The organism is Paenibacillus sp. FSL M7-0802, assembly GCF_038004945.1.
In the GTDB taxonomy this organism is placed as follows: Bacteria; Bacillota; Bacilli; order Paenibacillales; family Paenibacillaceae; genus Paenibacillus; species Paenibacillus polymyxa_B.
This window is the reverse complement of the sequence record NZ_JBBOSD010000001.1, coordinates 5,561,275-5,618,945: the sequence shown is the minus strand read 5'-3', so window position 1 is coordinate 5,618,945 and position 57,671 is coordinate 5,561,275. Positions and strand designations below refer to the sequence as shown.

Here is a 57,671-nt window from a genome sequence, read left to right as displayed (position 1 = left end):
ATCCAGTTTCATTAATAACTCTGGATACGGTCGCTACGGAAACACCTGCAAAGCTGGCGACTTCTTTAATTGTTGTCATAGTGTAGGTTCAACTCCAATGTGTAACCGGTTACACATATAAAATATCACAGCATTAATTTTTTGACAAGCATTAATTATTTGCACGTTGAATGCTTTAGCTTTATAATTCTTATTGTAACTAATGAAGTTCCACCTTAATACACATTCTAAAGGGGGGAGCACCACTCCCAGTTACTCAATAAAATACGTATACATGGAGGCTTTTTCCTTATGAATATCGAAGTTTGGTCTGATTATATGTGTCCATTCTGTTATATCGGCAAACGCCGTTTGGAGCAAGTATTACAGCAATTCCCACATCGCAATGAGGTGCAATTGACATTCAAGAGTTTCGAATTGAACCCGAATGCTGTGAGAGATAGTGGTAAAACGATCAATGAAGAACTATCAGCTAAATATGGGGTCAGTCTGCAAGAGGCTCAGGCTATGAATGATCGAATGAACGAAAACGCACGCTCTGCGGGTCTTGATTATAATATTCATGCCATGGTGCCGACGAACTCTCTTGATGCTCACCGCTTAACACTTTGGGCTCAAACACAAGGCAAAATGCTGGAGCTGAGCGAGCGTTTATTCCAAGCTGTTTTCATCGAAGGCAAGCATACAGGGGATCATGAAGTGCTGGTAGCGCTGGCTACTGAAGTTGGTTTGGATCAAAAGGAAGCGGCTGCTATATTAGCCAGTGACCGTTTTACCGACGAAGTTAGAGCTGATGAAGCCGAAGGCGCTGAATTGGGTGTTCAGGGTGTGCCATTCTTTGTATTTGATCGAAAATTTGCTATTTCTGGTGCCCAGCCGGAGGAAGTATTTCATGATGCGCTTCAAAAAGCATGGGATGAACGCTCACCTTTCACCATGATAAGCGGCAGCTCGTCCAAACAAGATGCAGGTGGTTTATGTACCGATGAGGGTTGTGAGCTTCCAGGCCGTGAGGGCTGAACAGTCCGTGAATGAAGATTTTCTACTTCCTAAATAAATTTTAAAAAAGCGTGCCAGCACTCAATTAAACCTGAGGCTGGCACGCATCTTTATTTTATAACGATTTAATCATTCCGCCATCCACAAGGATGGTACTCCCTGTCAAATAGGATGAAGCTGAAGACGCCAGAAAAGCAACGACTTTACCGAACTCTTCAGGCTGTCCATACCGTCCCAATGGAATGCCCTCTTCTGCTTGTTTGCCCTGATCCGTCGTTTGCTGGGTTTTCTCAGCTCGATGCTCGTCCAAGCTACGCACGCGATCAGTTGCAATTCTCCCCGGTGCTACAGTATGTACCAGAATATTATGAGGAGCTAATTCCAGAGACAATGTTTTTGCCAATCCAGCAACTCCAGTACGCAGCGTATTTGAAATGATTAACCCCGGAATTGGCTGCTTAACTGAGGAAGAAGCAATATTTAAAATCCTACCGCTTTGTTGTTTTTTCATATATGGTAACACTTCACGGATCAACCGGATATGACTAAGTAAATTTTGTTCAAAGGCCTGCATCCACACTTCATCTGTAAAATCATCAAAGGTACCGGCAGGAGGCCCACCCGCATTGTTAACCAAAATATCCACGGTGCCAAACAAATCAGCTGTACGGCGGATGGCCTGGGAGATATGTTCTGGTTTTGTTACATCGCAAACTACATATTCAACGCGGCCACTCGCTGTTTCCAGTAATTCCGCCTGCGTCCGCTGAAGCTCTGCTTCGTTCCGTCCTGAAATGACGACATTCGCACCCTCGCGTGCCAGCTCTCGTGCGCTTGCCTTGCCGAGTCCTTTACTGGAACCTGCAACAAAGGCTGTTTTTCCCGTTAATCCTAAATCCATCTATGACACTCCCTTTTCTAAGCGTTCTCTATTTAATTGTACACATGACCAGCACATAATGCGAATAGCTTGGTAGTATTATGAAGGCTATCTATCTTCTCACCATTAAAAAGAATACGAAATCATTAATTGCAAGGTAAAACAAAAAGGCCTGACAGTTAGTCAGGGCCCTTTTTGTTTACAGCACGTTATGATGTTGATGCAGGTGTTGTTGTTGTCTGCTCGTATACAACAACGGACTGGCTCTCAGGCTCCCATTTAACATTTGTCCCCAAGGCCTCTCCGATTACCCTTACAGGTACCATTGTCGTCCCATCCACTATGGATGCTGGCTGCTCGATAGAATACGGCTGACCGTTAATATATGCTTTTGGACTGTTAACAAATAATTTGACGGACACGCCGTTACGGGTGACAGTAACAGCCTTTTCTTTCGGATCCCAGGAAACCTTTGCATCCAAAGCTTCGGAAGCTGTTCTAAACGGAACAAGTGTGGTCCCATTGCGGTTAATCGGTTTGGCATCGTATTTTTCACCATTCACGAACAGCTTCATACCCGACGGCCGTCCGGCCTTCTTCGAGAATTCACCCAGCTTTTTGTAGCTGTCCAGATCGGACACATTAGCCAGTACCGCCTCCTCCTGCATGTAAACGGCATCAGTCACATTTCCGTTTTCAGCCAGTAGCTCAGCTGCCTCAGTCAGTGCTTTACCAGAATTCCGGATCAATTCAAGTTCAGCAACCTGCTCCGGAGTCAAACGGTTTGGGTATTTCGTAAGCAGCAGATTCGCAATAACCGCTCCTGCCGGCTTATCCTTCGTATTTTCTACCGCGTGAAGCAGACCCTTATAACCGTTGCGTCCCTTGTGACCATTATGGTCTTTGGACTCCTCGTATGTATCATCTGTTACTGCAACAGGTTCGGTTTTTCTGATTTCTGCGTGTTTGTCTTTTTTACTGTTTTCATCCTTTTTCCCGGATGCTTTGTCTTTTTGTTTTTTGGACTGATCATTGTCTGAGTCATGGGGATTGATTGGCTCTTCCCCGCTCTTTTCATTCCCGTCTTTAACAGACGTCTTTGCTTCCTGTTTGTTCTCCTGATCATTTCCGCGTCCCTGCTTGGCTTCAGCGGTTCCCGCTGCCAAACCCAAGACCAGTATACACGCTAGTAAAGCTGTCCAAGTGTTTCTCATGATGCGATTCCTCCTTATAGTAAAGACCGGGCTCAAATGTCCCTAGATGTATTAACGGCTTCTCTAAGCTGATTTTTTATCTTTTCTTATCTAATGTGTGAGACACTACTATAGCTGCAGTCCATATTGTCAAAATCACTATAAAATTTTATTATACGCCTAACCTATTTACACAGTATAATGAGAATTACACATGCATTTTTAAGAATCAGCCTTTACATTCGCATAATAGAAAGAAGATGAAACAGACATGTTCGGCACCATTCTTTTGGACGTTGTTTTACCTATTTTTGTACTTATCGGTTTTGGTTGTATCATGCAATATTATTTTCGACTGGATTTGTATACCTTAGCTAAAATCAATTTTTACTATATCACCCCCGCAGTTGTGTTTACAGGTCTTTATAACTCGGAAATTTCTTTAATGCTCATGGGTGAGGTTTCACTTTTTTATGCCTTGTACATAGCTATTCTGTACGTAATCAGCACTATCGTCGCCAGATCTCTGAAATACAGCCCCGGAATGCGTGGAGCTTTTACAAATAGTGTAATGCTAGATAATTCAGGAAATTATGGTCTGCCAATCAATCAGTTGGTGTTTAAAGGTGACCCGTTGGCCATTTCCGTTCAAGCTCTGATTATGACCTTTCAAAGCTTTGTCACTTTTACATACGGCACTTTTGTTGTGCAAAACGGCAAGGCCAATACTCGAAAAATATTAATTAACTTTTTTAAAATGCCTGTTCCCTATGCGCTTGCGCTAGGTTTGCTCCTTAATCTGCTGCATAGTCCGTTGCCTAATTTACTGGCTGAACCTTTGAATTATATTAGTCAGTCGATGGTTGCTGTGGCTCTGCTTACTTTGGGAGCACAAATTGTGCAATATCCCTTTCGTTTGCGCCGGACAGCCGTGTACATTAGTATGGTACTACGTCTGATTGCTGGTCCAATGGTCGGTTTTATGCTCGTCTTGCTGCTGGGTCTTAAGGGGATTCCGGCTCAAGCCTTGCTCATTGCATCGGGTATGCCTACCGGCGTTAATACAAGTATTTTAGCGGAAGAATATAAAAATGAACCCGATTTTGCCGCACAAACAGTATTACTTTCTACGATTGTGAATGTCATTACGATGACACTGTTAATTTCAGTATCCCGGCATCTTGTTTGAGGTGTATGATAAATATAAAAAATGGATTAAAGACGCTTTTTGTCTAAGGACAGGAGCGTTTCTTTTTCAAGATAAAGGGAACAAATGTTCGTGTTAGTGTTTCTTTTTTCTACTTAAAGTGGTGTGTTTGTTTTGTGGAGATCGTATGCGAGAAAGAGTTTTTTTTCTATTATGAATTTTTCATATAGTGAAATAATTATATTATTTAATTTGAATCTCTATTAGTAGCTGTTTTCAACTTGTCGTTGCTTTTTCCAAAAAAAAGAATGCGGGACAATAAGGTCGTCAAAAATAAAGCCAGCTCACTCATTAGAGTGGCTGACTTAGGATTATTCTTATTAAGGTTTAGGGCTCAATTCCCCATTGCTTGCTTCCAGACAGATAAGCGGTTATTTTAGCAGAATCTTGTAAACTGTTTGCTGTGGGATTAAATGAATAATCATCGGTTTGTGTGTAACTGCTCCAGTCCTCTTTGGATATCCGGGTTTGCAACTCCACACTTTGACCGGGCTCTAAAGAACCCGCAGCCGATTTAAACCCGATTTCTGCATAAGAATCTGCCCCTGGCTTCGCATTGGATAATGTTTTGAAGCTAGCAATCACATTCCCTGTACCGACGCTCGACCAATCCGTGAAGAAATTTTGTGCTTTCTCCCCGTTAATGGTGTAATAATAACGCAATGTCACGTCTGCTAGGGAAATTGATGAGGTTCCCGTATTGGTTATTTTAAATTTGGAACTGATTGTATTGCTTGTGGCGGATACATTCCCATTGAAGGTTTGCACCTTCAGAACGCCCTCGCCTGTTCCCGGCTCACTTGGCGTATCCCCTTTCACCGTAATCGTAAACAACACATCATTACCTGTACTAAAATGGAAGTTTAGTGCTGTCTCTCCTTTAGGAAGTTTAGATAAATACTTGTTGGTAAGAACGACTGTTTCTTCACTAAGCGTATAATCTTCACCTTTGTTCAACACCACACTCCCCTGCTTGATAGCTTCTAACGTATTGCCGTTAAGTGTTAGCTTGACAGTAAGATCCGTATTGCTGTTATTCACTCCATAGGTTGCAGTCGTTGGTGTAATACTTGCTTGCCCGGTAGATGGCTGATCACCACCCACACGATCTGCCACCAGAATGCCACGGCCATTCGTTCCCAGATAAGCACGTCCATAAACCCGAGGGTCCCCAATAATTTTGGTCACTCGAGCATATTGATGCTTGTCATCATTAATGCGCGCCCAGTTTGCGCCAGCATCGTCCGAACGGTAAAATCCACGTGTACCATCAATTTTACCAACGATAAATACCGCTGCATTCGTACGGTTCGGCGCTGCCTTACCAAAGCCTACAAAATCCGCTTCCTGCACATTAGAGAGCTTGGTGAACGTAGCGCCGGAATCATTGGAATGCCATAAGCCATACGGCCCTCCATCCTCGGAGCCTCCGGCGAACCATACATCTCCTTCTGCTCCTCGTACAGCATCAATATCAGCATTGCCTGCTGTCGGCAAGCCAGTTACCGCTGATGGCGTAAAGGATACGCCTCCATTGGTGCTCACATATATTTTCCCGGAGGCAAATGCGTAATATTTATTAGGGTTCACTCGGTCAGAGACGACCTTTGCATTCGCTGGAATCCCTGTGCTTGCTGTCCATGAGTTGCCGCCAGTTTTGGAGTAGAACACACCTTTGTCTGATGTACTCCACAGCAAGCCATTACCATCTGCTGCTACGGCGATGCTGCCTCCTCCTGCTGTACCGGAAGGCTCGCTATTTGCTTTATACCAGTTGGCTCCGCCATCATTGGAAAAACCGATGGATTTGGCATTTGGATCTTTTTTATAATCCGCTTTACCTACTCGGGCCATAAAAGAAGGATTCAGCTCGGCATAATCAATGCTTTCGCTGCTTGTAAAGGTCGGATTATCCAGCATTTTAGCTGGAGCCTTGAATAAATCGTCATGTCTGAATCCAGAGACATCACCTACTGCGCTCACCAAAGGCGCGCCGGTTGGAGGGCTCACCAGATCCAAAATTGCCGTTTCCTCTACCCCTTTAGCGGCTACTGAAATATCCAGCTTTCCGCCTTTATCCCAATTGGTCAGATTTTTAGAGCCATAAATCGTAGCTCCGGTGCCGTACAACATATGGTCTGAATTAAATGGATCTATCTCCAGATCTCCAATCATCCACCCCAGCTTGGGCGATACTTCCGGTGGTGCAGGGTTGGCATTGAAAGTCAGCCAAGGCGCACCGCTTATATCCAGATTGTATTTCAGCTTACGAGACGGATAACCATCAAATTCCCAAATAGGACTCCAAGTTGCCCCACTATCAGTGCTGCGATAAATCGTTTCATCCGGCCACCAGGCATTCAACGTAGCAACCATGAGTGTACCTGGCTTCTGGGCATCCACCGTCAGTCCACCATATCCAAAATGATTGTCCGCACTACTGCTACCTATGGGGCTAATGTTAGTCCACTGCCCGCTTGCTGTATTCAATTTCCACAGTTCACCCTTTGATCCATCATATGGACCTGCGCCATCGCTATAAGAAATATATAGATTGCCGTCCGGTGATAACACACCGTGATGTGGCAAATAGCCCGTAGGCTGTCCCGTTATAGCAGACCAGGTTGTCCCGCCATCTGTACTGCGATAGACACTTTGCTTTTTATCTGCAACACCTACATAGATCGTCTGCGTTGCTTTACTGGAAGAGCCTGTTTTTTTGTCAAAGGTGATCCACGCTAAACCGACAATGTCGCTGGTATATTCATTGGAAGGGTCCTGTACATACGTCCCTGGATTCGGGAAACTGCTTACCTTGCTCCAAGTTGCTCCAAAATCAGAGCTTTTCCATAGTCCATTACCACTTCGAGCTCCAAAGAACAAAATATTATTTTTATTTGGATCAATCGTCAGACGTTCACCCATTGAACGCCCCGGCATATTGCCCCCCACCTTAAAAGGAAGCTTGGTTGTCTGCCACGTATTGCCCCTGTCGATGGAACGCATAATTTGCCCGTTTTGTTTATCCCATGAATTAGTATACGTACCTGTAGCTATATATACACGATTCGGATCAACAGAATCAGTCGCTAGTGCATCGACACCATTTTTGTTCCAATCCTCCCAGCCCACAGAATCCGTCAGCGGAATCCAACTCTCATTGGCAGCATTCCAGCGGTAAGCTCCTCCAATATCTGTACGGGCATAGATCAGGTCTTTTTCCGTTTCATTAAAAATAATGCCAGGTACAAAACCACCTCCTCCACCCGTAACCACACTTTTCCAACTGTAATCGTCACTTGGAGCAGCATGAGTCGGCGCTATCATTCCTGTCCAGGAAGCACCCGCTACCACAAGCGCCAAACAAGCAATTCTCAACCTGTTTTTTGCCTTAGTCAATGAATTCAACCTCCTTCTTCATTATCAATTGAATATGCGAGTCATTTTGAGATAAAAGTAATCAGCCGATTCTGAATTCGTTCCTATCGTTATCGTTGCTTCTCACAATTCTGACAAATGTCCTCTCAGACTCACCCCCATTCATTCCCAATAAATACGGTGCAACACTGGTTTTGTTAGCGCTTACATCGGTGTCTTGCTCAATAGATTCGTCATCTTTTTCCCATTTCCTTGTGCGAAAAATCAAGATAATACAATTTTATCTCCTGCTCCGCAGCTTATAATAGGAGGTTTGAACTTCCTTCAGAGTTAATACCTTTTATTTAATTCTATTATGAATTTTTCATATAGTGAATTAATTACTTAATTTTCATTCTTTATGGGTGTCAAAATACTTTGATTTACAACAAAAAACCGCGCTATGCGCGGTTCCAGCTTCGTTAATATGTCGTCAGTCATAAACATATGCCTATTATTGCAAGTATTCAAGCGCCAGTGCTAAAAAAATATGCCCTGAGACGAGCAATGCCCGCTCATCAAAATCAAAGTGAGGATGGTGATGAGCAAAATGCGTTCGTTCATCCTCATTGCGTGCACCCACATGAATGAAGGCTCCCGGTCGATGCTCCAAATAATAAGCAAAATCCTCTGCTCCCATGACCGGCTTCAAATCCAAAAAAGCGTCTGCTCCATACAGTCTGCCGATGAGCTCGCGTACACGTTCCGTTTCGGCTTCGGCATTCACCAAAGAAGGATAGCCATTCAGATAGTCAATTTCGTATCCGGCATGATAAGCCTCAGTCAACCCCTTGACGATACTGCGAATTTCATTCTCCACTTCCTTACGCACTTCCTTATTAAACGTACGTACGGTGCCTTCGATTTTGGCCTTATCTGCAATCACATTAAAGGCAGTTCCAGCTTGAAATACCCCAATCGTTAACACTGCTGATTCAATAGGGTCCACCCTGCGACTAACCACCTGCTGCAACCCGTTCACAATTTGACTGCCGATAACAATAGAGTCCACCGTCTGATGCGGTCGTGCGCCATGCCCGCCTTTACCGTTGATCTGGATCGTAAACGCGTCGACAGCTGCCATCGCAGGCCCACTCTTTAATCCAATTTTACCAAAAGGAATTTCAGATGCGAGGTGAATACCATATACCGCCTCTACCCCATCCAGACAGCCATCCTCAATCATAAACTTGGCTCCGCCAGGCGGTTTTTCTTCCGCATGTTGAAAAATAAACACAAGCTTTCCCTTCAGCGCCTCACGGTTATGACTCAACACGCGTGCCACTCCAAGTAACGCAGCCGTGTGACCATCATGTCCGCAGGCATGCATAACACCCGGAACGGTCGATTTATAAGGCACATCCTTTTCATCCTGAATGGGAAGTGCATCAAAATCAGCACGAAATGCAATCGTTCTACCTGGCTGACCGCCTTCTAAAAACCCGAGCACACCGTTTCCACCCACATTCGTTCTTACCTCAATACCAAAAGAGCGCAATTGATCGGCGATAAATGCAGACGTATTCGTTTCTTCAAAAGACAGCTCGGGATGCTGATGTAAATGTCTTCTCCACGCAATCAGCTCTTGTTCATCATCTTTTAATTCCTGAACCCATTTATCTAGCATAATGCCCTCTTTTCCTATTGAATTTATATACTTCTATCCTTATCTTACCATGAACGGCCTGTAGAATGTAGCTCTCTTATCATACCGATAGCAGATCAAAGGAAGGGGTTGAACCTAGGCCGGGTAATGACAAGCGGCATAATGTCCTGTGCTAATCGCTGTCAGCTCAGGTGCTTCCTCACGACAACGCGAGGTCGCTAGTGGACAGCGGGTATGAAAACGACAGCCGGATGGCGGCTTCGCAGGCGAAGGAATCTCACCTTGTACCGTAATTAGCTCCCGACGGTTTTTCGGATTTGGGTTAGGTATCGAGGCAACAAGCCCCCGGGTATACGGATGGGCAGGATGCCTGAACAACTCGTCACTTGGCGCAATTTCTACAAGTTTCCCCAAGTACATAACCCCTATCCGATCTGAAATATGGCGGACAATGTGCAATCCGTGTGCAATAAACAAATAGGTTGTATCCAGCTTACGCTGTAAGTCCTGAAGCAGATTGACAATTTGCGCCTGAACGGAAACATCCAAAGCCGACACTGCCTCATCCGCCAAAATAAACTGCGGTTGCAGAGCAATGGCACGGGCTATCCCGATTCGCTGCCGCTGTCCTCCCGAAAATTCATGTGGAAACCGCGTAACCAGCGAAGGTGATAATCCAACAGCGCTCAGGAGTTCTTCCACCCGTTCCTGCTTTGCCTTGCCATACAACCCTTCATGAACCGCAAGCGGCTCCCCTATGATATCTCCCACATTCCACCGTGGATCAAGTGATCCGTAGGGGTCTTGAAAAATCATCTGCATATCACGGCGAACGGATCGCAACTCAGAATTTCCTAAACGTGTCAGCTCCCGATCCTGGAACCATACCTGCCCTGAGGTCGGACGTTCCAGCTGCATCAGCAGCCGGCCTAAAGTAGACTTACCGCTGCCGGATTCTCCGACCAATCCAAAGGTTTCGCCCTGCCGGATTGAGAACGATACATCATCCACCGCCCGGATCGAAGCACCCGTCCGACCGGGAAAGCTTTTTTTCACCGGATAATACTTGCGAATTCCATCCACTCTAAACAAGTCCTGCTTGTTCTGGACGGTTTCCGTGATAGTCTCATTGGATTTAGGCGAGTTCTTTACCTGTACGCCATGACTGCTCACCTTAGCCCCATCAACAGCAGATACGTTCGTCAATTCTTCCTTTACTTCGGTTGCCTTTGCAACAGCATTTGCCGTGATCTGCCCTTTCATCGATAGCTCTGTAATATGCCACTCGTCGGAGGCAGCCAATTGCTCCGAATGCCAGCAAGCTACCTCGCGTTCATCCTTGGTTGCCAGCGGTGGCGCTTCGTTTTTGCATTGATCTGTCGCATGCGGGCAACGCGGGTGAAACAAGCAGCCGGAAGGCAATGCACTCAGGCTCGGAATTGCCCCCGGGATCGAAAACAGCTTGCTGCTGCGATCTGTATCCAGTGTTGCCACCGAACGAAGTAACCCTCTAGTGTAAGGGTGCAATGGCAGCTCGAATAGTTCTTCCGTTACTGCTTGCTCCACAACTCGACCGGCATACATCACAACAATTCGATCCGCAACCTCTGCGGCAATACCCAAATCATGCGTAATCAACAGAATCGACATGTTGAATTCTGTCTTTAATTCCTGAAGCAATTGCAAAATTTGTGACTGAATCGTTACATCCAGCGCCGTTGTTGGTTCATCCGCTATTAGCAGCTCAGGGCCACATGAAAGTGCCATTGCAATCATCGCCCGTTGCAGCATCCCACCGGACAGCTCTCCGGGGTACTGCTTCATACGAATTTCCGGTTCAGGAATCCCTACCCTGTTCAGCAAATGAACCGCATGAGCCCATGCTTGCTTTCGTGTCTTCCGGTCATGCTCCATGATGATTTCTATCAGCTGATACCCGATAGTGTACACCGGATCAAACGCCGCCATCGGCTCCTGAAATACCATCGCCATCTTTTTACCACGAAGTGAGCGTAATTCCTGCTGTGACAAAACGGTCAAATCTATGCCCTGCAACCGTATTTGTCCTTGGGCAATTCGTCCGTTCTCATAATCGATTAGCCGCATAATCGCCTTGGAGGTAATCGTTTTTCCGCTGCCAGATTCACCGACGAGGCAGACCGTTTCTCCCGCCCTGATCGTCAGTGATACGTTGTCGAGTGCTTGCAGCAAACCTTTTTTAGTGTGAAAATCGACCGACAAATGTTCAATCTCCAGCAATGATGACAAACGAACTCCCTCCTTCTATAGCACTTAAGAATAGGCTTCCTGATGCTAGTTTGCGTTCTTTTTCGGGTCCAACTGGTCTCTCAGCTTGTCGCCCAAAATATTGACTGACAACACAAACAACGTAATGGCTAGGCCAGGAAAGGTACATATCCACCAAGCTACTGTCAAATATCCTCGTCCTTGAGACAATACTGTTCCCCAATCTGGAATTTCCTTTACCGTGCCAAGTCCCAGAAAGCTTAATCCCGATCCGGCCAAAATAGCGCTACCGATGCCAAGCGTCGCCATCACGAGCAAAGGGGACAAGGAATTAGGAAGCACATGACGCCAAAAGATGCCGAAAGGTGTAACTCCGATGGAAAGCGAAGCAATGACGTAAGAACGTCCTTTTATACTCATAATTTGGCCTCGCATAACTCTTGCATAACCGGGGACAGCAGATATGGCTACCGCCAGCACAATATTGAACAAGCTTGGGCCAAGAGCCGCCGCAATCGCCAAAGCCAGCAGAATTCCGGGAATAGTCATCAAAATATCAATAAATCGCATCAGTATCGAATCCACTGTACCGCCAATGTAACCTGAGAGCGCACCAATAATTCCACCCACCAGACCGCCGACGAGTACCGACATGAAGCCAATAAACAGAGAATCCCGACTTCCGTGAACAACCAGACTGAATACATCCCGCCCAAAATAGTCCGTTCCGAACCAGTGAGAAGCACTTGGGCCTTGTAAAATATGGTCGCTTAACATTTCTGTGGGTGCATAAGAAGCAATCCATTGTGGAAACGCCGCACAGACGATTACGAACACAATAATCAGTCCCGCCGCATATACGAACCCATCCGACACTCCACCGAGCCGCCACCTTCCAGTTTGCCGAGCTACCCGCAGCTTTCTTTCCTTCCAAATTGTTTTGGCAGCCATTGTTTCTCTCAACCGACTTCCTCCTCCCTGAATCCTTCCGGCTTACGCCGAGCGTCTAACCCTTGGATCAATGAACGTATACGATATATCCACCAGTAGATTTACGATCACATACATGATGGCAGAGAACAATACAACTCCCTGCACAACTGGTAAGTCTTTAGCCATAATTGCGTCCGCAATTAAACGCCCAATGCCTTGCCGTGAAAATACCGTCTCACTCACAACTGCTCCGGCCAGCATTTCTCCCATTAGCATCCCGATCATCGTTATCGCTGGAATCAACGCATTGCGTAGCGCATGGCGATACATAATAACCTTCTCAGACAAACCCTTGGAACGGAGCGTTACGATGAACTGCTCATTAATGACTTCCAGCATACTGTTACGCACCATTCTGACAATGAACCCTGCACCGACAATGCCCAAAGTGAGAGACGGAAGCACAAGAGTTTTCCAACCGCCCGAGCCCATAGCAGGCAGCCATCCCAAGTGAATGGAGAAAATAAGCAACAGCAGAATGCCTGACCAGAATGTGGGCATAGAAATGCCGAACAATCCAACGATTCGTGCGATGATATCAATCGGCTTATCCCGATGAATGGCCGACAGCACTCCGAGCAGGACACCGATAATGACCGAAATAGCAGAACCGGCAAGCGTCAGCGCCAGTGTAGGCGGGAGATTGACCCATATTTTAGGCAGCACCGGATCAGCATTGAGCAGTGATTTTCCAAAATCACCTTGTAGCAAATTTCCGAAATAGTTCAAAAACTGAACATGAAAAGGCTGATCCACTCCCAGCTTATGACGCAAATTGGCGATCATCTCTGGCGTGGCCGTTGAAGGGTCAAGAATCGAATCTACCGGGTCCCCCGGGAGCAGATACAAAATGCTGAATACCAAAATACAGGAACCCAGAATGACCAACAAAGAAGTAACCAGTCTTTCTGCAACAGCTCTGATCATAGCCCACACTCCTTCCCTTACTGGATGGTCCCCAGAAATTACTTAGCAATACTATTTTTGAATACGCACATCGTTAAAGAGCGGATAACCCACTAAATCGAATTTGAGACCCTGCACTGACTTGGCTGCTCCAACCGTATAAGGGAAAACATAAATCGGAATGATGACGGCCTGATCACGTATTAGCTGTTGCACCTTTTTATAAATCTCCTCCCGCTTGGCATCGTCCTGTTCAATAGCTCCCTGCTCCAACAGCTTGTCGACCTCTGGATTGGAGAAGTTAGGCAGTGTAGGCCGCTGATTTGTTGCCGCTGTGTGGTAAAAAGCATATAAAGCGTTCGGGTCCACATTGACCTGGCTATTTCCGTAGAAATCATAGTTTCCGTTCGTATATACAACTGTTGCAATATCCTTGGTAATTTCAATCTTCACATCAACACCGATTTTCTTCAGCTGCTGCTGAATAATGGCTGCAATGTCGTTCCGTTTTTCACGGTTCGGAGTGCCGTCTACATAATGCAGCGTAAGACGTTGTCCATCCTTCACCCGAAAACCATCCGTTCCCTTAGCCCACCCCAACTCATCCAGTAACTGATTGGCCTTGTTAAGATCAGGCTGCAAGCCGTTTTCCAGTGATTTATCATATCCAAAAATACCCGGAGTGAGTGGCGACCAAGCCTGTTCATAAGTTCCTAGATACAGCGTTTTGACGATCGTCCCCACATCAATACCATATTGCAATGCCTGCCTCGCCTTTAATTCATTCCACGGTTTCTTCTTTTGGTTAATGAACAGCGTATATGGCAATCCTAGGGTATTGACCTGCAACAATTGGAAATTAGGGTCACTCTTCAACGTTAAAATGTTCTGCGGTGGGACAGTTTCAGCAGCCAAAGCCTGCCCACTCTGCACACTGCCGATCCGGGTCGCCTCCTCCGGAACAATTTTAAAGGTCACGCTGTCCAAATACGGTGCCCCCTGATTCTCAATAGTTTCTGGTGCCCATTTGTAATCCGGGTTACGTTCGATTTTGATTTCTGCATTTTCGTCCCATTTTACAAACTTAAAGGGGCCTGTACCCACTGGATGCTTACCGAATTGATCTCCATATTTTTTAACTCCTGCTGGCGAAACAATGGCTACAGCCGGAACACTTAAATTGCTCAAAAATGCCTGTGATGGTCGTTTCAGATTCAATTTAATCGTGTATTCGTCAATCACCTGTGAGGATTCATAGGGAGCCAGCAAGTTAGCGGCATTACCTACTACGGCTTGCGGATCAATAATCCGATCATAGCTAAATTTAACGGCTTCCGCATTGAACGGGGTTCCGTCATGGAACTTAACATCCTTGCGCAGCTTGAATGTATAGCTTTTGCCATCCTCGGAAACACTCCATTCGGTTGCCAGCCAAGGCTTAATCGTATTGTCCGGTAGCTTTACCACCAAGTTATCGAATATCGCACGATATACCCGAGATGCTACTGCCAATCCACTCTTATGCGGGTCCAGTGAATCCGGCGATGTTGCCAGTGCATAGGTAAGATCTCCACCTTCTGCAGCTTGCCCGCCTCCTGCTGCATTCGCCTCAGTATTCGTAGAATTGGCCCCGCTATTACCCGAGCATGCCGATAAGACCAGCACCATCGACAGGGTTACAGCTACCATTTTTGCAAATCGACTTGTTCGTTTCACCTAAAAACACTCTCCGATCTGATGGGTGATGTTATGATTACATTGCATTTTTGGAGCCGATGTTTAATTGTTGATAATTCCAATGAGATATATATGAATTATGTTAATAACTGTATACCTGCGTTTTTATAGTGTCAATGCAGGTTCTAATTGGAATGCTCTATAGATGGATAGAAGACTTGAATTGACAACAAAAAAGAGCCGATAGGATACTCTCCTCGACTCTTTTTCATTACTTACTTTCTATTTCGAATTTTTCAGGTATTGAAAAACTGACTGATATTCCCTCTTACCGAATGTGTCTGTTCCCTGTACTCACCTTTCGTATAGCTTCCAATCACCTTACGCCAAAAGGACTGTGCCGGCCTATTCGTGCTCATTTGGGTCACCTTCCAACGTCCGTTAAAACGTCCAAACAGCTCATGAGCCGCCCAAGTCCCAACCCCATTATGCCGATAAGGACGAAGTACAAAGAACTCAGCCATGTAGTAGTCAGCTTCTCGATTGCTGGACATTCGGTCAACGAGTGCAAAACCCACAGGAATATCCTGTCTCCAAATCAGAAAAGGTAGCTTCTGTTCACCGCTCGTCCAATATTGATACAAGTCTGGATAAGCCGGGAATGTCCCCTTCTCAGTGACATCAATTCGAAGATAGGCTGTAAAATCATATAAATAAAATTGCATGAGCTGTACAATAATGTCCTTTTGCGACTCCGGTACACTCTTAATAGACAGCTTCAGTTCCGATTTGATATTATACCCCATACTTTCACCTCTCTTGGCGGTTCAATCTGTTCTTTAACTTCGAATTACATCCCATCCAGTGCTGTTCAAAATATGCTAAAATACATATATATTATGACCGGACGAGGTGGAACTCAATGAATATACAAAAGATCATCGACCGGCGCAAACTAGATGAAAAAATGCCGGGATTACCATGGTACGTGCAGCAATTTATGGATTATAAGCTGCCCGACCTGTCCCCTTCCACATTACTAGAATATGTGCGGGATTACGAAGCTTTCTTTTCATGGCTTCGCGCGGAAGGCTTGTCCACCGGAGAAACGAATGCCCAAGTTACACTGGAAGAGTTGGAGACACTTCATATGGACAGTATTACAGGCTTTCGATTATTCCTGTCTACTAAGCGCGAAGGCTCCAACTCCCGTATTACCATTTCACGTAAGCTATCGTCTCTGCGTTCGCTTTTTCATTATTTAAGTCAGATCGCTGAGGATGAAAATTTTTATCCGTTGCTCAAACGCAACATTATGGCTAAGGTCGAAATCAAGCGTATACATAAACCCAAGGATACGGCGGCTAAGCTTAAAGGTAAAATACTGGAAGAGGAAGAACTGCTTGAATTCATCGGTTATATTTATGAAGGCTATGGTCAAGATTTGGCCGATAACAAGCAGGCTTTATACTCCTATGAACTAAATAAGGAACGGGATGCCTGCATCGCCAGCCTCATTCTGAACTCAGGCCTGCGCGTATCTGAAATCGTCAATCTGAATCTGGACGATTTAGACATAAACAATAAACTATTATATGTGTACCGCAAAGGCAATAACGACGAAACCTTTAAAACGCCGGTGTATTTCCGCGAGCAATCCAAAGATGATCTCGTACTTTATTTGTCCCTGAGACATACCCGTTACCGCGCTCCAAAAAAAGAAAAGGCTCTCTTTGTCACACGTCCTAACGGCAGTACAGAAGGCAAACGAATGACCAAAAGAGCGATTCAGGCAATGATCATTAAGTACGCCAAACGGTTCGGCAAGCCTTACCTTACCGTGCATAAGCTTCGTCATTCCTTTGCTACTGACTATTATTTACAAAATGATATTTACAAAACAAAGGAACAGCTGGGGCACGCTTCGACAGAAACAACAGAAGTGTATGCTCACCTGACTGACAAAACCATGTCTCAGGCGATCGAACGGCGGGTAGAGACTCTAACCGACTCAGCCGATTGATGTCTCACCCCTGCTCATTCCTCATTCCTTCTATCTGCTTTTGAATCTGTTCGAGTAGCCAGCGGCCTGCGGGTCCGTTGGCCTCGGCAGGAAATATCTGTATCATTTCATCTGAGTAGTGACCTTGAGCCCAATCCATTTGATGCTCCCAAACCGCTACTCCCTGTACATTTGTCAGCTTATCGGTAAGCTGAGCATCCGATTGTTCCCGCACCATGACCAGCTTCGGATAATCCTCTTGCTTGAAGCCTTCTAGCAACACACAATCATAGGCCTGAAAATGCCGGATCAGTCCGGTGACAGGCTGACTATTCTCCTCTAAAATGGCTGTTCTTCCAGCCGAAACAATAGCTATGCCTTCAGCACCCGCCTGTCGGTGCTTGAACGTATCTGTACCCTCATGATCCATTTCAAATTCATGTCCATCATGCTTAATCACTGCTACGCGTAGACCTGACTTCTGCACATAACGAATCAATCCTCCGAGAAAGGTCGTTTTTCCCGTATTTTTGAATCCGACGATTTGACATACAAATGGATGTTTCGTATTCACGTCACCTGTCCACCTTGTAACACCAGTACACGCACCTCTTCACCTTCGCGTAATCCTTCTGTTGTGGGAGGAATCACGATCAGACAGTCGCTGTCCTTAATGGTCACCATGACACTGGATTCATCTACTCGCGCAGGAATCGCGTATACTTGTCCACCACGTATCTCCAGAGAGCTGCGTACAAAGCGTGTATAGTTGTTTACCTTCATATAATCTGCGCCTAACTTCGCCGTCCAGGTTTGTAAATATGGATGTGCCGAAGATACCATCATTTGGATCGTCGGCCGTACAAACAGCTCACAGCCTACAAAGCACGCACCGGGGTTGCCTGAAAGCGCAAATAACAGCTTGCCGTCAATCACTGCGGCTGTGGTCACACTTCCTGGACGCATCGTAACCTTGTTGAACAGCATATTCACATCTTCCTGTCGTACCAGATCACCCATAATATCAAAATCCCCCACTGATACTCCTCCACTCGTGACCACGATATCATAGGCAGCTATCGCTTCACGTACAGAAGTACGGGCAAGGCTCAAATCATCATGAATGGCTTGTAAAATAAACGGCTCTCCTCCTGCCTCTCTAATTTGAGAAGCCAACATATATGTATTACTGTTTCGAATTTTCCCCGGTTGTAACGGCTCATCCACTGCAAGTAATTCCGATCCTGTAGAAAAAACGGCCACCTTTGGCTTCCTGTAAACAGGTACCCGGTGTACTCCAAAAGTAGCCAGTACCGAGATGTGCCCTGCTCCCAGGCAGGTTCCCTTACTAAGCAAAAGCCGACCTTCCTGAATCTCATGACCAATCTGTGTCACATTTTTGCCAACTTCTATACGCTTCTTCAAGCCGACATATGTCTGTCCGTTTTCCTCACGCAGCTGTGTCGCTTCCAGCATGACAACCGTGTCCGCTCCTTCAGGTAATTGCGCTCCTGTCATGATGCGGGCAGCCATTCCAGTCTCCACCCGCTTGTCCGATACGGTGCCACATGGAATTTCATCAATCACATGTAGCCAGATTTCCTGACCGGATGAGCACACTTCGGTGTCCGAGCCTAGGATCGCATAACCGTCCATACCTGACCGACGAAAACGGGGATACGGGTGTGGTGCGGTCAAATCCATCGCCAAATAACGTCCATGCGCCTGCTCCAGCTCTACGTCTTCCCTTTCACCCTGTTTAACATAGCTAGCTATCCTGCTTTGTGCCTCTTCCACCTGAACTGCTTTACGCTGGAATTTTTCTGCGTTTAATGATGTATGATTCATAATCTCACTCCGTTCTTCTAAAATGCCCTCTTTCTGTTATAACGCTAAAACCGTTATCTGGCAAATCCGGGCGGAGTTTAGAACGTCAAACTCGGCTGCTTTTCCCCGTGCTGTTGCGTGTTTTGGGCTTACTATATAAGTATGTTGGCAATAAAATAACCCGTGAATTCCACGGGTCATTTCCATAACTTTATAAGTGCTTCAAGCTTATTATGAGAAATAGAGCAAGTGAAGCTTCGAATCGTACCAGGCCTTCAAATGCGCTAGACTCGATCTCACAGCTGAAAAGCTTCCTTACAAGCCTGTGCAGTTACCCCGATCGTATAAGAACAATGTCTAGAGTAACGCGGTACATAATCAGTTCTTTTCTTTTTTCTTGAGCTCTGCCGGTATCGGTTTAGCGCCAAATACTGTTTTTTCGTTTTTGGTAGATTCGTTAGCGTATTTTCCCAGTCTTAAATTTAAAGCTCTCGCCAATTTCTTATCCATTTTCGTTCACCTCCTTTCCATAAAGGAAGAATACTGAATGCTTGAATAGCTAAAGATAAGCATATTATGTGGGATTGTACAAAAAAATTCACCGCACAAATCAAAACACATACCGTTTTATAATATTTGTGGTTATTGGTCTTATGAATATAAATAAAATGATTGGGTGCATAAACTAAAAACACTAATACTGAACAAGCATTAATAATCAAAATCGTTGATAAATTTAAAGAGACGAGAGGTATAGTTACACATATTGCCGTTGTAAAACAGACACAAAATGTAAGATTACTGAAGTGTGCCCCTCCTGAAAATCTTCTTACAAACATGATAGTTACTAGAGCTAATAACGACCCAAAAAAATGCCCAGTCATCCAAGCTATAATCGCAACCATTAGTATCGAAGACACTTCGGTAATTTTTATACCAAGCGCATATTCCATCACTTCTACACTTGTTGGACCATCAGGATCAGCTTTTTTTATTTCCGTTGCGATGTACCGTGATAGCGCTTCTAGCATCCTCATAATCTCCTCTCTCTGAAAAGAAATACGACACGCCGAAAGTAAGCAATGAAATGGATAGTAATCCTATGGTATTTGAGCTATAGAGCATATACAAAGTAATAAAAATGGTGACAGCTGATATTAGAGCACCTAGAATCAACATTTTATTTAGGGATGATAAGTAATTTTCAGCTCTTAAAAAATCATGTGGAGGCTGAATTATAAACGAGAAACCAAAGTTATATTTTCCCATTATATAAGAAATAAAGCACGCAATAATAATAGAAGTTAACTGAATAACGTAAATAGAAGAGCCAGAAGTATCATTAATAGCACCTGGTTCTGCTACTCCAAAAAAATACGCAAACAGAAATACAAAAAGTTGTAAATTAATGTAGGCCGTTAGACCAGAACCAGCAGAAAAAGCTGCTAGATGGGTTTTGATCCCTAAACCGAATCTAAAAAAGATAACCATTAACAAATACTGAAGCGGCAAATCTAATTTAGGCAAGCCTATAACTTCCCTCATTAGAAAGGAAAACAAAGCTATGCCAATTGCATAAAATAATATTTTTCTACGATATTCCCTCACGGGAAGCATATAAAGCTTTAAGACCAAAATAACAGCGGCCAAAGCATCGAATACACCAAGTAATATATATAAAAAAGCAGATAACACAGATACACCATCCTCTTATTTCGCCTGTTGTAATTGTATATTTTACTTATAGATGTGGCAATGAAATAATCTAGTAAACTGGTAATATTTGTTTTTATGTAAGGTAAATATTTATTTTTGTCATCAAAAAATATAAAAAGAACGATTTTAAAATCGTCCTCTTGTTGCAGTTTTAGCCTGGAACCTTCTGAATTATCTATCTGGCATCATCCTTTTGTCGAGCTGCTCAAGTACAAGCGGCCAAGCCTGCTCATGTTGGTTTCTTGAATTCTCGTCTGGTAAACCTGCATGCGTTAAGTAAAGATGCGTGCCATTACCGCGAGGTTTAAGCTCAACAGTGAGAACTGTTTCAGCTCCCTTGGTACCGCCTTCGCCAGTAATCCAAGTCAGCTCGATCAGTCGGTTTTGCTCAAGTCTTAGAAATCTTCCGTAATGTGGATGACGCTTCCCCTCAAAATGCGTTTCGAAAAAGAAGGTCATGTTCACTTCAGCCTCCATTAATACTGATCCTGGGGCTGCAAACCAACTGTCAAACCGCTTCGTCCAAGCCTGATACAGGACATTCGGAGAACACTCCATTTTTCGTTCCACCATTAGATTAAATGGTCTTTGTGAAAGATCTGGCCAAGAAATAGATAGTACCATTTAATTTTCAATCCCTTCAATCAAACAAAGTTTTGATTATCTCTACATTATTATATCCATAAAAGTGTAGGTTTGGCTGTGCCGCTAGATGATCACCAACGTCATCTCTAAAAATAAAAAAAGGAACTGTGCATCAGTACCACAGTTCCAAGAATCTTTTGTTTTCAAATAAATTGACGATACCCATTATCGTCGACTTCGTCGGCTGATTTTACCTGAACCGCTACGTGTTTTGGGCTTACTATAAGATTTACGCGGCGAATCAAATATGCTGGAACCGCCACTGTCGCTCCGGTCACGTGAAATCGAGCCTCTGCTCGGTGAACTGCTGGACCCTCTGTCGAACAAACTTCCGCTTGATCCAACGCTAGAATCCGAGTTCTTTCCTCTACGGGTAACCGAACCTTTCCGCTCCACCGTAATCGGCGGAATCGCCTTTTTCTCCTGCACCGTAGGAGCACGATATTGGCCCTGAGAAGGTCGGTATACATCTCTGCTGGAGTAGCCTCGATAGGAGCCTGAACCACGCAATGAATCAAACAGAGCATCCAGTACAGTTGCGGTTAAGTATCCTTTTAGAAAGCTTGAACTGTAATTTTGTTCGACATACTTTTTACTGTCAATTTCAATGAGTGTATCTTCCTTCTTAGCTGGATCTTGCTGCAAATGGTACCACTCATCGCTATATACCAGAAACATCCGCTCATTGCTCTGCGGTGACATTTGTTCCGGTGTACGCTGTTCTTTCAATTCCTCCGCTACTTCCGGGACTGTCTTGCCAGCTGCCCGGTATACATACGAGGTCGAGTTTCCGCTGCCACTAACCGATTCCAACGGATACGTATCTTTTACACTTGGCGCGCCGCAGCCGCTTAACACGGAAACGAACAAGCTCAGCGCCACAATGACCTTTAATGCATACTGCCAGGTGCGTTTGCTCATGTGTAACCCTCTCCTAGCTTGCCCGAATAACCTTGACGTCTCCGGTAATCACTTCTTCTCCTTCATAAAGCATAAAGCGACCGTCCTGCCACTCTACTCGCAACAGATGGTAATCATCAGACTGGTACTGCCACACATGCTGCTCTCCACCCTGTCGGAAAGGAGCACGGCCCATGACGGTAACATGCCCAGAATACTGCTCCTCCAAATGATACGTTGTATCATCCAACTCTAAAATGGTCGGCACTTCCTCAGGGTTGTCAAGTCTGCCGTCGATGGCCTGATATAGTCCGAATTGCAGTGTTTCCCGTTCCTCAATATGAAGATAACTGACTTGATTACCATCCTGAAGCGTCAAAACAACGGCATTCCGGGCACGATTATGTACACGACCTACCACTTCATAGGTGACAAGCGACACTTCACAGATATCACCTGGATTTAAGTGAAGCATGCTTTTCTCTGCTTTTGGCGGCTCCGGCTTAGCAAATAGATTTGAAATTCGTTTCCACACACCCATGGTTATATTCCTGCCTTTCTTAGCCTAGAAGCATGCTGTAATGATCAAGGCGCCAACCAGATGCAGCGCTCCTGAAAACAGACCGAAACCAATTTTACCTTCCTGTGTACCTTTATCCAGATCAAACTGAGCCCAGTACCGCAACAGCAGACGTACAATAACTTCCAAAACAAGCAGGATGACAAAGGCGATCACAGAATACACAAGCGCTTCGAGCAAATTATTAGCTGTAGCGATAGAGCCTGACAAGATATAGCCTTGTGCAACTAACTTCATAATCATTCGTACCGTTACGGCCATATTTCCAGCCTTCACTTCGGCAAAATCCTTATACTTCGTAAATAAAGAGTCGACATACATTAATGCGAAGATCAAAATTGCCCCCGCACCAGTCCATACAAGCATTGCTTTCATCGTTTCTAAAAAATGCATTTCATACCATCCTCCACATCTTCTTGACCTTCATATAATGTTTTACGCCTCCAGGCAGGGAAAAGCGAAGGAGAAAACGTTTCTCCTTCGCTTCCTGAGCAATCACCCTTGGCGGCACTGCTAAAATGTTCTTATTTATTTTCGTATTGCTTCAACAAAGCGGCAAGCTCATCGTCCACGGCGCTTTTCTTATCCAGCTCCTTGAACTCCTCATCCAACGATTTTTCCTTAGAAGACATTTCGTTGCTCGCTTCGGCACGTGCTTCTGCTTGCAGCATTTTTTCTTCCATACGCTTCAATCCGGCAGTTGCCGTATCAGAGCTAAAACCGTTCATAGCTTTGTTAATTTCAGTTTGCGCTTTAGCTGCATTATAACGAGCAACCAGTGTCTCGCGCTTGTTTTTCATTTCTGTCAGCTGTCTGCGCATTTCATCCAGCTTGCCACGCAGGTTATCGGCTGCAGCTTTGTTCTGTTCGTAACCAGCTTTGAACTCATTCATTTTTTGTTCAGCAGATTTCTTTTCTTCCAGCGCGCGACGAGCCAGATCTACATTTTGTGCTTTTGCAGCGGTATGTGCCTGTTCTTCGCGTTTCTTTACCAAAGCAGCCTGTTCTTCGTATTGCTGTTTGAATCTCTTTTCAATAGCAATTTGAGCGGCTACCGCTTTCTCTGCATCTTCCAGGTCCTCTTGCATATCACGAATGTATTGATCCGTCATTTTAATTGGATCTTCTGCCTTGTCAATAATGGCGTTAATGTTGGACATCGTAAGATCTCTTAATCGTTTGAAAATAGACATGTGAAGTTCCTCCTAGAGTTGAATGCTTAAATTTTAAGCTCTGTACACATGTTTACGCAAGCTTTGCAAAGAGGGTTTCAAAAATATCTAAAAGCCGCGCAAATAAGGCTCTGGGATGTCGGCCTGTACTTTTAGCTCCCGCGATGCATGCAACGCCCAATAGGGATCACGCAGCATGGCACGGCCTATTGCTACCAGATCAGCTTCTTTCTGCTGAACAACCCGACGGGCGTCCTCATAATCATCCAGTAAGCCAACAGCAATTACAGGTACATTCAGCTTTTCACGGATGGTATGAGCCAAATCCACCTGATAGCCGGCACGCGCAGACGGGCCTCCGCCAGAACCAATCGGACCCTCACCACCAGAAGAGATATGGAAAATGTCCACACCCGCATCACGATATCGTTCCCCTACGCCTGTTATGTATTCCACATTATATCCATCCTCGACGTATTCTTTGGCAGAAATCCGCATAAGCACAGGCATATCAGCAGGAAGAACCTCTTTAACAGCATGTATGACCTCAACACCGAACAGTGACAAATCCTGCCCATATTCATCTTCTCTGGCATTTGTTAAAGGCGAATGAAATTGATGGATCAGATAGCCGTGAGCGCCATGTATCTCGACCGTGTCAAAACCTGCTTCCACCGCGCGGCGCGCGCCTTCTTTGTATGCCTGAACCAGTTCCCTGACTTCAGCTGTCTTTAAGGCGTGCGGCTCTTTAAAGCGTTCGCTAAAAGGAATCGAGGAAGGACCCACAGGTTGCTCAGCATCTTCAGCCTTGCGTCCAGCGTGGCCTAGTTGAATGCCAATTTTGGCACCATACTTGTGAACTTCCTCTACAATCTTACGATATGCAGGAATATGTTCGTCACTCCAAATACCCAAATCACGATCTGTAATACGTCCATCTGGATGGACCGCTGTCATTTCCACAATAATAAGTCCAGTGCCTCCTACTGCCCGGCTCACATAATGGACATGATGCCAATCCGTTGGATTTCCGTCCTTGGCCTCCACGCTGTATTGGCACATCGGGGGCATGACAATCCGATTTTTTAAAGAAAGCCCCTTTAATTGATAAGGAGTAAACAAGTCGGTCACTTTTATCCATCCTTCCTTCAATTCCATGTCTGTACAATTATGAATTGCATCCCCATTATACACCAGCTGTCACGGTATACCGAATTCGTTGTAAGGCTAAAACTTGCGAAAATGCTCCTGTTTTCGGTCATGTTTAAGAGAATATGTACGTTTAGCTCCATCATCTTCATTGATAATCGTTTCATCGTGGACTTCTTTCCAGTCGTTTATGAGCCGAACTTGGTAACCAGCATATTTTTAATAGGACAGGTACATAATAGTCGAGAGCACCACTAGGTATCACTGCACGGAAAGGGGGGATACATATGCCGTACAGGGGAGTGTTGCCAGGCTTGGCACTGTTACTAGCATTTTCAAGTTTACCCGTTCACGCGGATGCGCCTCCCAACATCGGAACGCCCCATCCCAAGGAAGCAACTGTTGCTTCTTCTGTACAACAGAGCATAGATCGAGCAACTCCTACATTAGCAATGCTGCGAAAAAAACATGCGGACATTTTTAAAATGTGCGGCCCACACACCCGCCAAATTGCCCTAACCTTTGATGATGTGCCCGATTCTAGGTATACGCCGCAGGTTTTGGACGTATTACACGCCAATGGCATCAAAGCTACCTTTTTCATCGTCGGTCACCGTGCGGAAAAGCATCCGGGGATCATACGCCGTATTATCCGTGAAGGCCATGCTATAGGAAACCATTCCTATACTCATCCTGATTTTAGGAAGGCCACACCAGAACGCTTTCGCAACCAGATTACAAAAACAGAACGTATTTTACAAGCCAGCGCAGGTTTTCGCCCCAAGTTGATTCGTCCACCCTACGGTGAAATCACGGAGCCTCAAATCCAGTGGGCACGTCGTCATGGCTACATGATTGTCAATTGGAATGTAGACTCTCTCGACTGGAAGGGACTAAGTAAAACACAAATTCAGCGCAATGTGATCCCAGCTACTGGGCCTGGCTCTATTATTTTAATGCACGCAGGTGGAGGTCAAAGTTCCAACTTGCAAGGCACTGTTCAAGCTCTGCCGGGTCTAATTCACTCTCTAAAAGCTAAGGGCTACAAATTTGTCACAGTCCCCCGGCTACTCCACACATCGGAACAGAAATAACCATATGTTTATGATTGAGCTACAAGCTAAAGCAACGTAAAAAGGCTGTCTTACCAGCAGAAGTTTTCTGCTCGTCAAGACAGCCTTTTTTATGGATAGGACCTGATAAGAGTCTGACCTAGTTATATGCGGTAGGATACAGGCATTAAGTTTACATAATATATATTATGTTTAATTAAACCATATATACGTATAATGCTATTTATCAATAACGTACAGCTTCACATTTTGAAATCCAAAGTCGTTCACAAATGATTTGTTGCCAGGAATAAAGATATCAATCCGTTTTCCTGTAATGGCGCTGCCCTGATCGCGAGCGACAGCTACAAAAGAATGATCCGGCAAACCTGGGTGGGAATAGCCTGTAACCAGCACTTTCGTGCCCATCGGAATGACGTTCGGGTCTACCGCAATTGTACCTAGTTTAAGCGGATTGCCGTAGTAGTCCACTGCTCCCCATTTACCATTCTCATCGGCTGCGGCAGAATACGCAGTAGCCTTAACGTCGACTATTTTGCTATAGTTAAATGTTTTGCCCCACGCTTCAATCGCTGGCCCCTCATTCGCTGGTGCTTTCTCCGTAAGAAGCTGAGGCTTCGAATCCGAAGCTGCATTCACACTTTTTTCACCAGGTACCTTAATTTGCAGACCTGCATATATATTGTTAGAGGCAATGTTTGGGTTCGCCTTCGTCAGCTCGTCCACTGATACTCCATAACGTTGAGCAAGCAAAAAGAAGGTATCGCCATCTTTGGCAGTATGAAGCGAAGCAGCATCCGCTACTCCAGCTGTCTGTGCCAGCCCTGCAATGGCTGCGGCAAGCACCGCAAATTTCATGGTTTTTCCAATATGTTTTAGATGTTTCAAAGATATGTACCTCCTCTGTTATGCCTGCGAAGTTAGCTGTCGGATTCGGACTCAGGAGAAGCCCTATGCTTGTGCAATTCACCCCTAGGCATATTCCATATCGTCTTATGACGTATCGGAAAGACTGCCGTTGTTACGTCCCCCGCACTTCCCATAGTTTGGGCCCAGCATTCAGCGTTTTTCATAACCGCATGCTGTCCCGGTAAGTTTTGGCTTACTGCATAATATCACAATTTTGTAACCTTATCCGCATGAAAATGTTGGGAACCTTGAACATCATACTATACTCGTTACAATTTTGTCACCAAGAAATCGATATTTGTTACGAAAATATGGTGAAATGGTGACAAAAAAAGAAAAAGCCCTCCGTCAAACGGAGGGCTTTTTTATAGCTCATATCAGCACTTTCTTACAATACTTTGGCAAGAAAATCACGGGTGCGATCATGGCTTGGAGTACCAAATACCTGCTCTGGTGTACCTTGTTCCACAATTTGACCGTTATCCATAAAGATGATTCGATCGCCTACCTCGCGGGCAAAGCCCATTTCATGCGTCACGATTACCATGGTCATGCCGCCTTCGGCGAGCTTCTTCATTACATCCAGAACCTCTCCAACCATTTCAGGGTCCAATGCAGAAGTCGGCTCATCGAACAGCATTACGTGCGGCTGCATGGCCAAAGCACGCGCAATCGCAATACGTTGCTTCTGACCACCGGATAGCTGGTTCGGATAGGTATTCTTCTTATCCTCAAGCCCTACGGTACGCAGGAGTTCTAGCGCAATTTTTTCCGCTTCCTTCCCTGACTGTCTTCTAACCTGCGTTGGTGCAAGCGTCAGATTCTGCAACACTGTTTTATGCGGGAACAGATTAAAATGCTGGAACACCATCCCCATCTTCTCCCGGGTTACATTAATATTATGACCACGAGCTGTAATCGGCTCGCCCTCAAACAAAATCTCCCCGTCCGTAGGCTGTTCTAGCAGATTCATGCAACGTAAAAACGTACTCTTCCCCGAACCGCTGGGACCGATGATGACGACGACTTCACCTTTGGCGATATCTATATCAATGCCTTTTAAAATCTCATTCTTGCCGAACGATTTACGCAGTTGTTTAACGGTGATCACTGGCTCTCAACTTCCTTTCCCATAAACCCAGCAGCTTAGACAAGCTGAATGTCATTACAAAATAAATAGCGGCTGCGATTACGAACGGACTTAATCCTTCGTAGGTAATGTTCTTAATGACCTGGGCCTGATACATAATATCCACCATCCCAATGGTCGAAATAATGGATGATTCTTTAATGATCGTAATAAACTCATTACCGATAGCAGGCAAAATAGATTTAAACGCTTGCGGCAAAATGACATGACGCATAGCTTTGCCTCGTCCCATACCCAATGAACGGGCAGCCTCCATCTGTCCACGGTCTACTGCCTGGATACCTGCACGGAAAATTTCAGCCAGATATGCCGAGCTATTCAGAGACAATGTGATTATACCAGACTGGAGTGGAGTAAAATTGACACCCAGCGTCAAAGCAACCCCGTAGTGAATAATCATGAGTTGCACCAGCATAGGTGTGCCACGCAGTATCTCTACATAAGTGGTACCTAACCACTCAATGATGCGTACTCCACTCATACGTAGCAAGGATATGATCAGACCAATGATGAATCCGAACAGTACTCCGAGCGCAGACAGCAACAAGGTGTAGCCGATACCCGTAGCGTATAAACTGCGGTATTTCCAAAAAATATCTACAATGTTATTAGAAGAAACCTGACGATCCGCAGAAAGTGCACTCGCTTCCGTGGAAAACTTCTCAATCGACCCGTCTGCTTTCAGGCGAGCCAACGTTTTATTTACAGAAGCAAGCAATTCTGCATTCCCTTTACGGATACCTACAGCTGTTTCTGCTCCCGCATCCTCAGGCACAGCCTTGGCAAGGGTTACGGTACCGTCTAACGTGTATCCTTTAGCAACCGTATCTTCGATCACGACAGCGTTCACACGCTGGGTCCGCAGCTGGAGTACCAGGTCAGATATTTTATCCAGTGAAGTTACAGAGGCATTGGGCACTTTTTGAGCAATCTCTTCCTGAATACTTCCCTTTTGTGCTCCGATCTTCTCGCCTTTCAAAGCATCCATCGTCGGATATTTGTCTTTATCCTCTGGGCGTACCATGATGACTTGCTTGGAGCGATAGTATACATCCGAAAAATCAATACTCTTTCTGCGTTCATCCGTTGGTGTCATACCGGACAGTACCAAGTCTACACGACCACTTTGCAGAGCAGGCAGCAAAGAGTCAAAACTCATGTCTTCAGGGACCATCTCCGCATCCAAATCTTTGGCGATTTCCTTGGCGATATCCACATCGAACCCAACAATGGTATCCTTACCGTTAATGACTTTATGAAACTCATACGGCGGAAAGTCGGCACTCATGCCCACTACAAGTTTTTTCTGTGGCTTTGCTTCCGTTCCGTATGCATTGAGCATGGGAAGACCAGTCAACAGCAAGATAACCGCCGTCAAAACCAGGGCGGTAAAACGATATGCCTTTTTCAATCTTTTTTTCTCTCCTTAAATTCTTTATAATAAATAAGATTGTGTCATTATAAATGAATATGCATGATTATGCAATGAATGTTATAGTACAATTTCAGCATACCTAACGCAGTACCTACATTACAGCTTATATAAAGGAGTTTTCAGCATGGATTTTAAACAGACCATTCAACAGACCATCGAGCAGCATGCCCCACGGTTTAAGGACATTTCGTTATTTATTGGCGCAAATCCTGAACTTGGAAACGAGGAATTTCTGGCCGCTGCCCGTTTAAAAGAAGAACTGGTTTTTCACGGATTTGAGGTCCAGGCACCTGTATTGGGCATAGAAACAGCCTTTATTGCAACTTACAAAGCTGCAAAACCCGGGCCGGTTGTCGCTTTTCTGGCAGAATATGACGCTCTGAAAGGTCTAGGACACGCCTGTGGGCACCATTTGATATGTATGATGAGTACTGGTGCTGCCGTCGGCCTCAAGTCGATCATCGACGAAACTGGTGGAGAAGTACGGGTATATGGCACACCTGCCGAAGAAACACGCGGTGCAAAGGTCCCTATGGCCGCTGCCGGATTGTTTGATGATTGCGACATCGCACTTATGACGCATCCTTATGACCGTTACGAAAAATCAGGCAAATCACTGGCGATTGATGCTGTACAATTCGAATTTTTTGGTCAATCTGCTCACGCGGCTGCCAGCCCGCACGAAGGCATTAACGCGCTGGACGCTGTGATTCAAACGTTCAATGGCATCAATGCGTTCCGTCAACAAGTAAAAAGTACAGTGCGTATCCATGGGATCATTAACCAGGGTGGGCAAGCAGCCAATATTATTCCTGATTACGCCTCAGCCCAATTTTATGTAAGAGCGGCTACACGTCAAGAACTGAACCCACTGACTCGCCGTGTTATTCAAATTGCTGAAGGAGCTGCTTTACAGGCCGGGTGTCGTTTGGAGACCTCCAATTATGAGACTTCTTATGATGAAATGGTCACGAACCGTGTACTTTCCGATGCGTTTACCGCAAATTTGGTGCAGGCTGGCATTTCACAAGAAGATATAACGGAAGGCGAAGATCACGGCTCCATGGATATCGGAAATGTATCGCTTCATTGCCCTGCTATCCATCCTTACATTCAAGTTATTGACGAGAAGCATGCCTTGCATACACCAGAATTCCGCGATTTGGCGATGCAGGACCGGGCCATGGAAGGAACGCTGCTGGCTGCGAGAACTTTGGCATGGACTGCTTGCGATGTAATCACGAATCCTGAACTGCTAGCCCGGATAAAAAAAGAATTCGCTCTGCTGAATAACGAACGCTAAATCTTAATTCCGTGTTCTTTCAGAAAGGAGTAGTCAGCCATCATGGATAGTATGAGCAGCTTTTGGACGTTGTTTATTGTGGTGATCCTCTTCATTTTTTGGTTTATATTCCGTGCAATACGCAGAAACCGGGGAAACAGAAAAACACGGAGCCGGAATGCTTTTTTCCTCAGCTCCCCATCCCCTTCGTCCCTTGCGCAGGAGCGTCATCCAGAGATTAGGAGCTGATGCAGCTACTGGAGCAATCCATTCCCGCCTCCTATGCTCATAGCGTAAGGAGTCGTGTAATCGAAGCCCACCCTGAGCTGACGGAGCAAGAATATGATTGGCGCTGGCATGAGCTAAAACGATATTTTATGCTATGCGCGATTATGAATCGAGTGCCTATGTTCAGTAGCGATATGGATGAATTATGGCACGAAATGTTGATGTTTACCCGCGAATATCAGCAATTCTCGGAAGCTTTTTTTGGTCGTATGCTTCACCATGCGCCTCATTCCGGCGGCTCTCAGCCGATGCCTGAGGAGCGGGCGTGGTTTGACTGGTTGTATGTAGAATGCTTTGGCTGGAACCGCTATAGCGCCAGTTTGTGGGGAACTTTTTTTAATCATCCATTACCGAGCGACGAGCTTTCGCGCTATTACAAACTCACAACTTCCGTGCAGCCAGCAGGTGACCGCTGGAATACGCAGGAGGATATAGCTATTTCACAGCAGGCCCAACAAGCGGTTCATAAGATTGTACAACATCTGCACGAGCGGGTGAATAAAGCGGTGGATGATCCTGAGGGTAAGCAATTGCCTAAGGTCAACTATTTACAGGTCGACTATTTGTTATTAGCTGTTGTGTGGTATTCATGGTATCAACCTGAACAATTTGCCATACACATGCACCCGGATGCTTCAGGTAATGCCGTATTAGCTAGCTCATTCGGCTGTAGCTCGGCAAGCGGCTGTTCAAACTGGGATACACATCACTCGCACCATCATTCCTCCCATGACAGTTCTCATCATGGAGGCTCTTCTCATCATGATTCAGGCGATTCTGGTAGCCATTCTTCGTGTAGCAGTGGCTCTTCATGTGGAAGCAGCTGTGGTGGTGGGGGCGACTGATCATAGTAAAAAAGGGAATTCCTCAGCCAGAAAACTTGGCTAAAGGGATTCCCTTTTTCATTAACATGACTGGGGTGTTCCTATTCTGTTCAGTCCGTTTTTGTTAGCAAATGGTAAATATCCATATACGCTTCGGCTGAAACATCCCAACTATATTCTCCTGCAAAAGCCGTCTGTGTAAGCTTCGACCAATGCTCAGATTGGCGATAAAAATGAACAGCACGACGAATGGTGTTCAACATATCATGTGCATTGTAGTTCGTGAAACTAAATCCGTTTCCTTCACCTGTGGATTCATTGTAAGCCTGCACAGTATCATTAAGGCCCCCTGTTTCTCGTACAATAGGGATACTTCCATAACGAAGCGCCAGCAGTTGGCTGATCCCGCAAGGTTCAAACCTTGATGGCATAAGATACATATCGCTTGCCGCATATATTTTTCGTGACAGAAGTTCGCTAAAAGCGAGCTGCGCTGACATTTTCAGTGGATAGCGTCCTGCTGCCTCACGGAACCAATGCTCAAAAGCCGGATCCCCTGTTCCCAGCACGACAAACTGGATATCATCATAATACAAGATTTCGTCAAGCACTCTCGTTACCAGATCTAGCCCCTTCATATCTACAAGCCGGGTTACCATGGCAATCATAGGTACGTCTGGCCGCACCGGCAGACCCAGCTCCTTCTGCAGGCCAATTTTGTTTTCCTTTTTCTTTGTCAGACTCGTGCGGTACTTCGTATAAATACGATTGTCCGTGGCAGGATTGTAGCTTTTGGTGTCAATTCCGTTCACAATCCCCGTTAAGCGACCCTGATCTCCCAATTTACGAAGCAGACCCTCCAGCCCATATCCGTAAAATTCCGTTTGAATCTCCTCTGCATAGGTTGGACTTACGGTCGTGACATGATCCGAGTACGTAAGCCCACCTTTCATAAAATTCAGTCTGCCATGATATTCCACACCCTCGGGGGTGAAATAGCTCCCATCCAGGTTGAGCAGCTCAGTTAAGACCTCATACGGAAAATCCCCCTGATACAGCAGATTATGTATCGTAAACACTGTGCGAATATCACTGTAGAAGGGCAAATGTCGATAATCAGCATTCAGAAGCAGCGGAACCATCGCCGTATGCCAATCATGACAATGCAAAATATCCGGCCGAAAGTTCAGTTCAGGCAGCACTTCTAAAATCGCCCGGTTAAAAAAGGAAAAACGTTCGCCATCATCCATATAACCGTAAATACCGTCACGACCGAAGTAATACTCATTGTCTATAAAATAAACCTTGATTCCGTCTAATGTCAGTTCCTCTATTCCACAATATTGATTACGCCAGCCTACGGCTACTTGCTTCACCGCTACCGGACGCAGAGACTTTTTATAAGTATTGGGAATCCCCGCATATTTAGGTAAAATGATTCGGACGTCGCACCCCGCCTGACGAAGTGCCTTCGGCAGTGCGCCAATGACATCAGCCAACCCGCCTGTTTTAATAAATGGATGTGCTTCTGCTGCCGCAAACAAAATGTTCATATGTGCTTCCTCCTTATGTGTTTAATCTGCTTTTTTAGGCCTCCGAGGCGCTTTCTTGAGTATAACGATGCTCAGGGGTGGTATGGTCACCTCCAAGCTGTGAAGCTGTCCGTGGCAAGGGATGGGGGCGGTCCGTATTATTCCCGTATTCAGCTGGTCCCTTCCCCCAAAGTCCTTATGATCACTGTTCAGCAGTTCGATATAACTCCCGGCCTTTTCCAGCCCAATTCGGTAGTTCTCTCTGGGCACGGGCTGAAAGTTAATAAGCACGACCAGTGTATCTCCCGGCTTTTTACTTTTACGTAAATACGTAATTACGCTCTGCCCACGGTCCTCCGCCTCAATCCACTGATATCCATCCCACGAATGATCCAGTTCCCATAATGCCTTTTCCTGAATATACAAATGATTCAGCGCTTTCGTAAAGGCGTGCAGCGAACGGTGACTGTCATAATCCAGCAGAAACCAGTCAAGCTGCTCCTCATCCTTCCATTCGATGAATTGGCCGAATTCCCCTCCCATAAATAAGAGTTTTTTGCCCGGTGAGGTGATTTGGTAACCGAGAAGCGCTCGAAGCCCGGCAAATTTTTGCTCATAGCTACCCGGCATTTTATCAAGCAACGACTTCTTACCATGAACAACCTCATCGTGCGACAACGGCAGTGTAAAATTCTCGCTGTACGCATAAGCTATGGGGAATGTCAGCAAATTATGGCGCTCCGGCCTCTGATCGAAATCCGTTTCGATATAATCAAGCGTATCGTTCATCCAGCCCATATTCCATTTGTAATTAAAACCGAGTCCTCCATCGCTTACCGGGGAAGTCACCATCGGCCAGGCACTGGACTCCTCTGCCATCATCAGAGCATACGGATAATAGCGGAATACTGTTTCATTCAGTTGTTGAAGGAAGGCAATAGCCTCCTCATTTTCAATGCCTCCTTTAGAGTTAAAACGATATTGACCGTCCTGCTTTTCAAAATCCAGCCGTAGCATACTCGTCACAGCATCTACGCGCAGGCCGTCAATATGGTACACATCCATCCAGAATAGCGCATTAGATATCAGGAAAGAACGCACCTCCGGCTTGCTGTAATCAAACGTCAGTGTTCCCCAGCCGGGCTTTTCCGCAATCAGCGGATCCGCGTATTCGAACAGGGGCGATCCGTCAAACAGCCTTAATCCATGAGCATCCTTGGCAAAATGGGCTGGAACCCAATCCATCAGCACTCCGATTCCCGCCTGATGGCAACGATCCACCAAATACATAAAATCATGCGGTTCTCCATACCGGCTTGTGAGTGCAAAATATCCGGTGAGCTGGTAGCCCCAGGAAAGATCATACGGATGTTCACTCAGCGGCATCAGCTCAATATGTGTATACCCCATATCGGTCACATAAGGCACAAGAAGATCTGCTATTTCCCTGTATGTATAAAACGTACCATCTTCTTTTTGCTTCCAAGTGCCCAGATGAAGCTCGTATATGTGCAGAGGCTTTCCATAAGGTGCTCTACGTTTTCGGCGCCAAATCGCATCGTTCCAAGCATAACCATCTATAGAAGCTACCACAGAAGCCGTTGCCGGTCTCACTTCAGCACGTACCGCGTAAGGGTCTGCTTTCAGGAATCGTTCACCGTTTGCCCCCGTAATGTCGTATTTGTAAAAAGTTCCTTGGGATATCCCCGGAAAAAAACGACTCCAAAAACCGGATTTGGGAACCCTATATAAGGAATCCTGTTCCCCATTCCAGTTGTTGCGATCTGTAGCAAGCCCGACATGGAGAGCATGAGGAGCCCAGACCGTAAAGCGGACGCCCTGTTCTCCGTTCTCCACAGTAAGGTGGGAACCCAAAGATCGGTAGCTGTGATAAAGCGTTCCTTCATGAAACAAATAAATATCTTCCGATGAAATAGCCTGTTGCGGAAGAGTTTGGTCTGTCATCACGTCACCACCCTTATATGTTTTGTAAGTAAAAATGTATGAATCGGTAATGCATTCGCTTTTGGGTCAAAGCTGACCTGAGTTATTACCCCATTCTAGCCACAATGAACAGAAAAATGACTAGGAAAAAAATAAACCTTAGTTTTGGGGGAATCTTATATACCTTATGGTTTCAAGAGTACCCCATACCGTTTATGTATGTACTACACTGACAACTAAACCGGGAGGGAAACGAAATGTTTAATAAAGAATGCATTGCCATGCTGCTGGCAGGCGGAGAGGGACGCCGTCTTGCTCCCCTTACTTCAACGATTGCAAAACCCGCCGTACCTTTTGGCGGTCATTACCGGATCATCGATTTTCCTCTCAGTAACTGCGTAAATTCAGACATTGATACTGTAGGTGTACTGACGCAATATGAGGCAGAATCCTTGCACGAACATATCGGGGATGGAACACCATGGGGTCTTACAAAAACAGATGACAAAGGAATTACCCTGCTTCCATCTTATAACACAGGTAACGCTGAATACTTAGGAACGGCAGATGCTATTCATAAGAATATCGAATATATTGACAGCCAAAATCCGGAGCATGTGCTTATTTTATCCGGTGATCATATTTACTATATGAATTATCGTGAAATGCTAAACCACCATAAGGAAAAAGGAGCTGCGGCTACCATTTCTGTCATGGAGGTACCTTGGGATGAAGCACACCGTTTTGGTGTTATGAGTGCCGATAAAGATCTGCGTGTCACAGAATTTGCAGAGAAACCGGAGAAACCGGAAAGTAATTTGGCCTCTATGGGGATTTACCTTTTCAAATGGGATTACTTAAGAAATTACCTGTTAGAAGACGCACAGGATGCTCAATCCAGTCATGATTTTGGTAAAGATATCATCCCTAAAATGTTAGCGGACCAAGAATCCTTGTACGTTTATGAATTCCAGGGCTATTGGAAGGACGTGGGTACCGTTAAAAGCCTATGGGATTCACACATGGATTTGTTACAGGATGATTGTGCTATCGACCTTCAACGCAAGGACTGGCCGATGTATACACGTGAACGCCGCACAAGGTTGAGCGCACAAAAGGTACCTAACCGTCAAACACAACCATTGGGCAGCTTGCTGCATGATTCCTGCCAAGTAGAGGGCCGAATAGAACGCTCCGTTGTATTTAGTGGTGTCGAGGTAGGTAAAGGATCAGCCATCAAAGAAAGTATCGTTATGCCTGACACACGCATTGGACGTAACGTCCATATTGAACATGCGATTATCGGTGAAGGTGCTGTGATTCGCGATGGTGCTGTCATTAAAGGTAACCCGGGCGAAATTATGGTCATCGGACCCAATGAAACGGTATTTGGTAAAATGGCGGTACGACCGCAAACTACACGTATGCTGAAAGAAGCTTACGAGCGCAATACACGCTTGCGTGCCGAAGGTTTTACCTCATAACGTACCCCCAAATTAAAAACAGCCAGCCCTCCCGATTGAGAGGACTGGCTGTTTTTCTAATTACACCTATAAGTAGGCTTTAAATCTGTCCTTCAGTAAGTTGTGATGGTTCCACGGATTGTTCTGCTTGCAGAGCAGGTAATGAAACCGTAATCGTAGTTCCAGCCCCCAGTTCACTTCTGATGAGCATCTGACCATGATGACGCTCGATAAACTGTTGCGAGATTGCCAATCCCAGTCCAGTACCACCGTTTTGGTGGTCTACCTGGAAAAAGCGGTCTCTGACTCTGGCAAGATTTTCAGCACTAATTCCAATCCCTGTATCTTGTACGGATATCTCGATATTGCCATCAATCCGTTGTAGAGACAGGAAAATAATTGAGCTTTCATGCGAAAACTTGATAGCATTGTCCACAATGTTCAAAAACACCTGTTTTAGACGGTTACCGTCTCCATGGACGAGATATGCCGTTTCCTCCGAATCCAGCTGAAGTTTTATCTGCTTCATTTCTGCTTTGGCCCATACGTTCAGCATAATTTCCTGCAAAAGCTCCCGTAGATCCACCGTTCCCATCACAAGCTTCATGGCATTCTGCTCCAGCTTGGAAAAATCGAGGATTTCCTCCACCAAGCCAATCAGTCGATCCGTCTCTTTAGAAATAATCTTCATCCCGATTTTCGTCTCTTCCGGGTCATAACCGCCAGAATTTAACGTTTCACTCCAACCTTTAATAGATGTAAGCGGAGTACGCAATTCATGAGATATGGATGATATAAAATCATCCTTGATTTGATTTGTTCTGACAATTTCCTGTGCCATATAGTTCAGAGTCGAAGCCAGTTCACCCAACTCATAGCGATAATCGCCTTCAATGCGTGCATCAAACCTCCCCTGAGCCATCTGAGCAGATACATCGCGGATATTATTAATTGGTCTAACAATGGAATTCGCGAGCCCTGTACTGACCACAAATACAATAACCAGTACAGCTGCCATGATGCCAAGAGAAAACAGCGTAATCGTAAACAACTTATCATTTACCAATTCCAGCGAAGTCGTATACCGAATAACATACACCTGGTCTCCGACGATATTGTCCAGTTTTTGAGATACCGCCATCACCTGCTGCCCCGTACTCGGTTGCTTTCCGATCCATTTGCCCGTATCTCCAGCTAATGCTTGTGTCACATCACTTGTTTGCACACTTAGATCTGCTGCAAAATTAGTCGAGTTATCAATTACATTTCCCTGTTCATCAAGCAACTGCAGTTCAGTGAAGGGCAGAGAAAATGTATTTAACAAATACGATTGCAAAGACTGTTCCGGCTCTTTGAATTTGGGTGCAAATTCACTTACCGATTCGATACGGCTTTCGATATGTTTGTAAATGGAATCGTAATAGTACGACCGGAGTGCAAACATAAAAATGACTTCTACTAACAGAAGCGCCAAGAACACTACGAAAAAATAGTGAAGCACAATCTGTCGGCGAATCCCCTTTTTGATCATTGAGACTGACCTTTCCATTTATATCCATGTCCCCACACTGTTTGTAAAAAAGCTGGCTCAGATGGATTGTTTTCAATTTTCTGCCGCAAACGTCGGATGTTCACATCCACAATTTTCGGATCGCCCATATATTCCTTGCCCCATACGTGATCAAGTAGAACATCTCGGCTGAGCGGCGTGTTTTCTTTTTCGAGAAAAAATTGAATCAGGGAAAACTCAGTCGGTGTCAACTCGATCAGCTGCCCGCTCTTCTTAAATTGCTTAGCAATCAAATCTAGCGTAAACGGTCCAGACTGGAAGGACACTTTGGCTGCTGTTTCACGATGTACATTCACCCGACGCAATAACGATTGAATCCGTGCAATCAGCTCCGTCGGGCTAAAAGGTTTACTCACATGGTCATCGGCCCCTACAGACAAGGCATACACCTTATCCTGCTCCTGTACCTTCGCTGTGAGAAAAATAATGCCGATGCGCTCATTCGTTTCCCGGATTCTCCGACAGACTTCAAAACCATCCATACCGGGTACCATTACGTCAAGCAGTGCAATATCAATATCCCGCACCGTGTTCAAAATATTCAGAGCCTCATGCCCTTCCGACGCCTCCAGCACCTCAAAACCGTTACGTTTCAAGTTAATGACAATAAAACTGCGAATGGATTCCTCGTCTTCCATGATTAAAACTTTACTCACTCTACTCTACCTGCCTTTCCCCCATCTTGTTTTTTATGGTTTTACGCGGTTCCAGCTCACTGGATCGCTTAATGCCAATGACCTGCGCATTCGTTCGCCACAGTTGGCTATACCCTTCGTTGTTTCGCTCCCATTGTGACAACGAGAAAAATTTAATTTCCGCTATCGTTTTGTCTGTATCATCCAAAATGAAGCGCAAATAGCTGTCCTTCTTCGAAACTTTCGGATCAATCGTCACCTTGCCATGCAGCTCTTTCGGTAATCTGAAGTAGACCTGTTCATTAGAATCACGATACTGCTGCTGCTTAAAAATCGTCCCTTTCGCCCCGTCCCACTGATAGAACGACACAAAATATGGAACCTCATCCAGCGGCTTGTTACTCCAACCTTTTGGCTTCTCCAAATTACCAAATTCCAGAATACCGTCACCATCCACATCACCACTGGCGATGGTCGCATCCTTGAAGGTGACATCCATAAGATTAAGCTTCCTGAGCTTGCCGTGATCCATCACAATGACATTGGAGACGGTAGTGGTCTGGGCAATTTTGGTATCTATAACAATCCCCTGCCTACCCTCGGCTACCTTGCCAGCAACGACATTATAGACACCTAAGACCTGACTGTCCAAATCCAACGATCCGATTTCCTTAAAGGTTCCCCCACTGAATTGAAATGTTTTAACTGTAAAGAATTCATTACGTCGCAGCGTGATAATCGTCAAATCATTCAAATTATCCCCGTTCAAGTCCATCTTGTTATGGTTAAAATCATCTACGACGAAGTCCGTATAGCCTGTAGCATATATTTTCTCCAGAGTTCCTCCGGTATAGGAATACACGATGAGTCCCTTCTGATCCCCGCCATCGCCACTATCTCCACTGGAAAAACCCGCTACAATATCGAGTGTTCCATCATTCGTTAAATCCACGAGCTTAAATGACTCTAGCACAGTGCCTTCCCCATCAAACGTTAGCTTCTTTACCCACGTTCCGCCCTGATCTTCAAACAAAGCACCATGTATTTTTACGCTCTCATCTGGCGTTTCATAAAAGAGCACTGCTTCGTCTGTGCCATCATTGTTCAGATCACCCGTCCGAATTGGCGTCGGGTCATCTGGGTCATTCGGCCTTAAAGGCTGTACCGCCCCTAGTTGCGTATTCACTGCACCATTCAACTGCTGTTTCTCGTCAGACATCGTCGGTGTCTCCATCAGCGAAATGGGATCGCTAATAACATTACAGCCGCTTAAAAATCCAGCAAGGAGCAGCAAGGAACAGCAGCCAGCCACCATTCTCAACAGCATTATTTTCACTTCTCTTGCCGTCCCCTTCACAATTTGTTCTTTTCTGCTTGTGTCAATCGTCTTCCCTGAATATCAAACACCAATTCACCATCATTCAACCCCCATATACGGGAAGCAAAGCGTTCAGCCATTTCCAGCGGCAATACAGTAATGATCGTCACCCGCTCGTCAGAACACAGCTTGCGAAAGGTCTCCAATACATGCGCTGCCGAAGCTGGATCAAGTCCATTTACAGGCTCATCAGCTAAAATAACTTTAGCTCCGTGCACGAGAGCACGCGCAGTCGCTACCCGCTGCCGCTCGCCACCGCTGAGCTTGTCGCATTTATCATGCGCCTTATCCAGCAGACCCAGATCCTCCAGTACGTCCATCGCTCCCATGTAATCGTCGGAACGCACCATACCGGTCACCATTCTCCACATTGGAGTTTGACCGGATCTGCCAATGAGCACATTTTTAAGAGCGGTTCGATTCATATTTAGATGCGGGTTTTGCTCCAGGTATGCCCATTCCCGCTTTATTTTCATCTTGCCCGTCCACCCGGATTTCAGCACATCATTGCCACCTACAATTAAACTGCCTTCATCCCATGGCTCTAGTAAAGCAAGACAGCGAAGCAACGTCGTTTTGCCGCTTCCACTTGGCCCTACTATGGCAATGAATTCGCCCTGATGAATTTCAGCATCAATTCCTCGAAGTAGCTGGGTCCGTTCAGGCCCCACTTGCTTGGTCAGCTTCCGAATTTTAATCATCTAAGTGATTCCCCTTTGCGCGCCATCAATACTGTTTATATTTTATAGTAAATGTGAAACAAATACCATGCAAACCGCGGTTTTAAACCGCCGGTACTCTTTTTCTGGAAAACAGACCTAACAATCCGAAAACAACGTAACTACCTCCAAGGACAAGAAACATGCTGCCTTGAGTTCCATAGTCCAGCAATCCTCCGCTAATATTAGGTCCGATCACACTTCCCAGATTAAAGTGAAAGGATGCCAGTACATTAGCGGCTGCTAAAAATGATTTGGGCAGCAGATCAGCGGCATAGGCCAAACCGAGGGAGAAAAAGGAGCCTACTAAACCACCTGCTAGGGTCAGCAATATCAAAGTGAACATAAAATGATTACCGCTCCATGGTAGCAACATAAAGGTCATTCCCCCTGCTATACCTACGCTCATTAGCACCTTTTTACGTCCCCAACGGTCACTCAATATCCCTAGCGGTAGCTGCAGCACTAACCCTCCCAAACTGACGAACGGTAGCAAGACGGCGATTTCATCGGTATGAAAGCCAATACGTAGGCCATAGACTGGAAAGTTACTGTTCAGGCTCGCTTCCATATAGCCGTATAGAAATGCTGGCAAAAGAGCGTACCATGCCCAGCTGTAACTGCGACGAAATCTTTGAGTGGGACGTGCCTCGGACTCCAACTTCTCCGGTCTGGAGTCCGGCAGCTTAATTAACACCAACAGCAAGACAAGCAAGCACAATAAGGCCAACGCAGCGAATGGAACCAGCATTCCATAATCGAGTAGCCATAATCCCAATGGTCCTAATGCAAAACCCAGACCGTATGACATACCATAAAAGGAAATGTTGCGGCCTCGCTTCTCTGCTGGAGTCACCAGCAATATCCATAGCTGCGCAGAGTAGTGCAGTGCACTGTCACCAATACCTACTAGCAGACGCAGTACGAACCATACCCGAATATCAGGGATTAGCGGGAACAGCAGCAGCGTAATGAGCACTAGCACAAGCCCTCCGGCCATCAGCTTTTTGAACCCCAACAAGCCCAATGTCCGTTCTGCCACCAACGTCATTGCGAATGAGCCAATATACAGGGCAGCCGCATTCATTCCGTTTAGTGAAGATGAAACTCCCATTTGTTCCAACGAGATAGACAGAATAGGTAATAATAAACCTTGGCATAATCCAGCAACAATAATAACAGCAATTAAAATAAAATAATGAACCCGTAACGACGACGACATCCTAGCTCCTCCTGATCGAACAAATAAAATAATTAAAATCAATGTTAAGAAATGATTTGCATTTGATTCCATAATCAATAATAATTCTTATCACTATGTATTCCATACCGTCCTGCAAAACCGACAAACACATACAAATTCAGGTGTAATTAGTGTATTAAAGAATAGAAGAAAAAAATCGCCATCTGAGATGACGATTTTACGGAAAGAGCTTGTCTGGTATGTATCCAACTCCTTTGGTTAAGGAGCCTCGTATGTTCAATCCGAACCCATTCACGTCACAACGCACTATTTCATATTATAGTGGACAATCCCTGGCAGAACAAGCCATAATAAATAAGTGAGCAATTATTAAAATGCTCATGTTTTGCTTATGGACGGGCTTAATTACGTTCACCGCTCTGGGCTAGAAGACAGAATAGGAGGCATTGGGTTCCATGAGTTATCAAATTAAAATAGACACTTCTCCAATTTATGAATTGCTCGGCAGCTTCATGGCCTATGTGACTAAAAAGTGGGTCCAAGATATGGACTTGGGCCATGAATGGATCGACAAGGTGGATGCACGACTACAACATGAAGTTCGTACTGAGCTTGCTACAGCTCAGGATTGCCCTTTTAGCGATTATGACGCACTCTATGCCTGGGCGTTACTTCGACCGGAATCGGATGAAATATCTGATTATATCTCTTATTTGGACCACGGTCCGGATAAAGATATGTTTGAGCTGCTCGTTCCGCATATCCCTTTTTTAACCTTTGAAGAATCTTTACGCATTCGTAAGGTATACGCACCACTCCTCAGATTGTGGGATCGTGATTATTTTCGAGCCTTGGAAGGCGAACTACGTGTGTTGGCAGAAGAAGACGCTGCGGAAAAGCGCATGCTACTGAGTAAAATGGAACCAGAAGCGCTGGTTGAGTATGCGACAGCTGGACTAGTCGTGCCACACATGGAAGACCTGGATACAGTAGTCCTATTTCCGGTTGTCCATAATCGCCCGATTAATTCATACTGTTTTTATACCCGCACACTGCTGATCCAGTATCCGGTAGATATTCCCGAGGAGAGCGAGGAAGAACCGCCTACGCTTCTGCTACGGCTCACTCGTGCGGTCAATGATCCGCAGCGGCTGCGAATTCTGCGTTATGTAGCTCAAGGTCCTAAGTCTCTCGAAGATATGCGCCATGATTTGAGCCGTTTGGAAGATACACTCATGTCTGATATGATGATTTTACGAGTGGCTGGTCTGCTCCGTATTCACATCGGACGTTATCATAAGGAAAAATTCAGCATCCGTCCCGATGGCGCGGCTGATTTACAGGTATTTTTGGAATCCTATATTGGATTGTAATTTGAATTGTACTTTTAGTTATAACCAAAGCAGCGTTAAAGCTTTGGCTTGGAAGGAGTATGCATCATGTCGTATCCGAAGCAGCACATTTTATTTGATCTTGATGACACCTTAGTCCACTGCAACAAGTATTTTGACCTTATCCTCAACCACTTTTTCGATTTGCTTCAGGAATGGTTTGCAACTCATAATCTAACGAAAAATACGATTCGTGAAAAACAAATCGAAATTGATGTGGCTGGAGTTCATCAAGTGGGCTTTGCCAGCGAGCATTTTCCACAATCTCTGATAGATACGTATCAATTTTTCTCGGAACAATTCGGACGCCGTCTCGATTTTCGGGAAGAGCAGGAGCTTCGCTCTCTTGGCCGAAGTGTGTACGAACAGGAAATCGAACCGTATCCAGGCATGGTCGAAACGTTGAACTCCCTCCAAAAAGCAGGGCATTCCCTCCATCTTTATACTGGGGGTGAGCAGATCATTCAAGAAAGAAAGATTGAACAAATGAAACTGGCTACCTACTTTAATGAGCGCATCTACATTCGCCAGCATAAAAATGTCGAAGCACTGGAAGAAATCATCCAGATGAATGGCTTGGACCGAAGCATCACCTGGATGATCGGGAATTCTCTGCGCACTGATGTATCTCCAGCCCTTGCCGCAGGTATTCATGCTGTGTATCTCAAGCAGCCTAAGGAATGGATTTACAATATGGTTGAATTGCAAAAAAACGTGAACTCCGTGATGTATACGATACAGAAGCTAACGGAAGTACCACGAGTTATCCACGAAAGCATACAATTGCATCAACAAAAAAGGACCCTCGGATAGGGTCCCTTTTTTGTTTTTAAAATGTTATTCAACCTTTGATTCAGCCAAAATGGTGGTCTAAACCCTGTCTCAGGATTCCTCTCGAACGCTAAGTTGTCCTGTACCTGGTTCATTCAGAACAATTCGCGCTTTGACGGTCGATCCATCTTTACGCTTAAAAGACAACAATTGCGTCTGTCCCTTCGTCAACAGAGATTTGAGCATCGTTCCGGTAATCTGCTTTCCAGCATATTCCTTCCAGACGACAAAGCCACAACCCTGCTTGTAGTGGCTGCACCCATACCCTTTGCGGCCTTCTATAATGCTTCCGCCGCAATTAGAGCGTGGGCAGCTACCCAAAGCTTGCCTTTGGCTCACCGAAAAGCCTGAGGCTCCTTCGGAGGAGCTGCGTGCAGCGGAACCCGCTGTTCCCGCAGCACGACTTGCTGGTGCTGCTGCCTGCTCCAGCGTTGCGCTTCCACCGCGTCCTGATGTAGCACGCCCCACCCCTTTAGCGGCGGTGCCTCTACTCGCGCGTGCATTACGTGCGCCTTCTTTTCCAGCTGCACGCTTTCCCCTTGCTTCCTCGCCAAAGGCATTTGCCGGAGCCGGTGGCTGCTGCCTCACCTTGTCAATGATGGACAACGTAAATCTTTTAACGTTATCCATAAACTTCTCTTGAGCCGCCTCTCCTTTGGAAATTTGGTGTAGACGACGTTCCCATTGACCAGTCATCTCCGGCGAGGCTAATAGATCAACCCCAGCATGACGGATCAGGTCAATAGCCATCTTTCCCTTTTCCGTAATAAGAATCTTTTTGCCCTTCATTTCAATATAGCCAACCTTTTTCAATCGTTCAATTGTGGCGGCCCGCGTCGCAGGTGTGCCTAAACCGGCGTCCTTCATGACCTCACGCAATTCCTCATTCTCCATCTGTTTGCCCGCGCTTTCCATCGCCTTAAGCAATGTACCCTCCGTGTAGCTTTTAGGGGGCTGAGTCGCCTTTTCTTTCATCTCGGCCCGAACACAATCCACGGGACGCCCCGCATCAATCTCAAACTTCTTATCCGTCCACTCGTCCGTTTCCTCTTCATCCTCTTTTTTCGGTGATTTGCTCTTTTTACCTTTATCCTGATCAGCCTTACTCAAAACCACTTTCCATCCCAAGGAAAGAAGCTCTTTGATATTTGTTTTAAACAGATGCTTGTCCACCTGTGTCATTACGGTATGCATTTTGTATTCAGCAGGTGGGAAAAAATGTGACAAAAACCTGCGAATAACCAGGTCATATACATTTTGCTCCTCCTTGCTTAACGTTCCTGGCCTTTTTAACGTCGGCAGAATAGCATGGTGATCCTCAACACGAGATGGATTGCAGACCGATTTATTCTGTTTATGGACCAAATTGGGGTTGGCTTGTTGTACCAGATCAGCATAAGGACCTGTCCCCAGCATCCGTAGTGCCTTGTGCATGCCGTCTATATTTTGCTCTGTCACATAGTTAGAATTGGTACGCGGATAGGAAATGACCTTGTGTCGCTCATAAAGCGCTTGTGCCACATCCAGTGTTTTTTTGGCCGAATAACCGTACTTGGCATTCGCCTCGCGTTGAAGCAGCGTTAAATCGTACAATTTAAAAGGATACTCTTTTGTCTGCTTGGTATCATATTTGGTGATTTCACCTGTTTTTCCGCGCACGGCCGCAGCGATCGCCTCAGCTTCCTCTGGCTTCGTCAACCGATCCCCCTGCCACGCACCTTTGTACTTGATCTGTTCTTGCTTAAATTCAGCCCACACATCATAGAAGGTTTGAGACTGAAATGCCTCAATTTCCTTTTCCCGGTCATGAATCAGTGCCAGCACGGGAGTCTGCACCCGTCCTACCGACAGCAGTGTGTTATGTCGTGTTGTGAACGCTCTGGAAGCATTCATTCCGATCAGCCAGTCCGCTTCACTTCGTGCCCGCGCAGCTTGAGTCAGAAATTCAAACTCCGAAGCATCTCGCAATCGTTCAAAGCCTGTCGCAATACTTTCCGCTGTCAAATCTGAAATCCACAGTCGTTTAACTGGCTGATGCAACTTCAATTGCTGTTGAATCAACGCAAAAATATATTGCCCTTCCCGTCCAGCATCACAAGCATTTACGATGGCATTGCAGCGTTTAGCCAGTTCACCAATCATTTTCAGCTGATCTTTTGTTTTCGGATTCGGTACAATTTTGAACTGCTCAGGGATAATAGGAAGATCCTTAATATTCCATCGTTTGTACTTATCATCGTATGCATCCGGCTCAGCCAAACCCAACAAATGTCCGATCGCCCAGGTTACAATGTATTTCTCACCTTCCAAATAGGTACGGTTATTTTTAGCCCGCGGCTCCATAACAGCGGCAATCGTCCGTCCCATATCTGGTTTCTCAGCAATAATCAACGTCTTCATTCATACTCCATTCCTTCCTGACGGCCTTCTGTTTCTCCTCCATGAATCATACATATACATGGAATGTTAATGAAAACACAGGTATCCTGGCCTCATGCAAAAGGAGCCTTCTCCCGATGAAAGCTCCTTTGTAAATTCATTTAGTCAAACGCTTCAACAATATACGTGTATTATACCATAGATGCCATGCTTCTCTCAGGTCATGATTTTAAACAGTCAATAAAAGTTATGTATATGTTAATTTATATTACATAAATATCGGATTTTATCTAATTTTCTTGTGAATTAATTCTTTTTCTATAAAAAAGCTACACTAAACACTCTTTTTTATGTTATGATCAATATAGATAAGAAATATATGGTGAGATAATTAAATTGGAGTTACATTAACTAACATCAATTTCACAATGTTTCACAGCTTAATAATCATTTATTCATTTATCGCTTCTGACAGACTCAGCTTGAAATACAATAAAGCCCCATCCGAAGATGGAGCTTTGACTGATCCGTAACATAAAATTTATAATTACACCAAAACGGTAGCGCCCATGAGGTATTTATCAACCTCTCGTGCAGCTTCGCGACCTTCATTAATAGCCCACACGACAAGACTTTGTCCGCGACGCATATCACCTGCAGCAAAAACCTTATCTACATTGGTAACATATTTTCCATAACGTGCTTTAACGTTGGAGCGACGATCCGTCTCCAAACCAATTTGCTCTACAATCGTTTGCTCAGGACCATCAAATCCAATGGCAATAAGAGCAATTTGTGCAGGGAATATGCGCTCCGTACCTGGAATCGGTTGATAGATTTTGCGGCCCGTTTCATCAACAATCCGTTGAATTTGAATGGTGTGTAGCTCTTTCAAATTACCGTTCTCATCACCTACAAATTTGGTCGTCATGATGGAGAACTCACGCGGATCTTCTCCGAACAACGCCTTCGCTTCTTCCTGTGCATAATCGAGAGAATACACGTTTGGAAATTGTGGCCAAGGATTGGCAATCGGGTCACGCTCCATAGGCGCTTTGGTGTGAGTGCCAAATTGAGTGACACTCCGACAACCATGACGCAAAGAAGTAGCTACACAGTCTGAACCCGTATCACCACCACCGATTACAATAACGTCTTTACCTTGGGAGGACAAATAGTTGCCATCTTCCAGGTTGGAATCCAAGTAACTTTTGATGGTACCATTCAGATAGTCCATCGCATAATGAACACCCTTCAAATCGCTACCTTCAATGTTGAATTCTCTTGGCTTCGTAGAACCACCACATAGGACAACCGCATCATATTCAGCAATCAACTGATCGGTAGGGATATCTTTGCCGATTTCCGTATTTGTGATGAATTGAATACCTTCAGCCTCTAGCAAATCCACACGCCGCTGAACAACCTTCTTATCCAATTTCATAGACGGTATTCCATACATCAATAATCCACCCACACGGTCCGCACGCTCATACACAGTCACGCTGTGTCCTGCTTTGTTAAGCTGAGCAGCTGCAGCCAAACCTGCCGGACCCGAGCCGACAATAGCCACTCGTTTGCCTGTACGCTTTTCTGGCGGATTAGGAACAACCCAGCCTTCCTCAAAGCCTTTTTCGATAATAGCTTCCTCAATGGTTTTAATTGTAACCGACTGCCCGATCAGGCCGACTGTACACGAACCTTCACATGGCGCAGGACAGACACGACCTGTGAATTCCGGGAAGTTATTCGTTTTGTGCAGCCGCTCTAGCGCTTCCTTCCACAAACCACGATATACGAGATTGTTCCATTCCGGAATGAGATTATGAACCGGGCAGCCTAAAGTTGCTCCCATGATATCCATCCCCGTATGACAATAAGGAGTTCCGCAGTCCATACAACGCGCCCCTTGGGTACGCAGCTCTTCTTCAGACATATGCTTATGGAATTCTTCCCAATCCTTTATACGCTCTGCCGGATCCCGGTCTGTAGGAAGCTGTCGTGTGTATTCCATAAATCCAGTTGGTGTAGACATGTTACGTTCCCCCATCTCTTCGCTTATGAACCCCGATCATCCATTCAGAATTTAAGTCAAATTCGAATTTGTCTGTTTGTATTATGAAAGGGTCTGTTCTCGTTGAATTTGATTTATTGTATCACAATACAGCGTAAAAGTGATGAAAACTTATGCAACTTTCTGCATCAACAGCCAAAAGGATTTTTTATATGGTTTATTAATTTTTCAAATGAGTGGGGTCGGATACAGTCTATTCTTATTCCGTTCTCTCGTAAACAACAAAACGATACTCATAGGGATTTTTGTCATCCTTGATACCCGGGGTCTCACTGACTATATTCCAGCCGTTCCAACCCAGCTCAGGGAAGGTTGTATCGCCTTCAAAAGTCTCCTCAATCCGAGTCACAATCAGCCGATCAGCATGTGGCCAAAACAGTGAATAAATCTCCGCTCCTCCAATGACCATTAACTCCTCCTGCTTTGCTAATTGGAGCCCTTCTTCCAGTGAATGAATTACTTCTGCACCTTCTGCCTGATAGCGCTGATCTCGAGTCAAGACGACGTTACGTCGGTTTGGCAGGCTTTTTCCTCCAAAGGATTCCCACGTCTTGCGTCCCATGAGTACCGTTTTATTAATCGTCTGCTCTTTGAAAAAAGCCATGTCTCTAGGGAGGCGCCAGGGAAGTTTGTTATCCCGGCCAATCACACCATTTTGTGCCATAGCCCATATCATTGAAATGCCCATTTTTCCACCTCCTCTAATCAGATGGCGACAGGCGCCTTAATCCCTGGATGATACTCGTAATTTTCAAAAGCAAAATCGTCGTAGGTATAATCAAAAATCGAATCCGGCTTGCGCAGAATTTTCAACTGAGGCAACGGATAAGGATCACGTTCCAACTGCGTATGCACTTGCTGCATATGATTTGAATAAATATGCACATCGCCGCCTGACCAAATAAATTCGCCGGGCTCCAAACCGCACTGCTGTGCAACCATATGCGTTAGCAATGCATAACTTGCGATATTGAACGGTAACCCTAAAAAGGTATCCACAGAACGCATCGTTAGCATACAGGAAAGTTTCCCTCCAGCTACATAGAACTGAAATACAAAATGACATGGAGGCAACTTCATCGATTCGATTTCAGCCACATTCCAAGCACTGACGATGTGTCGACGTGAATCCGGATTATTTTTAATAGCCTCAATGACATTCGAAATTTGGTCAATATGTTGTCCATCTGTTGTTTCCCACGAGCGCCATTGCGATCCATATACAGGCCCCAGATTGCCCTGCTCATCGGCCCATTCATCCCAAATGGTAACTCCGTTCTCTTTGAGATAAGAAATGTTGGTATCTCCCCGCAAAAACCATAACAGCTCATGAATAACGGATTTCAAATGTACTCTTTTGGTGGTCACCAAGGGGAAGCCCTTGGCCAGATCAAAACGAAGTTGTCTTCCGAAAACAGATAGTGTACCCGTTCCTGTACGATCCTCTTTTTTTACTCCATTCTCTAAAATATCCTCCAGCAGTTCCAAATAGTTACGCACGTTATTCCTCTCCTTTGAGCATGAATAAAAACCTGGCATCGCCAGATTCTAATCTTTAAAATTCTTTTTCTGCACCAATATCTATATTTAGTTTATCATGTACGGTGCTTCGTTGACCATGTACTGTGTGAATTTTCATAGTAGTCCTGAAAATCCTAAAGCTTGAAAAAAAAGAGACAAAGAGCGCAGATATAGCGCTCCTTGCCTCTCTTTGTCATGTATGAAAACCAAAAACGAGATAATGAAAAATGGTATTAGCGACGTGGTGCCAATGCGTGGATCGGATGACCCAGCACGACTTCTGCTGCTTCCATAACGATTTCGCCCAATGTAGGGTGAGCATGAATAGTCAAGGAGATATCTTCGAGTGTAGCACCCATTTCAATCGCCAGACCCAGCTCAGCAATAAGGTTGGAAGCTTCCAGACCTACGATTTGCGTACCCAGTACCAGACCTGTGTCAGCGTCAGCTACGATTTTCACAAAACCTTCAGCAGCGTTCAGGGAAACCGCACGACCGTTTGCTCCATAAGAGAACTTGCCAACTTTGACATTGTAGCCTTTTTCTTTGGCTTGTGTCTCTGTGTAGCCTACACTGGAGCATTCTGGATCTGTGAAAACGACAGCCGGCATACACTTGTAATCTACTACAGACGGCTCACCTGCGATTGCTTCAGCAGCTACTTTACCTTCGTAAGAAGCTTTGTGCGCCAGAGCAAGACCAGCTACGATATCGCCGATTGCAAAGATGTGAGGAATGCTAGTACGTCCTTGGTGGTCAACTTTCACCATTCCGCGCTCATCCAGTTCGAGGCCAATCAGATCCAGACCCAGTTCACCGTCAGTGTTTGGACGACGTCCAACAGTTACAAGCAGATAATCAGCAGTTACTTCTTTGCTTTCGCCGTTAACGGAGAATTTCACTGTTACGTCTTTATCTGTTTGCTCTGCACTTTCCGCTTTAGCGCCAGTGAAGATTTCGATGCCAGTTTTCTTCATGCTTTTCGCAACGATTGAAGTCATATCTTTGTCGAAACCAGGAAGCACTGTATCCATACCTTCAATGATCGTTACTTTGGAACCGAATTTGGAGTACATTTGTCCAAGTTCTGCACCAATGTATCCACCACCGATTACGATCAGGCTTTTCGGAATTTCAGGCAGGTTCAATGCTTCTGTAGAAGACAGAATGCGTCCGCCAAATGGGAATGGTTTCAGTTCGATTGGACGAGAACCTGTTGCGATAATTGCATTTTTAAAACGGTAACGTGGTGATTCATGTTCGTTGAATACACGCGCTTCGTTTTCGTTGATGAACATGCACTCACCATTGAAAACTTCAACTTTGTTGCCTTTGAGCAAGCCACTTACGCCGCCTGTCATTTTCTTAACAACACCGTTTTTGAATTCTTGTGTTTTAGCAAAGTCTACTTTTACGTTCTCAGCCGTAATACCGAAAGACTCGCCATGTTTAGCTGCTTCGTATTGATGAGCTGCAGAGATCAAAGCTTTGGATGGAATACATCCACGGTTCAGACAGACACCGCCCAGCTCAGATTTGTCAACGATCAATACGCTTTGTCCCAATTGTGCGGCACGGATGGCAGCTACATAGCCGCCAGGACCCGCACCGATAACCAATGTGTCAATATCCAGAGAAGCGTCTCCTACTACCATTGATTACACCTCCATAACAAGCAACTCAGGGTTAGCGAGCAGCTGTTTGATATAGTTCATGAAGTTTTGAGCAGTTGCACCGTCAATAATACGGTGGTCAAAGCTCAAGGAAAGAGCCATTACTGGAGCAGCTACAATTTCACCGTTTTTCACGACTGCTTTTTCACTGATGCGGCCAGTACCCAAAATCGCAACTTCAGGGAAGTTAATGATTGGAGTAAAGAACATACCGCCTGCGGAACCGATGTTAGTGATGGAGATTGTGCTCCCTCTCATCTCATTCGCAGCCAATTTTCCATCACGACCGCGCACAGCTAGATCACGAATGGAATCAGCAATCATCCAGATACTCTTACGATCAGCATCTTTGATAACAGGAACGATCAAGCCGTTGTCTGTATCTGTAGCGATACCGATGTTGTAGTATTTTTTGTAGACAATTTCGTTTGCTTCTTCGTCGATCGTGGCATTCAGAGCCGGGAATTGACGGGAAGCAGCAACCAAAGCTTTTACGATGAATGGCAGGTAAGTTACTTTTGTGCCTTTCTTCTCAGCAATTGGTTTGATACGAGTACGGAAAGCAACCAGTTCAGTTACATCTACTTCATCCATAATCGTAACGTGCGGAGCCGTATAAGCCGATTTAACCATAGCATTGGAAATAGCTTTGCGGATACCTTTAAATGGTACGCGCTCTTCCTCAGCACGTGGATCTGCTGCTGGTGCGGATGGTGCTGCAGCTTTCGCTTCTTTCTTAGCAGGCTCTTGTGCTTTTGCAGCTTCTTTCGCTACTGGTGCAGCCGCTTGACCTCCACCATTTTTGAAAGCTTCTACATCTTCTTTGGTGATTTTACCATTTTTGCCGGAGCCACTCACTTGAGCGATGTTTACACCTTGCTCACGAGCAAATTTGCGGACGCTAGGTGTAGCCAATACGTCTTTGTTAGAAGCAGCAGGTGTTGCAACTGGTTTTGTGTTAGCTCCGCCTTTTGCAGCATCCTCTTCTTGTTTCACAGCAGCTGGTGCATCTTCTTGTTCAGGAAGTTCGCCCTCTGCAGCGATTACAGCCACAACTTGACCTACATTAAAGATGTCGCCGTCTTTGGCAAATACTTCTTGAACCGTACCATTGACTGGACACGGAACTTCAACTACTGCCTTATCGTTCTGTACTTCCATGATGATATCTTCATCTGTTACTTTGTCGCCGGGCTTGATGTGAATCTTGATGATTTCGCCTTCGTGAAGACCTTCACCCAGCTCTGGGAATTTATATTCAAATCTAGCTGTACCTGCAGCTCCGCCTTGTGCAGCAGCACTTGGTTCAGGGCTAGCAGCTGGTGCTTCTGGTGCATCTTCTTGTTCAGGAAGTTCACCTTCTGCATCAATTACAGCTACGACTTGACCTACGTTAAAGATGTCGCCGTCTTTGGCAAATACTTCTTGTACTGTACCATTAACCGGACAAGGAACTTCAACTACAGCCTTATCGTTTTGTACTTCCATGATGATATCTTCATCTGTTACTTTGTCGCCGGGCTTGATGTGAATCTTGATGATTTCGCCTTCGTGAAGACCTTCACCTAGCTCCGGGAATTTATATTCAAATTTAGCCACGTTTAAAACCTCCCAAATTTACGGTGTGCTTTAATTAAAATTCCAATACTTTATTAACCGCATCAATGATACGTGTTGGCGTTGGCAACCAAGTATCTTCAATTTGAGCAAAAGGATAAACGGTATCCGGACCTGCTACACGCAGAACGGGTGCTTCCAGATGCAGGATTGCTTTTTCGTTAATTTGTGCAATAACTTCAGCAGCTACACCGGAGCTCTTTTGCGCTTCTTGAACAACGATGGCACGATTGGTTTTTTGAATAGAAGCAACAACGGTATCAATGTCAATCGGGCTAATGGTACGCAAATCAATGATTTCTACTTTGATACCTTTTGTTTTTTCCAGCTCATCAGCAGCTTTAATCGAAGTGTGTACCATCATACCGTAAGTAATGATCGTCACATCGGAACCTTCACGAACTACATTAGCTTTGCCCAGTTCAACTGTGTAATCATTCTCAGGAACTTCAGCGCGGAATGCATGATACAGGTTCAAATGCTCCATGAAAAATACTGGATCATTGTCTCGTATAGACGCGATCATAAGACCTTTTGCATCGTAAGGGTTGGAAGGAACAACAACCTTGATACCAGGTGTTTGAGCCAGAAGACCTTCCAAGGAATCTGTATGCAGCTCGGCTGCCTTAACACCGCCACCAAAAGGTGTACGGAATACGATTGGAGAATTGTAACGTCCACCGGAACGGTAACGCATACGGGATGCTTGAATTGCCATTTGATCGAGTGCTTCAAAGATAAAGCCTACGAACTGGATTTCAGCTACAGGGCGGAAGCCTTGAATACCCAGACCCACAGCAAGACCCCCGATTGCGGATTCCGCTAGCGGAGTATCGAATACACGTTCTTCGCCAAATTCTTTTTGCAGACCTTCCGTAGCGCGGAATACGCCACCTACATGACCTACGTCTTCACCGAAAAGCAGGACGTTAGGGTCGCGTTTCAACTCTACGCGCAGTGCGTCACGAATCGCTTCTTTCATGTTCATTTGTGCCATTTGCTTCATTTCCTCCTTAAACATTGACAGATCAATTTCAGTTCAGGTCAATCGAAAAGCAGACCGGATCGGGTTACCGCCCGGTCTCTTTTAAGTTCAATTATTTAAAATCAGCTTTTTGTTCTTCCAAGTGCTTAGGCGTTGTTTCGAACATGCTATCAATCAGGCCAGGAATTGTCATTTTCTCTGTTTTCTCGGCTTTTTTGATCTCTTCGTTCACTTTTGCCTTAGCTTCTTCTTTTACGCGAGCTGTATCTTCTTCAGTCCAAAGACCTTTTTTCTCAAGGTATTTCGCAAAGCGGGCAATTGGATCTTTCGCATTCCATTCGCCTTCTTCTTCTTTAGAACGATATTTTGTTGCATCATCAGAAAGGGAATGCGGACGGAAACGGTACGTTACGGCTTCAATCAATGTAGCACCTTCGCCATTACGTCCACGTTCTGCAGCTTCTTGAACGGCTTTAATAACTGCAAGCACGTCCATGCCGTCAATTTTCACGCCTTTAATACCAGCAGCTACTGCTTTATGAGCGATCGAAAGAGCAGCCGTTTGTTTTGAGAATGGAGTCGTGATCGCGTAACCATTGTTTTGCACAAAGAAAATAACTGGCAACTTGTATACACCAGCATAGTTCAGGCCTTCGTAGAAATCACCTTCGGAAGAACCGCCGTCACCTGTATATGTAATGGCGACTTGTTTTTGCTTTTTCAGTTTGTAACCCATCGCAATACCCATAGCATGCAAAATTTGCGCGCCAATGATGATTTGCGGCATCAGTACATTAACACCGTCCGGCACTTGGCCGCCGTGTTGATGACCACGGGAATACAAGAAAGCTTGGTATAATGGCAGGCCATGCCAAACGATTTGCGGAATATCGCGGTAGCCTGGAGCAATAAAGTCTTCTTTTTGGAGCGCATATTCGCTACCAATCATGGTTGCTTCTTGTCCGGATACCGGAGCGTAGAAACCGAGACGTCCTTGACGGCCTAAGTTAACGGCACGGTCATCCCAAGTACGTGTAAATACCATTCGATACATAATTTCTTTCAATTGATCATCTGTAAGTTTAGGCAACATATCTTTATTGATAATTTCACCATCTGGAGAAAGTACGGACAGCGCCTCAACTTCCTCTGTGTAAACTTCATAAGGAACCTTGCTCATTTTCTTCACCTCAACAAAAAAATTTGAATATCAAGTTCCGCTGTTATAGGATTATTATACACCTGTTATATCGCTCGCGTCAAAGATTTAGTTATTTTTTTTGAGTTTGCCACATTTTTGTGTGTGTAACAGGGTGTGTTTTTTACTATAACAGCTTAGTACATGATTGAAATTTTAAACATCTATTGCAATCAGGGTAATCTTAACTTATTGTGATCCCGAATGCAAAATAATACCCAAGAAAGGTGACGAAAAATGACGGATTCTCGGTATTTAAAACGAACCATCCTTAAAGACGAAGTAGACAGCCGCTTTCTTGGCGAGACCAGAACTCTCCGGATTTATTTGCCGCCCGGCTATAATGAAATATTGAGCTACCCGGTCGTATATTGTCAGGACGGAGAAGAATTTTTCAATTTTGGCCGCATTGCAACTCACGCCAACCGCCTCATTCTAGATGAGGGCGTCGAACCCTTCATTATTGTAGGAGTGGAAGTGAATACCAAAATCAGAACTCAGGAGTATGCTCCCTTTGGCAATCGTTTTGAGGCGTATACCGCCTGCTTTGCAGAAGAAATTATTCCCTATGTAGAGCAAAAGTATCCTATAAGAAAAGATGCAGCGTCCCGCATTTTGGCGGGGGATTCACTGGGAGGCAGTGTGTCTCTGCATTTGGCTTTGATGTATCCTCAGCTATTCAACCGCATTATCAGCCTCTCAGGTGCTTACTATGAAGCTTCGCAGGAAATCATCGCCGGTGAGAAAGATCTGTCTCATTTGCGGGTGTGGATGACAGTTGGCCTTCAGGAAGATGCATTTGAGAGTGATACTGGCATTTACAACTTTGTAGAGCTTAACCGTCAATGTGCAGATTTGCTGCGCGAACGGAACGCTGAAGTTTCTTACCGTGAAAAGGATGGCAAACATTTGTGGGGCTTTTGGCAAAACGAGTTGCCTGACGCGCTAATGTATTTTTTGGATCGCGCCTGAGTAAATATTCTTCCAGGTAACTAAGGGGAATGAGAGCATTGACCTAATAGGTCATAAAGCTCCTTCCTCTTTTTCATAATTTGGTTACGCTTTCAAAAGTGTATAACGAAAAACGGCAATTATTGCCGTCATCTTTCGTTCACATTATAGCTTTTCTTCTATGATCTTGTCCAGCAAGGCGTCGCACCCTGCGTCCATTAATCGATAGGTCTCTTCAAAATTCCCTGTAAAATACGGGTCGGGTACTTCTCTTAATTTTTCTTGAGGGAGCAAATCCATAAATTTTAGAATATCAGCCTCCGCCCCACCTGCAATCTTACGCATGTTTTGTTCATTGGAGTCATCCATGCACACAATATAATCAAACGCGTCAAAATCGCGGCCCGTTACTTGCCTCGCCTGTATGCCTTGTTCGCTGATTCCATGCAGCTTAAGTTGCTTTAGTGTTCCCTCATGCGGGGGATTTCCGATGTGCCAGTCGCCTGTCCCGGCCGAGTCTACCCCGATT

At 45.2% G+C, this 57,671-nt stretch carries 50 protein-coding genes and 1 riboswitch (2 of these 51 only partly in view); of the genes, 10 read left to right on the top strand and 40 right to left on the bottom strand.

Annotated features, from left to right (window positions below; all coding sequences use genetic code 11):
* Positions 1-79: the beginning of a LacI family DNA-binding transcriptional regulator gene (locus MHB54_RS25730; RefSeq protein ID WP_264453708.1), read on the bottom strand. The gene continues 950 nt to the left of window position 1, outside the view; the window shows 79 of its 1,029 coding nt (coding positions 1-79); it begins with the start codon at positions 77-79; its stop codon lies beyond the left edge, outside the window.
* 212 nt (positions 80-291) lie between these two features.
* Between MHB54_RS25730 and MHB54_RS25725 the strand changes: the two genes are divergently transcribed.
* The gene (locus tag MHB54_RS25725; protein ID WP_023988931.1) at positions 292-1,020 is read left to right on the top strand and encodes a DsbA family oxidoreductase; all 729 of its coding nucleotides are present in this window, start codon (positions 292-294) and stop codon (positions 1,018-1,020) included.
* 94 nt (positions 1,021-1,114) lie between these two features.
* Here the strand turns inward: MHB54_RS25725 and MHB54_RS25720 are convergent, their stop codons facing one another.
* Positions 1,115-1,900: an SDR family oxidoreductase gene (locus MHB54_RS25720; RefSeq protein WP_340982054.1), complete on the bottom strand. Its 786-nt coding sequence runs from the start codon at positions 1,898-1,900 to the stop codon at positions 1,115-1,117.
* A 188-nt stretch (positions 1,901-2,088) separates the two neighbouring features.
* Entirely contained in the window at positions 2,089-3,093 is a 1,005-nt protein-coding gene (locus MHB54_RS25715) for a copper amine oxidase N-terminal domain-containing protein (RefSeq protein WP_069080612.1), read from the bottom strand.
* 250 nt (positions 3,094-3,343) lie between these two features.
* On the opposite strand from MHB54_RS25715, the gene MHB54_RS25710 reads away from it, so the two are divergent.
* Complete coding sequence (locus MHB54_RS25710; protein ID WP_264453707.1) at positions 3,344-4,261, top strand: AEC family transporter; 918 nt, start codon at positions 3,344-3,346, stop codon at positions 4,259-4,261.
* A gap of 345 nt (positions 4,262-4,606) precedes the next feature.
* Here MHB54_RS25710 and MHB54_RS25705 read toward each other — a convergent pair whose 3' ends face one another.
* The 7 genes from MHB54_RS25705 to MHB54_RS25675 all read right to left on the bottom strand — a co-directional run bounded on the left by MHB54_RS25705 (position 4,607) and on the right by MHB54_RS25675 (position 15,931).
* Positions 4,607-7,678 (bottom strand): X2-like carbohydrate binding domain-containing protein, encoded by a 3,072-nt coding sequence (locus tag MHB54_RS25705; protein ID WP_264453706.1) that lies wholly within the window; start codon positions 7,676-7,678, stop codon positions 4,607-4,609.
* Between the two features lie 472 nt (positions 7,679-8,150).
* On the bottom strand, positions 8,151-9,323 hold the full coding sequence (locus tag MHB54_RS25700; RefSeq protein ID WP_068942589.1) for a M20 metallopeptidase family protein: 1,173 nt from the start codon (positions 9,321-9,323) through the stop codon (positions 8,151-8,153).
* 114 nt (positions 9,324-9,437) lie between these two features.
* Positions 9,438-11,570, bottom strand: a complete 2,133-nt coding sequence (locus MHB54_RS25695) for an ABC transporter ATP-binding protein (RefSeq protein ID WP_076265282.1) — start codon at positions 11,568-11,570, stop codon at positions 9,438-9,440.
* 45 nt (positions 11,571-11,615) lie between these two features.
* Entirely contained in the window at positions 11,616-12,512 is an 897-nt protein-coding gene (locus MHB54_RS25690) for an ABC transporter permease (RefSeq protein WP_076265281.1), read from the bottom strand.
* 30 nt (positions 12,513-12,542) lie between these two features.
* Positions 12,543-13,469: an ABC transporter permease gene (locus MHB54_RS25685; RefSeq protein ID WP_076265280.1), complete on the bottom strand. Its 927-nt coding sequence runs from the start codon at positions 13,467-13,469 to the stop codon at positions 12,543-12,545.
* Between the two features lie 51 nt (positions 13,470-13,520).
* Positions 13,521-15,137 (bottom strand): ABC transporter substrate-binding protein, encoded by a 1,617-nt coding sequence (locus tag MHB54_RS25680; protein ID WP_264454830.1) that lies wholly within the window; start codon positions 15,135-15,137, stop codon positions 13,521-13,523.
* A 284-nt stretch (positions 15,138-15,421) separates the two neighbouring features.
* Positions 15,422-15,931 carry a GNAT family N-acetyltransferase gene (locus tag MHB54_RS25675; RefSeq protein WP_264453705.1) on the bottom strand — a complete coding sequence of 170 codons (510 nt, stop codon included), beginning with the start codon at positions 15,929-15,931 and terminating at the stop codon, positions 15,422-15,424.
* Positions 15,932-16,047: 116 nt separating this feature from the next.
* Between MHB54_RS25675 and xerS the strand changes: the two genes are divergently transcribed.
* Entirely contained in the window at positions 16,048-17,148 is a 1,101-nt protein-coding gene (xerS, locus tag MHB54_RS25670) for a tyrosine recombinase XerS (RefSeq protein ID WP_023988943.1), read from the top strand.
* A gap of 4 nt (positions 17,149-17,152) precedes the next feature.
* On the opposite strand, the gene mobB is transcribed toward xerS, so the two are convergent.
* From mobB to MHB54_RS25615, 11 genes are all read right to left on the bottom strand, one after another.
* Positions 17,153-17,701, bottom strand: coding sequence for a molybdopterin-guanine dinucleotide biosynthesis protein B (gene mobB, locus MHB54_RS25665; protein ID WP_028541693.1), 549 nt, complete (start codon positions 17,699-17,701; stop codon positions 17,153-17,155).
* On the bottom strand, positions 17,698-18,975 hold the full coding sequence (locus tag MHB54_RS25660) for a molybdopterin molybdotransferase MoeA (RefSeq protein WP_076159570.1): 1,278 nt from the start codon (positions 18,973-18,975) through the stop codon (positions 17,698-17,700). Before MHB54_RS25660 ends, mobB begins: the two co-directional genes overlap by 4 nt.
* 357 nt (positions 18,976-19,332) lie before the next feature.
* The gene (locus MHB54_RS25655) at positions 19,333-19,464 is read right to left on the bottom strand and encodes a hypothetical protein (protein WP_023988946.1); all 132 of its coding nucleotides are present in this window, start codon (positions 19,462-19,464) and stop codon (positions 19,333-19,335) included.
* The gene (locus tag MHB54_RS25650; protein WP_264453703.1) at positions 19,437-19,985 is read right to left on the bottom strand and encodes an accessory gene regulator ArgB-like protein; all 549 of its coding nucleotides are present in this window, start codon (positions 19,983-19,985) and stop codon (positions 19,437-19,439) included. Before MHB54_RS25650 ends, MHB54_RS25655 begins: the two co-directional genes overlap by 28 nt.
* Positions 19,936-20,649: a hypothetical protein gene (locus MHB54_RS25645; RefSeq protein ID WP_071641072.1), complete on the bottom strand. Its 714-nt coding sequence runs from the start codon at positions 20,647-20,649 to the stop codon at positions 19,936-19,938. The genes MHB54_RS25650 and MHB54_RS25645 overlap by 50 nt, the downstream gene beginning before the upstream one ends.
* A gap of 192 nt (positions 20,650-20,841) precedes the next feature.
* Entirely contained in the window at positions 20,842-21,294 is a 453-nt protein-coding gene (locus MHB54_RS25640) for an SRPBCC family protein (protein ID WP_264453701.1), read from the bottom strand.
* Positions 21,295-21,480: 186 nt separating this feature from the next.
* Positions 21,481-22,236: a DUF4247 domain-containing protein gene (locus MHB54_RS25635; protein ID WP_023988948.1), complete on the bottom strand. Its 756-nt coding sequence runs from the start codon at positions 22,234-22,236 to the stop codon at positions 21,481-21,483.
* 13 nt (positions 22,237-22,249) lie between these two features.
* Positions 22,250-22,756 (bottom strand): DUF4178 domain-containing protein, encoded by a 507-nt coding sequence (locus MHB54_RS25630; RefSeq protein ID WP_007432513.1) that lies wholly within the window; start codon positions 22,754-22,756, stop codon positions 22,250-22,252.
* A 24-nt stretch (positions 22,757-22,780) separates the two neighbouring features.
* On the bottom strand, positions 22,781-23,188 hold the full coding sequence (locus tag MHB54_RS25625; protein WP_013310484.1) for a DUF350 domain-containing protein: 408 nt from the start codon (positions 23,186-23,188) through the stop codon (positions 22,781-22,783).
* 131 nt (positions 23,189-23,319) lie between these two features.
* On the bottom strand, positions 23,320-23,988 hold the full coding sequence (locus MHB54_RS25620) for a PspA/IM30 family protein (protein WP_013310486.1): 669 nt from the start codon (positions 23,986-23,988) through the stop codon (positions 23,320-23,322).
* An 87-nt stretch (positions 23,989-24,075) separates the two neighbouring features.
* Positions 24,076-25,098, bottom strand: coding sequence for an NADH:flavin oxidoreductase/NADH oxidase (locus MHB54_RS25615; protein WP_023988950.1), 1,023 nt, complete (start codon positions 25,096-25,098; stop codon positions 24,076-24,078).
* A gap of 305 nt (positions 25,099-25,403) precedes the next feature.
* Between MHB54_RS25615 and MHB54_RS25610 the strand changes: the two genes are divergently transcribed.
* Positions 25,404-26,210, top strand: coding sequence for a polysaccharide deacetylase family protein (locus MHB54_RS25610; RefSeq protein ID WP_028541698.1), 807 nt, complete (start codon positions 25,404-25,406; stop codon positions 26,208-26,210).
* 198 nt (positions 26,211-26,408) lie between these two features.
* On the opposite strand, the gene MHB54_RS25605 is transcribed toward MHB54_RS25610, so the two are convergent.
* From MHB54_RS25605 to MHB54_RS25595, 3 genes are all read right to left on the bottom strand, one after another.
* Entirely contained in the window at positions 26,409-27,077 is a 669-nt protein-coding gene (locus tag MHB54_RS25605) for a 3D domain-containing protein (RefSeq protein WP_264453700.1), read from the bottom strand.
* A 6-nt stretch (positions 27,078-27,083) separates the two neighbouring features.
* Positions 27,084-27,252, bottom strand: a riboswitch (cyclic di-AMP (ydaO/yuaA leader).
* A 234-nt stretch (positions 27,253-27,486) separates the two neighbouring features.
* On the bottom strand, positions 27,487-28,209 hold the full coding sequence (locus MHB54_RS25600) for an amino acid ABC transporter ATP-binding protein (protein WP_013310491.1): 723 nt from the start codon (positions 28,207-28,209) through the stop codon (positions 27,487-27,489).
* Entirely contained in the window at positions 28,196-29,659 is a 1,464-nt protein-coding gene (locus MHB54_RS25595; protein WP_023988953.1) for an ABC transporter substrate-binding protein/permease, read from the bottom strand. The genes MHB54_RS25600 and MHB54_RS25595 overlap by 14 nt, the downstream gene beginning before the upstream one ends.
* Before the next feature lie 148 nt (positions 29,660-29,807).
* Here MHB54_RS25595 and MHB54_RS25590 point away from each other — a divergent pair, with 148 nt between their 5' ends.
* On the top strand, positions 29,808-30,986 hold the full coding sequence (locus MHB54_RS25590; protein WP_264453699.1) for a M20 family metallopeptidase: 1,179 nt from the start codon (positions 29,808-29,810) through the stop codon (positions 30,984-30,986).
* A 227-nt stretch (positions 30,987-31,213) separates the two neighbouring features.
* Positions 31,214-32,098, top strand: a complete 885-nt coding sequence (locus tag MHB54_RS25585; protein WP_264453698.1) for a hypothetical protein — start codon at positions 31,214-31,216, stop codon at positions 32,096-32,098.
* Between the two features lie 89 nt (positions 32,099-32,187).
* On the opposite strand, the gene glgA is transcribed toward MHB54_RS25585, so the two are convergent.
* Positions 32,188-33,630, bottom strand: coding sequence for a glycogen synthase GlgA (gene glgA, locus MHB54_RS25580; RefSeq protein WP_053325592.1), 1,443 nt, complete (start codon positions 33,628-33,630; stop codon positions 32,188-32,190).
* 21 nt (positions 33,631-33,651) lie between these two features.
* Positions 33,652-35,574, bottom strand: coding sequence for a 1,4-alpha-glucan branching protein GlgB (gene glgB, locus MHB54_RS25575; protein WP_023988957.1), 1,923 nt, complete (start codon positions 35,572-35,574; stop codon positions 33,652-33,654).
* Positions 35,575-35,810: 236 nt separating this feature from the next.
* Between glgB and MHB54_RS25570 the strand changes: the two genes are divergently transcribed.
* The gene (locus tag MHB54_RS25570) at positions 35,811-37,037 is read left to right on the top strand and encodes a glucose-1-phosphate adenylyltransferase (RefSeq protein ID WP_069080602.1); all 1,227 of its coding nucleotides are present in this window, start codon (positions 35,811-35,813) and stop codon (positions 37,035-37,037) included.
* Positions 37,038-37,116: 79 nt separating this feature from the next.
* Here MHB54_RS25570 and MHB54_RS25565 read toward each other — a convergent pair whose 3' ends face one another.
* The 5 genes from MHB54_RS25565 to MHB54_RS25545 all read right to left on the bottom strand — a co-directional run bounded on the left by MHB54_RS25565 (position 37,117) and on the right by MHB54_RS25545 (position 42,540).
* Positions 37,117-38,547, bottom strand: coding sequence for a sensor histidine kinase (locus MHB54_RS25565; RefSeq protein WP_023988959.1), 1,431 nt, complete (start codon positions 38,545-38,547; stop codon positions 37,117-37,119).
* Positions 38,544-39,242, bottom strand: coding sequence for a response regulator transcription factor (locus MHB54_RS25560; RefSeq protein WP_023988960.1), 699 nt, complete (start codon positions 39,240-39,242; stop codon positions 38,544-38,546). The genes MHB54_RS25565 and MHB54_RS25560 overlap by 4 nt, the downstream gene beginning before the upstream one ends.
* A 1-nt stretch (position 39,243) precedes the next feature.
* Positions 39,244-40,578 carry a hypothetical protein gene (locus MHB54_RS25555; protein WP_023988961.1) on the bottom strand — a complete coding sequence of 445 codons (1,335 nt, stop codon included), beginning with the start codon at positions 40,576-40,578 and terminating at the stop codon, positions 39,244-39,246.
* A complete protein-coding gene (locus MHB54_RS25550) occupies positions 40,575-41,300 on the bottom strand; it encodes a phosphonate ABC transporter ATP-binding protein (protein ID WP_023988962.1) in 726 nt (241 codons plus the stop codon). Before MHB54_RS25550 ends, MHB54_RS25555 begins: the two co-directional genes overlap by 4 nt.
* Before the next feature lie 82 nt (positions 41,301-41,382).
* A complete protein-coding gene (locus tag MHB54_RS25545; RefSeq protein ID WP_071558664.1) occupies positions 41,383-42,540 on the bottom strand; it encodes an MFS transporter in 1,158 nt (385 codons plus the stop codon).
* 437 nt (positions 42,541-42,977) lie between these two features.
* Here MHB54_RS25545 and MHB54_RS25540 point away from each other — a divergent pair, with 437 nt between their 5' ends.
* Complete coding sequence (locus tag MHB54_RS25540; protein WP_025722652.1) at positions 42,978-43,895, top strand: hypothetical protein; 918 nt, start codon at positions 42,978-42,980, stop codon at positions 43,893-43,895.
* 66 nt (positions 43,896-43,961) lie between these two features.
* Positions 43,962-44,726 carry an HAD family hydrolase gene (locus MHB54_RS25535; protein ID WP_068942617.1) on the top strand — a complete coding sequence of 255 codons (765 nt, stop codon included), beginning with the start codon at positions 43,962-43,964 and terminating at the stop codon, positions 44,724-44,726.
* Between the two features lie 69 nt (positions 44,727-44,795).
* On the opposite strand, the gene MHB54_RS25530 is transcribed toward MHB54_RS25535, so the two are convergent.
* From MHB54_RS25530 to pdhA, 8 genes are all read right to left on the bottom strand, one after another.
* Entirely contained in the window at positions 44,796-47,144 is a 2,349-nt protein-coding gene (locus MHB54_RS25530) for a type IA DNA topoisomerase (protein ID WP_264453696.1), read from the bottom strand.
* A 526-nt stretch (positions 47,145-47,670) separates the two neighbouring features.
* Positions 47,671-49,158 carry a glutamate synthase subunit beta gene (locus MHB54_RS25525; RefSeq protein WP_264453695.1) on the bottom strand — a complete coding sequence of 496 codons (1,488 nt, stop codon included), beginning with the start codon at positions 49,156-49,158 and terminating at the stop codon, positions 47,671-47,673.
* 238 nt (positions 49,159-49,396) lie between these two features.
* Positions 49,397-49,885, bottom strand: coding sequence for a dihydrofolate reductase (locus MHB54_RS25520; RefSeq protein WP_023988968.1), 489 nt, complete (start codon positions 49,883-49,885; stop codon positions 49,397-49,399).
* Positions 49,886-49,902: 17 nt separating this feature from the next.
* On the bottom strand, positions 49,903-50,697 hold the full coding sequence (gene thyA, locus MHB54_RS25515; RefSeq protein WP_023988969.1) for a thymidylate synthase: 795 nt from the start codon (positions 50,695-50,697) through the stop codon (positions 49,903-49,905).
* A gap of 254 nt (positions 50,698-50,951) precedes the next feature.
* Positions 50,952-52,373: a dihydrolipoyl dehydrogenase gene (gene lpdA / locus MHB54_RS25510; protein WP_023988970.1), complete on the bottom strand. Its 1,422-nt coding sequence runs from the start codon at positions 52,371-52,373 to the stop codon at positions 50,952-50,954.
* Between the two features lie 3 nt (positions 52,374-52,376).
* Positions 52,377-53,990, bottom strand: coding sequence for a 2-oxo acid dehydrogenase subunit E2 (locus MHB54_RS25505; protein WP_053325598.1), 1,614 nt, complete (start codon positions 53,988-53,990; stop codon positions 52,377-52,379).
* 34 nt (positions 53,991-54,024) lie between these two features.
* Positions 54,025-55,005, bottom strand: a complete 981-nt coding sequence (locus MHB54_RS25500; RefSeq protein WP_013310510.1) for an alpha-ketoacid dehydrogenase subunit beta — start codon at positions 55,003-55,005, stop codon at positions 54,025-54,027.
* A gap of 100 nt (positions 55,006-55,105) precedes the next feature.
* The gene (gene pdhA / locus MHB54_RS25495) at positions 55,106-56,173 is read right to left on the bottom strand and encodes a pyruvate dehydrogenase (acetyl-transferring) E1 component subunit alpha (protein WP_013310511.1); all 1,068 of its coding nucleotides are present in this window, start codon (positions 56,171-56,173) and stop codon (positions 55,106-55,108) included.
* A gap of 255 nt (positions 56,174-56,428) precedes the next feature.
* Between pdhA and MHB54_RS25490 the strand changes: the two genes are divergently transcribed.
* Positions 56,429-57,163: an alpha/beta hydrolase gene (locus MHB54_RS25490; RefSeq protein ID WP_023988972.1), complete on the top strand. Its 735-nt coding sequence runs from the start codon at positions 56,429-56,431 to the stop codon at positions 57,161-57,163.
* Positions 57,164-57,307: 144 nt separating this feature from the next.
* Here MHB54_RS25490 and MHB54_RS25485 read toward each other — a convergent pair whose 3' ends face one another.
* Positions 57,308-57,671, bottom strand: partial view of a low molecular weight protein-tyrosine-phosphatase gene (locus tag MHB54_RS25485; protein ID WP_023988973.1) — the 3' portion only. It continues 101 nt past the right edge of the window; only the last 364 of its 465 coding nucleotides appear in the window; its start codon lies beyond the right edge, outside the window; it ends in the stop codon at positions 57,308-57,310.

Excerpts from the sequence above, each read along its gene's own strand:
- MHB54_RS25710 (WP_264453707.1), top strand. The coding sequence starts at position 3,344 with ATGTTCGGCACCATTCTTTTGGACGTTGTTTTACCTATTTTTGTACTT.
- MHB54_RS25630 (WP_007432513.1), bottom strand. The coding sequence starts at position 22,756 with ATGGGTGTGTGGAAACGAATTTCAAATCTATTTGCTAAGCCGGAGCCG.
- MHB54_RS25725 (WP_023988931.1), top strand. The coding sequence starts at position 292 with ATGAATATCGAAGTTTGGTCTGATTATATGTGTCCATTCTGTTATATC.
- xerS (WP_023988943.1), top strand. The coding sequence starts at position 16,048 with ATGAATATACAAAAGATCATCGACCGGCGCAAACTAGATGAAAAAATG.
- MHB54_RS25565 (WP_023988959.1), bottom strand. The coding sequence starts at position 38,547 with ATGATCAAAAAGGGGATTCGCCGACAGATTGTGCTTCACTATTTTTTC.
- MHB54_RS25675 (WP_264453705.1), bottom strand. The coding sequence starts at position 15,931 with ATGGGGTATAATATCAAATCGGAACTGAAGCTGTCTATTAAGAGTGTA.
- glgA (WP_053325592.1), bottom strand. The coding sequence starts at position 33,630 with ATGAACATTTTGTTTGCGGCAGCAGAAGCACATCCATTTATTAAAACA.
- MHB54_RS25640 (WP_264453701.1), bottom strand. The coding sequence starts at position 21,294 with ATGGTACTATCTATTTCTTGGCCAGATCTTTCACAAAGACCATTTAAT.
- MHB54_RS25650 (WP_264453703.1), bottom strand. The coding sequence starts at position 19,985 with ATGCTAGAAGCGCTATCACGGTACATCGCAACGGAAATAAAAAAAGCT.
- MHB54_RS25570 (WP_069080602.1), top strand. The coding sequence starts at position 35,811 with ATGTTTAATAAAGAATGCATTGCCATGCTGCTGGCAGGCGGAGAGGGA.
- MHB54_RS25660 (WP_076159570.1), bottom strand. The coding sequence starts at position 18,975 with ATGAATCATACATCATTAAACGCAGAAAAATTCCAGCGTAAAGCAGTT.
- MHB54_RS25620 (WP_013310486.1), bottom strand. The coding sequence starts at position 23,988 with ATGTCTATTTTCAAACGATTAAGAGATCTTACGATGTCCAACATTAAC.
- MHB54_RS25525 (WP_264453695.1), bottom strand. The coding sequence starts at position 49,158 with ATGTCTACACCAACTGGATTTATGGAATACACACGACAGCTTCCTACA.
- MHB54_RS25520 (WP_023988968.1), bottom strand. The coding sequence starts at position 49,885 with ATGGGCATTTCAATGATATGGGCTATGGCACAAAATGGTGTGATTGGC.
- MHB54_RS25680 (WP_264454830.1), bottom strand. The coding sequence starts at position 15,137 with ATGGTAGCTGTAACCCTGTCGATGGTGCTGGTCTTATCGGCATGCTCG.
- MHB54_RS25685 (WP_076265280.1), bottom strand. The coding sequence starts at position 13,469 with ATGATCAGAGCTGTTGCAGAAAGACTGGTTACTTCTTTGTTGGTCATT.
- MHB54_RS25590 (WP_264453699.1), top strand. The coding sequence starts at position 29,808 with ATGGATTTTAAACAGACCATTCAACAGACCATCGAGCAGCATGCCCCA.
- MHB54_RS25490 (WP_023988972.1), top strand. The coding sequence starts at position 56,429 with ATGACGGATTCTCGGTATTTAAAACGAACCATCCTTAAAGACGAAGTA.
- MHB54_RS25720 (WP_340982054.1), bottom strand. The coding sequence starts at position 1,900 with ATGGATTTAGGATTAACGGGAAAAACAGCCTTTGTTGCAGGTTCCAGT.
- MHB54_RS25700 (WP_068942589.1), bottom strand. The coding sequence starts at position 9,323 with ATGCTAGATAAATGGGTTCAGGAATTAAAAGATGATGAACAAGAGCTG.
- glgB (WP_023988957.1), bottom strand. The coding sequence starts at position 35,574 with ATGACAGACCAAACTCTTCCGCAACAGGCTATTTCATCGGAAGATATT.
- MHB54_RS25635 (WP_023988948.1), bottom strand. The coding sequence starts at position 22,236 with ATGAGCAAACGCACCTGGCAGTATGCATTAAAGGTCATTGTGGCGCTG.
- MHB54_RS25655 (WP_023988946.1), bottom strand. The coding sequence starts at position 19,464 with ATGGATAAGAAATTGGCGAGAGCTTTAAATTTAAGACTGGGAAAATAC.
- MHB54_RS25545 (WP_071558664.1), bottom strand. The coding sequence starts at position 42,540 with ATGTCGTCGTCGTTACGGGTTCATTATTTTATTTTAATTGCTGTTATT.
- MHB54_RS25585 (WP_264453698.1), top strand. The coding sequence starts at position 31,214 with ATGCAGCTACTGGAGCAATCCATTCCCGCCTCCTATGCTCATAGCGTA.
- lpdA (WP_023988970.1), bottom strand. The coding sequence starts at position 52,373 with ATGGTAGTAGGAGACGCTTCTCTGGATATTGACACATTGGTTATCGGT.
- pdhA (WP_013310511.1), bottom strand. The coding sequence starts at position 56,173 with ATGAGCAAGGTTCCTTATGAAGTTTACACAGAGGAAGTTGAGGCGCTG.
- MHB54_RS25550 (WP_023988962.1), bottom strand. The coding sequence starts at position 41,300 with ATGATTAAAATTCGGAAGCTGACCAAGCAAGTGGGGCCTGAACGGACC.
- MHB54_RS25535 (WP_068942617.1), top strand. The coding sequence starts at position 43,962 with ATGTCGTATCCGAAGCAGCACATTTTATTTGATCTTGATGACACCTTA.
- MHB54_RS25540 (WP_025722652.1), top strand. The coding sequence starts at position 42,978 with ATGAGTTATCAAATTAAAATAGACACTTCTCCAATTTATGAATTGCTC.
- MHB54_RS25500 (WP_013310510.1), bottom strand. The coding sequence starts at position 55,005 with ATGGCACAAATGAACATGAAAGAAGCGATTCGTGACGCACTGCGCGTA.
- MHB54_RS25715 (WP_069080612.1), bottom strand. The coding sequence starts at position 3,093 with ATGAGAAACACTTGGACAGCTTTACTAGCGTGTATACTGGTCTTGGGT.
- MHB54_RS25625 (WP_013310484.1), bottom strand. The coding sequence starts at position 23,188 with ATGCATTTTTTAGAAACGATGAAAGCAATGCTTGTATGGACTGGTGCG.
- MHB54_RS25610 (WP_028541698.1), top strand. The coding sequence starts at position 25,404 with ATGCCGTACAGGGGAGTGTTGCCAGGCTTGGCACTGTTACTAGCATTT.
- MHB54_RS25530 (WP_264453696.1), bottom strand. The coding sequence starts at position 47,144 with ATGAAGACGTTGATTATTGCTGAGAAACCAGATATGGGACGGACGATT.